Below are 57133 nucleotides of genomic sequence, written 5' to 3' on the forward strand. Positions count from 1 at the left end.
ATCTGCAACCCGACCGCCAGCCTCTACAACAACCGCACCCAGATGCATGCCGCCATCGAGTTCGCCTGTCTCGACATCATGGGCAAATTTCTCGGCGTGCCGATCTGCGATCTCCTCGGCGGGAAGATGCGCGATGCGGTTCCTTTTGCCAGCTACATGTTTTTCCGCCTTCCCAACAAGGACACCGGCGAAGGCGAGACGCGCACGGCCGATCAGCTCATCGAGCAGACGCTGGCGCTGAAAAAGAAGTGCGGATTCACCTCGCACAAGCTGAAGAGCGGCGTCTTCGCGCCGGATTACGAGCTGGAGGTCTTTCGCGCATGGGCGAAGGCCCTCGGTCCCGACAGCGTCCGCTACGACCCGAACGCGGCGTTCAGCGTCGAGGAGGCGATCCGCTTCGCTAAGGGCATCGAGGATCTCAACAACGATTACTACGAGGACCCCACCTGGGGGTTGAACGGCATGCGGCGCGTCCGCGAGAACACGACCATGCCGCTCGCCACCAATACCGTCGTGGTGAATTTCGAGCAGCTCGCCGCCAATATCCTCAGTCCCGCCGTGGACGTGATCCTGCTCGACACCACCTTCTGGGGCGGCATCCGCCCCTGCGTGAAGGCGGCGGGCGTCTGCGAGGCCTTCCAGCTTGGCATCGCGGTGCATTCATCGGGCGAACTCGGCATTCAGCTCGCCACGATGCTGCATCTCGGCGCGGTTCTCCCGAACCTCGTCTTCCACGCAGATGCGCATTATCACCAGCTGACCGACGATATCATCGTCGGCGGCCCGATGCGCTACGAGAACGGTGCCATCAAGGTACCGACGGCGCCCGGTCTCGGGGTCGAGCTCGATCGCGACAAGCTCGGGCAGTACGCCGACCTTCATAAGACGCTCGGCGGCTATCCCTACGACCGCGATCCCTCCCGCCCCGGCTGGTTTTCCGTCGTCCCGAACACCCGATGGGCGGATCCCAACGACGATCGCGCCGTCGATTACTGAGGCTGCACCCGGGACCTATTCGCAACCTCACCGAAATGGAACCCATCCTGCCGAGACCTGATCGTCGTCATTCTAGTAACCGGGGCAAACGGAAGAGAATTGCGATGTGTCTCACCTGAGGGCCGACCGCTTGGAGCTGGAAACTGTTCCAACTCTGAAAGGTGGCATATCTGCGAGAGCAGCCGGATATTGGCCGAAGGCTCAGGCTTTAAAACTCGGACCTGGGGCAGCGCAAAAGCCGATACCCACTGTTCAGTGCTCCATGAATGCCATGGTCAAAATTCGGTCTTCCGTCATGTCGGCTCGGTCGACGACGCCGGCGAGCCGTCCCTTGGAGAGAACGGCGACGCGATCACACAGCGCCAGGATCTCCGGCACCTCCGACGAAGCGATGAGGACGGTCAGCCCCTTTTCCGCTTCCCGGGCGACGATGTCGTAGAGCTCGGACTTCGCGCCGACATCCACTCCGTGCGTGGGCTCGTCCAGGAGCAACAATCGCGGTTCGGCCATCAGGGCGCGGGCGAAGATCGCCTTCTGCTGATTGCCGCCCGAAAGCGTCGAGATCGGTTGCGTGTCGCGAACCATGCGAATGCCGAGCGTTTCGCGATAGAACGCCATACGCCCGGCCTCTCCTGCCCGATCGGAGAACAGGCCCTTCGAAAAACGGCGCAGGCTGCTGATCGCGGCATTGTCGCGCACCGAATGCTGCGGCAGGATGCCTGCCGTCTTGCGGCCTTCCGGCACGAGCGCAATCCCCGCCTTCACCGCCTCGCTCGGGTCGGCGAAGGCCACCTTTTCTCCGAACAGCGAGATGTCGCCGGCCTTTGGCCGGTGCACCCCGTGTATAAGCTCCAGCAGCTCGGTGCGGCCGGCACCGACGAGACCGAACAGGCCGAAGATTTCGCCTTTGCGAATGTCGAGGCTGATGTCGTCCAGCAGACGATCGTCCGACAATCCCGCGACCGACAGCGCAGGCGTCCCGCTTGCAAGGGAACGCTGCCTGTACTGGTAGATGGCGGGCTTCCCCGTCATGTCCTTGATCAGCTGCTCGCGGCTCGTTTCGCCGGGGCGTCGCTCGCTGACGATCGCCCCGTTCCGCAGCACGACGACACGGTCGCAAAGGGCCATCGCCTCCTCGAGGCGATGCGTGATGAAGATGATGGCCGCTCCTGCCTCCCGCGCCTCGCGGACATAGGAGAAGAACCCGGCGACCTCGTGCGGCGTCAGGGATGACGTCGGCTCGTCGAGGATCAGCAGCCGTGGCTTTCTTGCCGCCGCCTTGGCGATCTCGACCAGCTGCTGTTCACCCGCCCGCAGGGTCCCTGCTTCCCGGTCCGGCTGGATGTGACCGGCACCGACCCTTTGAAGCAGGGCACGGGACGCGTGCTGCATCAAGTCGATATCGACGAGGCCCATACCGGTCCGCGGCATCCGACCGAGATGCAGGTTCTCGGCGACGCTCAGCGCGCCGACGACCGACAGTTCCTGATGAACGAAGCTGACGCCCGCTTCGATGCCTTCCGACACCGAACCGAAACGGACCGACAGGCCGTCCATTTCGATCGTGCCGCCGTCGGCCTGAAGGCCGCCGGAGAGGATATGCATCAGCGTCGATTTGCCGGCGCCGTTTTCACCGAGCAGGCCCACGATCTCACCCGCCCTCAGGTCGAGGTCGACCGAGTGAAGTACGGAATTGCCCGAGAAACTCTTGGCAATCCGGCGCGCGCGAAGGAGCGGCACGGAGACGGCGCGCGCGGCTTCTGCGCCGGGCGTAGCCGCCGCGCGCGGGCTGTTACTTGGCGTCATCGGGCGTCAGCAGCTTTCCGGTCACCGGGATGACCTTTGCGGGCGGCTCCTGGCCGGCGACGATATAGTTGTAGAGCATAACGCTCGAATCGAGCGCCTGCTGGTACGGCGCCTGGTCGAGCAGGCCGACCATCTCACCGGTTTTCAGGTACTGGATATTGTCGGGCGTATGGTCGAAGCCGACGACGCCGACCTTGCCGGTCAGGTTGAGATCCTTGACGGCCTTTGCCGCACCGAACGGCCCGCCGGCGGTCACGTAGACCATCGAGAGATCCGGATTGGCGGTCATCATGTCCTGAACGAGCGAATAGGCCGACTCCGCCTTGTCCTTGTTCTCGAAAGGACCGACGATCTGAATGTCCGGGGAGTTCGCCTTCAGATATTCCAGCGCGCCGTTCATGCGCTGCGTGTGCTGGGTGGCGCCGAAATAGCCGGTGATGACGCCGAGCTTGCCCTTTCCGTTCATCTTCTTGGCGATGAATTCGCCGATCTGCTTGCCGGCCGAGGTCGCATCCTGGCCGATGAAGGCAAGGCGCTGCGATTCCGTCGCACCTTCCGCAATGATGTTGAAGACCGGCACGCCCTCTTCCGTGGCTTCGTTGATAATGCGCGCCGTGCCGTCGAAGATCGGCACCACGACGATGCCGTCATATTTCTTGGCGAGTGCGCCCTCGATGCCGGCGACGACCGCCTCGGCGGAGAGCTCGTCCCCGAGATCGACGAAATCGACCTTGGCGTCGTATTTCGACAGATAGTCGTTCGCCGCCCTCGCCCCTTCCGTGACCGGGGTCCAGAACGGATTGTTCTGAAACGACAGGAACGCGATCCTCACCGGCCCCTTGGTGTTTTCCACCGCGGCGACGGTGCCGCCCTGCGGTGCTTCGCCCGCCAGCGAAGGCAATGTGACCGCCGCAACGGCCGCAGCGGCAAAGGCCATGGTTTTAAGTCTCTTGAGCAACATGCTTGTCTCCTCCGATAAATGATCAGTCGTCGTCGCCGCCGCGCTGCAGCCCGTCCAGCCCGACGGCGAAGATGATGACGAGCCCCTTGGTGACGACCTGCCAGTAGGCAGAGATGCCGAGGAGCACAAAAGCGTTGTTGAGCAGCGCCATGAGCAAGGCGCCGATGACCACGCCGAGGATCGAACCGCGGCCGCCGCTCAATGCGGTGCCGCCGAGGATCACGGCGGCGATGACGTCCAGCTCGTATCCCATGCCGAGATTCGGGTCGGCGCTCGCCAGGTTGCCCGCGAGGATGAGCCCGCCGAGCCCTGCCAGCAGGCCGCACAGCGCGAAGACGAACAGCCGGGTCGAGCGCAGGTTCACGCCGGCAAGACGGGAGGCCTTGGGATTGTCGCCGATCGCATAGATTTCCCGGCCTGTGACGGTCCGGCTGGCGAATACATGGACGATCATGGCGAGCACGATCATCAGCAGGAAGGACACGGGTATGTCGAAGATGCGCCCCGCACCGACGAACTCGGCAAAGCCGCCAAACGATACAGGGATGCCGCCGGTCATGAGGAGCGCGATCCCGCGCGCGATCGAGAGCGTGCCGAGCGTGGCGATGAAAGGATTGATTTTCAGCCGCGTGTAAAGAAGTCCGTTGGCAAGACCGCAGGCGAGTCCGGTCAGAAGGCCGCCGAGGAGGCCGACGGTCTCGCTGCCGGTGTCGCGCATCAGCACGGCTGCGACGACAGCGGAAAGACCGATGACCGAACCCACGGAAAGATCGATCCCGCGGGCGATGATGACCAGGGCCTGCCCCAAGGCGACGATCGCCACGACCGAGGCCTGGCGGCCGACGTTCAGCAGGTTGCGCGGTTCCAGGAAATAATCGCTGGCGAATGTCAGATAGAGCGCCACGACGGCGAGCATGGCAAGCACCGATGCTTCGCGATGCCGGCCCAGTCCTCGTGCGAAGGTCAATGCTGACTGCATGGTCATCACCGCCTTTCGAAATTGGGGGCGCGCTTCTCCTTGAAGGCCGCCCGGCCCTCGGCCGCGTCCGCAGTCGCAAAGCAGATCGTCTGCAGATCGCGTTCGTATTCGATAGCCTTGTCGAGCGGCATCGTAACCGCCGCCTTGAGGTTGGCCTTCGCCGTTTCCGCCGCGATCGGTGCCCGCGAGGCGATGATTTCGGCGATCGCGCGGGCACGTTCCAACAGGTCGGTCTGGGGAACGACCTCGCTGACCAGCCCCCAGGCAAGCGCCTTGTCCGCCGATATCGGGTCGCCCGTCATCAGCATGAGCGCGGCATTCGAGGCGCCGATGGAATGCATCAGATGTGCCGCCATGCCGCCGCCGCCGATCCATCCGAGCTTGATCTCCGGCGCCGCGAACTGCGCGTTTTCCGAGGCGATCCGGATGTCGCAGGACATGGCCGTTTCCAGGCCGCCACCGAAGGCATAGCCGTTCACCGCGCAGATCGTCGGCTTGAGAAGCGCGCGGAACGCATCGCAATAGTCGGGCCGATTGCGGAACTGCCAGGGCGTCCGGTAGGTGTCGAGCTCGCGGATATCGGAGCCGGCGCAGAAGGCTCGATCACCGGCGCCGGTAAGGATGACGCAGCGAATGCGGTCGCTGTCGTTGCTTTCCTTCACGGCCTCGACGATCGCATCGGCCATTTCCGGCGTCACGGCATTGAGCTTTTGGGGCCGGTTGAGGGTTATCGTGGCGATTGCACCGTCCACGGCATAGAGAACGTCGTCGGTCATTTACCTACCTTTCGCCACCGGCTTTGCGATGGCTTGCATAGAGGGCCTGCAAGCTTTCGAGCACGCCGTCGGCCGGCGCCTTGTCCTCGAAGGCCTGCCGCAGAAGCGCCGAGGCCTTGCCCTGGAAGGCGATGTAGCCGTCGTGGCGCGGGCGCACATAGGCCTGCTCCAGCGTATCGGCCGTGTTTTCGTAGAATCCGCCCCAGCGGGCGTTGACGCGTGAATCATGCCAGGCCTCGCGCCGAGACGGCTGGCCGTCATGGGCAGGGATGAAATCGACCTGGGCCTCGCGGCTCATCAGCCACAGCAGGTGTCGCTTGAGAGCCGGCGTGATTTCGCAGCGCCGCGAGATGCCGATTCCCGTACCGCCGAGCGTCGAACCCAGCCGCCCGCCGGGGATGCGGCGCGGCGCGTCGTGGAAGGCGACCTGATGCCCCGTCTGCGGCGCGGCGTAGTTCACGTAACCGTAGACCAGCGGGCAGAGCACGACGTCGTCGTTCGACGCCATGTGATCGAGGATCCCGATCGGGTTCCGGTCGCGCACAGACCGCGGACTGCGGTTTGCGAGATCGCGCATCAGTTCGTAAACCGGGCGCCCGACGTGCCGGGAGACGAGGACCTCCGGATCCGTCTCCGCCGGAGGGTCGCCGAAGGCCGCGGCTATCGAGAGGAACGAGAGCGCCGCGTGCGGACCGGCGAGCGACAGCGCCACCTTGCCGGTGGTCCGGGAGAGCGCCACGACCTCGTCCCAAAGCTCGGGCACCGGTGCCTCGAGAAGATCGGCCCGCGCGGCCATCACCTGCGTGGCCGCATCGAGCGGCAGCGCCCAGTGAGCGCCGCCGAATCGGTAACTCCGCAAGGAGGGACCGATGCTCGCCGCCTCGAGCGCCTGGACGGTCGCATCGCCGAACACGTCCTCGAGAGACCGCAGGCAATTTCCGGCCAGAGCTTCCCCGACGTGCGGATGATCGAGAACCACGAGATCGTAGCGCGCGCAAAGATCGGCGATCGGATGGGATTCGAAGCCTTCGAGCGGCTGCTTCTCCCAATCTATGGCGAGCCCCCATTCTGCAAGTTCAGGGCGCGCGGCGGCAGCCGCAAGCGCGTTGTAGCCGCGTGGATGATCCCATGTCAGAGCCTTCAGCCGTTGCATCGTCAGACGTCCTCGACGGCAATGGCACCGGCGGCTTCGAGTGCGGCGATGCGAGCCTCGTCATAGCCCGCGTCCTTCAATATCTCGCGTGTATGCTGACCGACGACCGGCGCCCCGCGGTCGACGGTCGAGGGGGTCTTGGAGAACCTGATCGGAAACCCGGGCGTCTTGACGCGGCCTTCGGTCGGATGGTCATATTCGACGAAGGTACCGTTGTGCCTGATCTGCGCGTCCTCGACGAGGTCCGCATAGCCATAGACCGGGCCGCACCAGATGTCTGCCGCACGAAGCCGTGCCAGCCACTCCTCGGAACTTTTCGTCTTCAGCTTCTCGCGTGTCTTGGCGAAGATCTCGTCCCGCCTGGTCCAGGTGTCGACTTCGTCGTCCATGGTCAGGAAGCTTTCCTCGCCGATCACCTCTCCCAAGGTCTTGAGCTTGGGAAACGCGACGATGATGAAACCATCGCTGGTGGCGAAAGCGCCGTAGGGTGCGCGGATGTAGACATGGGCGTGCGGCTCGGCCGAGCGCTTCTGCGGTTTCTGGCCGATCGTGAAGACAGAGAGCTCCTGCATCTGGATCGTGGTGATCGCATCCAGCATATTGACCTGCACGAGCTGTCCCTCGCCGGTCCGCTCCCGGTGAAAGAGAGCTGCCAGGGCGCCTTCGAATGCGTTGTAGGCGGTGATGGCGTCGACCAGATATTGCCCCGCCGCCGTCGGCGCCTCGCCTTCGCGTCCCGCCGAAAGCATTGCGCCGGACATGCCCTGGAGAACGAGATCCTGTCCGGGCCGATCGATATAGGGTCCATCTTCGCCATATCCCGACATCGACACATAGACGAGGCGCGGATTGATGCGGGAGAGCGTGTCGTAATCGACGCCGAGACGTTTCGCGACGCCCGGACGGTAGTTCTGCAGGAAGATGTCGGCCGTCTTCACCAGGTCGAGAAGAACCTCTTTGCCCTCCGGCGACTTCAGGTCGACGGCGAGCGAGCGCTTGTTGCGATTGAGCGACAGGAAGGAGACGTTGACCCTGTTGCCTCCGGCTCCCCCCGCGGCGACGTGGCGCTGCCACTCGCCCGTCACGGGCTCGACCTTGATCACGTCGGCGCCGAGGTCGCCGAGACGCTGTGCCGCAAACGGACCCGCCATGGCGATCGAGCAATCGAGGACGCGAAATCCGCTGAGAATTCCCATTCGTTCAGTTCCTTATGTATTCAAGCGGTCAGTGCATCACCCAGCCGCCGTCGACGTTCAGGGTCTGGCCGGTGATGAAGCCCGCAGAGTCGGAGATCAGGAAGGTGAGAGCGGCAGCGATGTCGGCCGGGCGACCACGGCGTTTGACCGCCTGGTGGTCGAGCACGAAACGCATATAGCCTTCCGGATCCGGATGGATCTTTTCGGCATCCGTGGGGAAAGCGCCGGGCGAGATGGCATTGACGGTGATGCCGTAGCCACCGAATTCGCGCGCCCAGGCGCGCGTCAGCCCGACGAGGGCGCCCTTGGACTGCACATAAGGGGCGAGATTCGCCCACCCGCCGGACAGGGTGACGCTGGCGATATTGACGATCCGGCCCCAGCCCCGCTCGCGCATATACGGCAAGGCCGCCTGGACGCAGACGATGCCGGCATCGACATTGATCCGCTGCACGCGCTGGAAATCCTCGATCGAATACTCTTCGAACGGCCTCGACGGATAGATCGCGGCATTGTTGATCACCACATCGAAGCCGCCCGCCTTCGCAGCAGCCTGGTCGAGCGCGGCGCGCAGGCCGCTCAGGTCGGCGAGGTCGATCGCCCGCACCGTGAGACCGCCCAGCCCTTCCCTTTCCGAAGCATCCACGAGCGCGCGCGTCTTTGCCTCGTCGTTGTCGATGGCCACGACGCGTGCGCCGGCACGGAGAAAACTCAGTGTCGTCTCCGCTCCCAGGCCGCCGGCCGCACCCGTATAAAGGATGACCTTGCCGGCGATCGACATTCCGGGGACGACCTCCCCGGCGGTCAAAGGTCCGGCAATCATCGCCGTCCTCCGATGGGCAAGTGATTGCCGGTCGGCCGGGGAAACGCGTCGACGGGTTGTTCGGCGAGGCTGCGGATCCGCCTCTCGCTGGCTGCTATCGCATCCGCATCGGGAAGGATCCGGAAGGTGGTGTCATATCTCCGTTCGTCACCATGCTCGAGCCAGATCAGTTCGCCGCGCTCGCGCGCAGCACCGTGGCCGAGGACGTGATTGGTCGACGGCTCTATGCCGAGCGCATACTGCCCGGCTTGCAGGTTCTGCCATTCGTACATGCAGGGAAACTGGTCCTTGCGGGTGACGACTTCGAAGCCGATGCCGAGCGCATCGTTGACGAGCGCAACCGGAACCCGGCCATCGTCGTCCGCGGCCATTTCGTGCTGCCAGACCTGCTCGTGGAAATTGAGCTGCGGAGCCGGCAACGTATGGTAGCCGACACCCTGCTTCTCGTAGTCGGCGCCGGCATGAGCGGCCCAGACGACCTCCTTGATGGGCGCCAGGTAGCGGGAATTTTCCGCCAGGACCGGATGACCGACGTTGATGTGGTAGCAATACATGTGCGGAGTGCGGTAGAAGCCGCGATTGACCACCCGGTCGGTGAGCCTGATCTCGTTGGTGCCCGCCTTGATTTCGATGCGGCGCACGAGGTCGAGATGCTCTCCGAACACCGTACCCTGGGTGACGACACCCTCGCACCAGAGGATGCAGTCGTCGCCCCTCCATTCCTCGCCATAGCCCGTGAGCCTTGCAGGAATCGTTCCGATCCGGCCGTGCAGCGAATGGCTGACGGTCTTGCGCGGGCCGTAGACATAGGTGTCGCCCGGCTCGTCCGCCATGAACAGGATATGGTCGAGACCGCAGGTCACCATGAGTCCCGAGAAGGAGCGCAGCCAGGAAAGACCACCCTCGCCTTCATATTCATGCAGGCCGGGATGCTTGAAGCCGGCCGGGGAGTTCCATCCGATCGCCATGCCGCGAAATTCGCAGTCGGCGATATCGAGGGCGCGGTCGACGAGCACGGTGAAGCGCAATCCCGTTCCGCTGCGGAATTCCAGCATGCGGATGCCGCGCTCGACGCCGTCGTCGAGCGTCATCAGGCGCACGCCGGCAAATTGCGAAAAAGACCCGGCCCTGGCGGCGATGTCGCGGCGCGACATCGCCTTCCCGTAGAGTTCGACCATGTGGATGTTCCTGTCGTATGCCCGGCTCGGGCATTCCTTTCATGCCTTTGGTAGACGCGGCCGGACCCGTGCCCGGCCGGTCCGGTGATCAGAGGCCGAGCGCCCGAAGCTTCCCGTCGAGGAACCTCTTGGCGCGCGGCACATCGCTTTCGTCGAGATGCTCGATGATGACGGGTATGTTCGGATGCTTCTTCGAAAGCCGCTGGAGATAGAGATCGTAGTTCAGCGAGCCGAGGCCCGGTGCCGGAAGCTCGATCTCGCCCACGCCGCGGAAGGTATGGCTTTCGAGCGCGTCCTCATCACCAATATCGGCATGCTTCTCCGTCTTGTCGTCGCCCGAACGCTTGACGTCCTTGGCATGGGCGATCTTGATCCTGTCCTGCAGGGTGTCGAAGACCTGGTTCAGGATCTCGTCCATGCGGCCGATGTTGTGCGCCTCGAAGTAGTTCGTGGGATCCATCAGCAGACCGAGACCGGGGTGATCCACCTGGGCGAACATCTTCACGGTCTCCTCGACCGAGCCGACGACGTTGTTCACGTAGGTTTCGAGGAGGAAGACGGCACCATGATCATAGGCGTGCTGGGCAAGATCGGCGATGACCTTGCGGCACTCCTCGAAGCCTTCTTCGGTCTTGTTCCTCGGGTGATGCACCCAGTCCGACTCCGTGTTGTAGGTGCCGGTTTCCGAGATGACATAGGGCGTGCCGAGATACTGGGCGTGGCGGATGATCTCCTTGAGGTAACCGACGCGACGCTCGCGCTCTGCCCTGTCCGGATGGATGATGTTGGTGTAGCCCGAAATGCAGGAGATCGGCAGATGATGATCGCGGAAGGTCTCGCGGATCCGGATGCACTTCTCCCGCGTGATCTGGCCCGCGGACAGCTCGACATCCTTGAAATGCATGTCGAGCTGAACGGTATTGAAGTCGAGCGCTCTTATTTTTCTCGCCGTCTCTTCCAGGCTGTATGGGAAATAGCCCGTAAAAATGCCGGTTTGCATCATGATTGAAATTCCTCCCTTGCAATCAGTCGACCGAGATCTCGGAAAGCTTGACCGTTCGTGCCTCGGCGATGGAGCGGTAGCCCGCCTCCACCAATGCGACGGTTTTGACGTTGTCGGCCACGGAGAGCGCCGGGGCTTCGCCGGATTTCAGCGCATATTGCAGCTGTTCCATCACCCCGATGAAGGCATGGGGGAACCACATGGTCTCCCATTCCGGGCTGACCCACTTTCCATCCGTCGTCTTTTTCGACGCGTATGAGAGCGTCGAGGGCGAGCCGTCCGGCCAGCCGATCGTGCCCTGCGCGACGCCTTCCGTGCCCTCGACCCGCCACTTGATGTAGATGTCGCTGTCGAACCCCTCCTCGCGCGGGCCGGACCAGACGTCTTCCATGGAGACGGCGAGAACGCCGTTGGGGAAGGTGAGCGTCGAGACCGTGATCCCGTCGGTATGGGCAAATTCGGTGCGTGGATCCGGCCGGGTGACCGTCGTGATCGCGTCCGGTTCGCCGAACAGGAAACGCAGCACGTCGAGGTGATGCACGCTCATATTGGCGAGGGTCAGCCGGTCGTATTCCTCAAGGAAACCTTGCCAGTGCGGAATCGCCCGCATCTCGATGGTCGCTATGACGACCGTGCCGAGCTCGCCTCTGTCGAGGATCTGCTTCAGAACCCGCATAGACTGGTCATAGCGCATATTCTGGTTGACCGAGAGTATCTTGCCGGCGCTTGCCGCCTCGTCCCGCAAGGCCTTCGCTTCGTCCAGCGTGAGCGCCAATGGCTTCTGCGCGAGGATTGCCTTGATATGCGGCTGCGCAAGTGCTTCGCGGATCAGCGCCGGCTGCTGGTCCGGCGGAAAGGCAATGTCGAGGATCTCGACGTTCGCATCGGCGATCAAAGCGGAAGGCGTCGCATGAACGGCGGGAATTTCCCAACGGGCGGCGACGGCCTCTGCCCGTTCCTGCGTGCGTGAGGCGATCGCAGCGACGGGAAAGCCCGCCTGCCGATAAGCGGCCAGATGACATTCGGCCATGATCATGCCGGCTCCGATGCAGCCGATCTTGTATTCTTTCACCCGCACCGGCGGGTCAGGCACGAAGCCATTGGCAGCGCTCACGAAACTCCTCCCATTCACCTCGCCGGCGGCGCCGCACTCCCGTAGCGGCAAAATTGCGGCCGGCGACTTGTCCGGTTCCATTCTTCCCCGGCACCAAGTCGAGCGGGATACTCATTCCGATACGCATCAAAGTCAACATCATTATCAATCTTTTTACATCATTTTTTTAGTCTTTATGATGTACCTCCCCAACCCTCCATTGTGCCGGCCTGCGGCATGATCGATATTTCAGTGGAAAACCGGGCATTTCTCCTGCCCCATTGTCGCGACGACCCGACTCCCTCTTGTTTCTCTGCCAGGAAGGATTACATCAAAATACATCATTTCAGGCGAAGAGGCGGCTTTGCGATCCACACTGACTGATATCGCCCGGGAGGCTGGCGTTTCGAGCGCGACCGTCGATCGCGTCCTTAACAATCGCAGCGGCGTCAAGCACAGGACGCGCGAAATCGTCATGGATGCCGCCCGGCGTCTGGGCTACCTCAGCCCCGCCGCGCACAACGCCTCCGCGGAAGGGCGCGTGCGCCTCGACTTCGTGCTGCCGGCAGGCACCAATACCTTCATCGCCAACCTTCTCCGGCAATTGCAAAGCCAAGGCACGGCCAGACCTGATCTCGACGTGCGCGTCCACTCCATCGAAGGGTTCAATCCGGACACGCTCGCCGGCACCCTTCAGGAATTGAGGGGCGAGACCATGGGCGTGGGCGTAATCGCCTTGGACCATCCGACGGTCAGAGAGGCAATGCGTTCACTCGCCTCTTCGGGAGTGCCGATCGTAACGCTCGTATCCGACATCCTGCACGTACCGCGCACCGGCTATATCGGCATCGACAATCGCGCGGCCGGAAGGCTCGCAGGATACCTGCTCGGACGTTTTCTCGGCCGAGAGACGAAGGGTAAGATCGCGCTCTTCGCCGGCTCTCTCTCCTACCGAGGCCACGAGGAACGGGAGATGGGCTTTCGTCACATCATCGCTGACGAGTTCCCCGCCCTCGAAATCGTCGAGTTGCGCGAGATCCGGGATGACCGCGAGCGCGCCTTCGAAGAAGCCGCTGCATTGTTGAAGCGTCACCCGGACCTGGCGGGCATCTACAATATAGGTGCCGGTAACTCCGGTATCGGCCAGGCCTTGGCCGAGGCCGGAAAGGCCGAAAGCATCATATTCGTCGGTCACGAGCTGACCGAGCACAGCAAGAGGCTGTTGCTAAACGGCGTCATGGACGCAGTGATAGACCAGAATCCGCGGGTGGAAGCCCGCGAGGCGCTTTCGATGCTGGACTGCGCCGTGCGGGGCAAGCCAATCGACTATCATCCGCCGCGTCTGCAAGTGATCTTCCGGGAAAATATACCCGAGACCTGACGGCGGCGCGGCCGACGCGACCGGTTGCAAATCGCGCTCACGTGACTACCTTCAACCGGGCAGCCTCCCTTGGTGACAGGGAGAGAGATGACCGGGAGCAAATCATGTGCCGAAACATAAAACCCCTGTTCAATTTCGACCCGCCGGCGACGGATGAGGAAATCCGTGACGCGGCGCTGCAGTTCGTGCGCAAGCTGAGCGGAACGACCAAGCCGTCGAAACGCAATGAAGCCGCCTTCGAGCGCGCGGTCGATTCGATCGCGGCATGCGCCCGCGAACTTCTGGACGCGCTGGAAACGTCGCAGCCTCCGCGCAATCGTGAGGAAGTCGCGGCAAAGGCGCGCGAGAGATCGGCGATGCGGTTCGCTTGAGCCTATGATCGACCGCTCGCTTGCCCCGCACGGATGTCGCGTTTCTCGTCAGACGGTCACGACGATTTTGCCGAACTGTTCGTTGGACTCCAGAAAACGATGCGCCTCGACGACCTGATCGAACGGGAACGTCCTGGCAATGACGGGTCTCAGGGCACCCGCCTCCAGACCTTCCAGGATGAATTCCTTGGCGAGCTCCAGGCGTTCCGGATCGGCGAGCAGTTCATGGACCAGGTAACCACGCAGCGTCAGTGATTTGCTCAGCACGTCAAACAGCGGGAACGGGGTCTTTTCCGGGCTTAGCCCGCCATACTCGACAAGTATGCCGCCCGGTGTCATCGCGGCCGTCAACGGTTCGAAGATCGGGCCGCCGACGGGATCGAACACGACACGTATTCCCCGCTGTCCGGAAACGCTTTTCAGCTGCGCTTCCAAGTCCTCCTCCAGGGAGGCGACGACATGCGCCGCGCCCGCCTCCAACAGGCGTTGCCGCTTCGCGGAGGTCCGGGTGACGGCTACCGGTATGGCGCCGACCATGTTGGCGATTTGGATTGCGGCAAGCCCGACACTGCTCGATGTCGCGGTAATGGCGACGAAATCTCCCCTGCGAAGCCCTCCGATATCGACCAGGCCGCCGTAAGCGGTGAGATACTGCATCCACACAGCGGCCGCCTCTTCAAAGCTCAGCGACGGCGGATGCCTGACGAGGAGTGCGGCAGGAAATACCGCAAGTTCCCCATAGGCGGGCCACCGGGTCATCGATTTCGGCGGCAACAGGCTGACCGGATCGCCGGGAGCGAACCCTTGAACGCCCGGGCCGATCGTTTCCACAAAGCCTGCTGCCTCAAGGCCGAGGCCGGACGGAAATACTGCCGTTTCGATATAGGCGCCCGCGCGGAGCAAGGCCTCGGCCCGGTTGAGGCCCAACGCCCTGACGCGAATGCGAACCTCATGGGGCCCGGGCTCCGGCACATGCACCTCTTCGATCCTCAGTACCTCCGGACCACCCAACTCGTGAAAGCGAACGACGCGCGCCATAGCAAGACTCCAAAACAAATGTATTGAATGAGCTATGACAGCAGTGGTTCACTCGATAAATGGAGAGAAAGGCAGAACAGTAGAAACGGAGAGTTTTCGATATGGATCGCCTGACCAGCATGGCTGTATTCGTCAAAGCGGTCGATCTCGGCTCGTTCGCCGCCGCAGCGGATGCTCTTGGACTATCCGGGCCGATGGTCGGAAAGCATGTTCGATCGTTGGAGGATCGGCTTGGCGTGCAGCTTATCAGCCGCACCACGCGCCGACAGAGCCTGACGGAGTTCGGTCATGTCTATTACGAACGCTGCCGGGTGGTGCTCGCCGAAGCGCAAGCTGCGGATGCGCTTGCGGCCGATCAGCTTTCCGAACCCCGGGGCAAACTGCGCGTGACGATGCCGGTCCATTTCGGCCGGCACTGCGTCACCCCGGTGTTGCTGGAACTCGCCCGAAAATACCCCGCGCTGGAACTTGACCTCTCGTTCAACGACCGCATCATCGACCTTGCCGAAGACGGTTATGATCTCTCTATCCGCACGGGCGTCTTGCAGGACAGGGCGGGATTGATTGCGCGTCGTGTGGCACGCCAGCCGATGATCGTGTGCGCCTCGCCCTCTTATCTGGAGTTGCATGGCTATCCGCAGACGCCGGAGGATCTGGCGCAGCACTCGGCAGTCGTATATCGCCGGTCCGGGCCGGTCCCGCCCTGGCTTTTCCCGGGGCCGGGGCAATCTTCATCGGAGGTGACCCCGCTCCACCGGTTCCGTCTCGACGATCTCGATGCGATCGCTGACGCCGCCGCACGAGGGCTGGGGCTTGCATGGCTTCCCTTCTGGCTGGTGCGGAGGCGGATCGAGTCGGGCACGCTCGTCCGCCTTCTGCCGGAGCAGCAGCCGTTTCAGTATGATTGCCATGCAGTATGGCTGCAGACGCCGCACCTCCCGCTCAAAGTTCGCGTTGCCGTCGATGCCTTGGCGGCGCAACTGCCGAGTTTCATGAACCTGAAATGAGAGTTGCTCACCACGCTTCGTTGCAGGGCGCCTCCCGACAGGAACTGGTGGGAGAGAGCGTTGAAAACCTCCGATATCGCCGGTCTTGGAGCGCACGGAAGGCAGTCTCACGCCGAACAAGGCTCATGCCGGAATGACTGCTATGCGGGCCGGCTCGTTTCCTCCGGATCGAGAGCCCGCAATCGAGCTTAATCGGCCCGCTGTTGCGTCGCGCGGAATACCGTCACCTGTCAACCGGAGACGCAGGCTGCGGAGGCGCGGCCCGTCACCCGCGCAGGCCCGGCGCCTCTTGCCCGGTCCGCTCCACGTATTCGCGGTAACCACCGCCGTATTGATTGATCCCCTCAGGCGTAAGCTCCAAAACGCGATTGGACAGTGCCGACAGGAAACGGCGATCGTGCGAAACGAACAGCATCGTGCCCTGATAGGCCGAGAGCGCCTTGATCAGCATTTCCTTCGTATCGAGGTCGAGATGGTTGGTCGGCTCGTCGAGGACGAGGAAGTTCGGCGGGTCGAACAGCATTGCGGCCATTACAAGCCGCGCCTTCTCACCGCCGGAGAGCACCCGGCATCGCTTCTCGACGTCATCGCCGGAAAAGCCGAAACAGCCGGCCAGCGCTCTAAGCGGCGCCTGTCCGGCCTTGGGGAAGCGGTCCTCCAGCCATTGCAGAATGGTACTCTCGCCGTCGAGCAGATCCATGGAATGCTGGGCGAAATAGCCGACCTTCACGCTGGCGCCGAGTGAGACGCTGCCCTTGTCCGGGTTGGTCGTACCGGTGACCAGCTTGAGCAATGTCGATTTGCCGGCGCCGTTGATGCCCATGATGCACCATCGTTCACGCCGGCGCACCATGAAATCGAGGCCGTCATATATCGTCCGGCTGCCATAGGTCTTGTGGACGCTCTTGAGGTTGACGACGTCTTCGCCGGAGCGCGGAGCCGGCAAGAACTCGAAGGCGACGGTCTGGCGACGACGCGGCGGCTCGACGCGGTCGATCTTTTCAAGCTTCTTCACCCGGCTCTGAACCTGCGAGGCGTGCGAGGCACGGGCCTTGAAACGTTCGATGAACTTGATCTCCTTGGCGAGCATCGCCTGCTGGCGCTCGAACTGAGCTTGCTGTTGTCTCGCGTTCAACGCACGCTGCTCTTCATAGAAGCCATAATCGCCGGCATAAGTCGTCAGCGCGCCTCCGTCGATCTCGATGATCTTGGTGACGATTCGGTTCATGAACTCGCGGTCGTGCGACGTCATCAAGAGAGCGCCGTCATAGCCTTTCAGGAAGTCCTCCAGCCAGATCAGACTTTCGAGATCGAGATGGTTGCTCGGTTCGTCGAGCAGCATGACGTCCGGCCGCATCAGAAGGATGCGGGCGAGCGCCACGCGCATCTTCCAGCCGCCCGACAGTTTGGCGACGTCGCCGTCCATCATCTCCTGGCTGAAACTGAGGCCGGCGAGAACCTCGCGAGCACGTCCCTCGAGCGCATAGCCATCGAGCTCTTCGTATCGCGCCTGCACCTCGCCGTAGCGCTCGACGATCGCATCCATTTCATCCATGCGATCCGGATCCGACATGGCCGTCTCGAGCTCACGCAGCTCCGCCGCCACGGCGCTGACCGGGCCTGCCCCTTCCATCACCTCGGCGACGGCCGACCTGCCGGCCATCTCGCCGACATCCTGATCGAAATAGCCGATGGTCATGCCCTTCTCCACGGAGACCTGCCCCTCGTCGGGCAGTTCCTGACCGGTGATCATCCGGAAGAGGGTTGTTTTTCCCGCTCCGTTCGGCCCGACGAGCCCGATCTTTTCGCCGCGGTTCAACGCTGCCGAAGCTTCGATGTAGAGTATGCGGTGACTGTTGGACTTGCTGATATTTTCGATGCGGATCATGCGGAGAACGGCCTATCTGGTTGCGGGCACCCCTATGCCACGGGTTGGTGTAGCTGTCACGCCGGCCGGACGCATCTTCTTCTCGGCGAGGCTATGCCCCGCACGGCGGCTCCCAACCAGCGAACACATGGTAGACGCCGCTCCCCTCGCCTCGCTGGCGTGAGCAACCTACAGGTCTAGACCACCTGGTCTGACCCACCCCGACCATCAGGCCGAATTAAGGTGTTAACCCGGACGAGCTATAAGCGCACCTGCGGATCAGATCTCGGCGCATCGCACGCGGGTACTGACCTGACTTCAACTCCGATGGCCTGGGAAAACGATGCCTGCAACCACGACTTATGCAACGACTGGTAACGCCTATGTCAACGGTCTCCTCGGCGACTGGAAATGGGGGATCAAGGACTTCACGTTCAGTTTCCCGACCAGCGCTTCATTCTACGGCTCCGGTTACGGCAATGGCGAGCCGCTGAAGGGCTTTGCCGTCTTGAACGCCGCACAGCAGGCCGCCACGCGAGCAGCCCTCGATCAGTTTTCCTCCGTCGCCAACGTGACATTCACCGAGGTCACGGAGAGTGCGACCAAGCATGCCGATCTCCGCCTCGCCTCGTCCGACGCTCCGAGCACCGCCTGGGCCTATTTCCCCTCGACCGCGGCGGAAGGCGGCGACGCGTGGTTCAACAAGTCGTCCGGCCACTACAGCCGACCGGTCAAGGGAAACTATGCCTATGTGACATTCCTTCACGAGATCGGCCACGCGCTTGGACTGGAACACGCCCATGAGGGCAACGTCATGCCCGTGAATCGCGACTCGATGGAATACACGGTCATGAGTTACCGTTCCTATGTCGGTGCCTCGACCACGACCGGTTACACCAACGAGACCTGGGGATACGCGCAATCGCTGATGATGTACGATATCGCCGCCTTGCAGCATATGTACGGCGCGGATTTCACCACCGAAAGCGGAAACACCACCTATCGCTGGAGCCCGACGTCGGGCGAGATGTTCATCAATGGTGTCGGTGAGGGTGCCCCTGGCGGCAACAAGATCCTGCTTACGGTATGGGACGGCGGCGGAACGGACACCTACGATTTCTCCAATTATACGACTGCACTGAAGGTCGATCTGCGCCCGGGCGAATGGACGACCACCTCGGCCGCGCAATTGGCGAAGCTGCACTATAACGGTTCAAAGGTGGCGATCGGCAATATTGCCAACGCTCTACAGTTTCAGGGCGACGCTCGCTCCCTCATCGAGAACGCGAAGGGTGGCACAGGCAGCGACACGATCACCGGCAATGCCGCTGCAAATGCTCTTTGGGGTAACGGCGGCAACGACAGGCTGATCGGCGGCGATGGCAACGACAATCTTTTCGGCGGTGCGGGCGCCGACCGGCTCGACGGCGGCAATGGCACCGATCTGGCGAATTACTCGAATGCCACAGCCGGCATCGTCGCAGATCTTTCCTCGCCCGGTTCCAACACGGGGGAAGCGGCGGGGGATACATATGTATCGATCGAGCGGCTCTACGGTTCAGCCTTCAACGACTCCTTGCGCGGAGACAATGGCGCAAACCTCCTGAACGGCCTTGCAGGTAACGACGTGCTGAATGGTCGTGACGGCAACGACACCCTGATCGGCGGTAACGGGGCCGATCGGTTGATTGGCGGCGGCGGTGCGGACACCTTCGTCTTTCAGACGACCGCACAATCGGCGCCGGCTGCCAGGGACGTGATCGATGACTTCGCGTCCGGCATTGATCGGATGGATTTGCGTTCAATCGACGCGAACAGCAATGCGGTCGGAGACCAGGCATTTCTATTTATCGGCAGCAGTGCTTTCCACGGCAAAGCAGGTGAACTTAACTTCAGGAGCGGGATAGTCTCGGGTGACGTCAATGGCGACGGCCTTGCAGATTTCCATATCAAGGTGATGAATCTTTCGGCTCTTTCCGGAAGCGATTTCCTGCTGTGAGGGGTTGGAAAAGCCATGAGCGAATGGATCGATTTTGAGCGCTGGCCAGACTGCAAGAGCATGGAGCGACCCGGGATCGTCTTCGAGGTCACCAACGGAGATCAGACACTGCTGACCGACTGCGTCGTCCCGCTGCCGTTGCCGGCTGACTGGGTGGTTCATCCTCAGCGCTTTCGCGCCGTGCCGCAGCCTCGGCCTCGGCACTCTTCGCCGTTACCGAAGCCGGCAGGTCCGCAGTAAACACATCACCGATCAGGCGGCCGATCGGCGGCCTGATCGATCAGGCGCATCATCGATGCCTCACCCCTCGCGGCGTCGAAGCGCCATAGACGTGCTGCGCCACAGCTATTCGACTCGTCGGATTATACGCGGTAGCGATGGTCGCGGCTGACGGCCCACTCTCGCGCCGATCAGGTGAGTCCAACCACGCTGCTGGGAGGATTGATGAACACTCTCCCCCGGCACCTCGCTCACGGTGGCGGTTGCGGCTGCAAACTCGCGCCCTCCGTTCTACAGCAGCTTCTTGCCACGCAACCGGCTGCCCGGCCTTTGCCCAGCTCCAGATGATGCCGCCGTATGGCAGGTAGACGACAGCACCTGCGTGATTGCCACCGATTACCGTTTTCACCGGTTTCGGAGTCCTCGGACACGGACTTGAGATGGCCCGTGCGTGTCAGCTTTCCCGGTCGGCGGCGATTGTTCCCCGCGGGGAACATTTGAAAAGCCTGCGGCCTAATCTGGTCCGGTTAAGCGAGGCCTCGCATCGTCAGCAGTGGCGGAAGTCATGCGCTATATAGCTTCCGTAAGGCTTTTTAACCATTATATTTCAATGGCTTACCCAGACAGTCAAAAAACCCAGAAGGACCCGTCAGCCAGCACTATAGAGCGTACCCTAATTCCGCCGGCTCACGCAAACTGTAATTTCCCGGCTGCCAATGCAAGGCCTTTCATACCGTTTAGCGACCTTTGCCATGAAGCAGAGCGGGAGTCCTTCAGAGGAGATCCGTTACGAGAGGTCTCTACAGCACAAGCCTGCTTTGTCGAACTCAGCCTTGCCCCGATCCCGCTCTCCACCCGCCCGAGGACACCCGAAATGCTGATGGCATACTTGTCTCTCGCTCACTCGACCATCTGCTGGGAGATAAGCTTCGATGCAGCTAAATCCGATCGCCATGCGGTTCTGCGCTCAGGATGCGCATCCAGCCGTGCACCCCCGCCATCCGTGACGCCCTCCCCTCCCCCAGGCAGGGCACGAGCCGACCAACGTCCCTTCGCAAATGCTTGAAGCTTCACGGGGTCGATCAGCGGAGATCCTTCACGGAAGGCAAAAGCAAAAGCCCGGTTGCGGGCCGACCGGCGCCAAGCGCAGCCGTCACCCACAGGCGTAGCCGAAATGGCTCCGAAAGTTCCCCGCGGGGAACCGAATGAATAGCGGCATCCGGCCGCATCTGAAGCGCTGCACGGCAGACCCGCGGCAAGGCCAGCCGAACATCCATTGGATCTCCGCCTCGCCGTAGGCCGCACAAGGTTTGTGCGGCCGCGAATGAATCCTCACCCAGGCCTGCGGGAACATGCCGTGTAAGTCGAGTTCGTGGCCGTCGAGCAAAGCGTGGCTGGCGGCATCTCACACCCGCCGCAGATGGCCGCGTCAAGGGAGCACCGGTTGGCCCTCCGTCAAGTTCCCCGCGGGGAACGCCTGGCGTTCCGACCGCCAATTGTCTGAGGCAAGGGTCCAGACGGAAAGCATATTGCCGGAACAGTTCCTGACGACAGCCGCAAGGCTCCTGCCCTATGCGGCGCACCATATATACGCCACCGGCAGCATGCAGCGCGCAACCGTCTCCACAATCCTAGTCTCGACGCGATCCTTGTCTCGTGTGGCGGGCGATGCATTGCGTGTCTCTCCAATAGTCCGTTCGCGCCAGGCCACCGTCGCGTTCCCCGCGGGGAACCGTTCGGTGCAGTCGTCGCCCGCATGCATCCTACGAAGCTGGGGCAGGGGGTACGGGCGAACATCGAAAAGCCGGGCTTTTCCCATGCATGCACATATGTGCCGCCTTTGCGGTCAGCCGGTACCCCCTCGCAGCTCTCGCCGTCCAGCCCGTTCCCCGCGGGGAACTCTGGCTAGAGTTCACCAGGTCACCGTTCGAAGCAACGCTGGAGGCTCCGAACCGACCGCTCGCCGTGAACCACTGTCGCGGCTCAACATGCCCGCGTGGAGGCTCGAGAACCGCAGCGCGGGCGCTTCCCACCGGCACCAAGCGTCATCCACAGCGCGCATTGATGGCCATAGCCGAATCGGAGTACGTCTTAGTTGCGGAGATTTTTCGAATTTGCGTGTTTTCGAGTAGTTACGTGGCGGTTAGCAAACGGTTAACCACTTCACTGCTTATGTGACGGAAACGATCACCAGGGATTCTTTCGATGACGCGACACCTAAGCAGCCTCGCTTTCATGGAAAACTTTTCCAGCAAGCTCGAAATGGCGCTGAACAACTTAAGCATGGCGCAATTTCCCCCGGATGCGCGCCGCACGATGCGCAAGTTCACCTCCACCGAAGTTGCCGCCCTGCTGGGCGTTACGGAGGCCTATATCCGCCAGGTTGCGGCCAAGGAACAGGGCCCCGAACCCGAAATCGCCAACGGACGGCGTTTCTACACGCTCGATCAGGTTCTTGAATTGCGCTTGGCTCTTTCGCAAAACGGCCGGAAGAAGTGGATGAATCCCCGCCGGACAGGCGACGAGCAATGCCAGATCGTTGCCGTCACCAACTTCAAAGGCGGCTCCAGCAAGACCTCCACGACAATCCATCTCGGCCACTATCTGGCGCTCAGGGGCTATCGCGTGCTGGCCGTGGATCTCGACCCGCAGGCATCGCTCACCGCCCTTCATGGCAGCCTGCCGGAATTCGACTACCGTGCGGGCGACACACTTTTCTCAGCCATTCGTTTCGACGATCCCGTCCCGACGAAGTCCATCATCCATAAGACCCACATCGTCGGTTTCGACGTCATCTGCGCCGGCCTCGAACTGACCGAATTCGAGACGGCCGTCGCGCTCGAGATGCGGCGATCCGCAGGAACGGGCTTCCTGCTTCGCGTTTCCCAAGCGCTTGAGCAGGTCGCCGAGGATTACGACTTCATCCTCATGGACTCGGCTCCGTCGCTGAACTTCCTGACGCTTTCGTCACTGACGGCTGCCACCGGCGTCATCATCCCGGTTCCTGCGCATATGCTGGATGTGGACTCCACGGCGAAGTTTCTGGAGCTTGCCGGGTCCTACATGCAGATCCTGAATGAGGTGGGCACGGCGGCTCAATGGGATTTCGCCAAGTTCCTGATCACCAAATTCGAGCCGAACGATCATCCTCAAGCCAACATGTCCGCGCTGATGAGACAGGTGTTCGGCGAGGATCTGCTCCTCAACTCGGTCATCAAGTCGACGGCCGTGGCCGATGCACTGACTTGGAAGCAGAGCCTGTACGAGGTTCAGAGGTCCCGCTTCTCGGCTCCGAAAACCTACGACCGCGCCATCGAGTCGATCAACGCGGCCAATGCTGAACTCGAAGGCCTGTTCTGGAAGGCATGGGGGAGAGAATGAGCCGCAAGGATTCCAAAGGCCTTTTTGCCAATGTCCTCGGGCAGCTGGAGAACTCTGCCGAGACGGGCGGAATGCAGCGGTCCACGTCACCCCACCTTCTCAAAGTCGCCGCCGGCGTCCGCCAGATGCAGGAACGCAGCGAGCTTGCCGAACGACTTCTCAAGGATGGTGGCCAGATCGTCGAGATCGATCCGGACGAGATCATGGAATCCGCCATCCGGGATCGCTTCGATTCCGGCTACAGCGAAGCCAGCATCGCGGATCTGCTCGAGTCGATGCGTGAGCACGGGCAGAGTACTCCTGGCTTGGTCCGCCCGGTTCGAGGGGCCGCAAGGCCGTTCCAGATCGTATTCGGCCGCCGGCGGCTTGCCGCTGCCAAACTCCTCGGCATCAAGTTCAAGACGATTGCCCGGGAGCTGAGCGACGAAGAGGCGATCGTTCTCCAAGGGGAGGAGAACAGCAACCGCAAGGACCTGTCCTTCATCGAGCGGTGCCTATTTGCGCAGTCGCAGGAGGCTGCGGGTTATCGCCGCGACGTGATCTGCAAGTCGCTGAGCACCGGCAGGTCGCATATCTCAGAAATGATCCGGATAGCGGCAGCATTGCCGCGCGACATCCTGATGCAGATTGGTCCGGCCCCTGAAATCGGACGGCGCAGATGGGTGGAATTCGAGCTGCGCTGGGCGGCCCACAGGGAGCCCTCGCTGGTAGCGCAGTCGGTTCTGGAGAGAGACCAGATGCAGGCCTCATCCAGTGACGCTCGTTTCGCTGCAGTTTTTGAGGCGCTTGCCAAGGTGGATGCCAAGGCTGCAGCCTCTTCCGCCACGGCCGATCTGATATCTCATGGCCTCGTGCTTGGCCAGATCCAACGCGGCAAGTCGGCTTCGAAGCTCACGTTCAACAAGTCTGTGCCGTCAGGCTTTGTCGATTTCATTGCAGGTCAGATCGAAAGCCTGCACGACCAGTTCATGCAAAAGCAGCATTCGAAACAAGGAGACTAACCCGCAAAAGAAAAAGGCCCCCAACGAACAAGCCGTGGAAGCCTTCCTCAGATTTGTAGCAAGATCGAGAATCGCATTTCCACGAATCACAGTCAAGAGTCCTTGGCACCGTTTTTGGTGAGCTGCTTTCTTTTGCCTTATCGAAGGTGAAGGAAAATGGAGAGTGGAAGTGTGACGACGCCCTTTGGGCGGCGGACGATGACTCTTGCCATGTTGGCAGGCCAGTTCATCTCCCGCGACATCGAACCTGGGAAGTCGGTCGACAAGTGGAAGCTGTTTCGCTCGCTTTGTGCGGCCAAACGCCGTCTGGGCATCAGCGACCGGGCGCTGGCCGTTCTGAACGCGCTGTTGAGCTTCTATCCCGAGAACACGCTGAGCGGAGAGACCGGTCTGGTCGTCTTTCCCTCGAACGTTCAGCTGTCGCTGAGAGCCCACGGCATGGCGGAGGCGACGCTAAGGAGGCACCTGGCCGCATTGGTCGAGGCAGGTCTTGTCGCTCGCAAGGACAGTCCGAACGGCAAGCGCTATGCCCGCAAGTCTCGTGATGGAGCGATCGGCACGGCGTACGGCTTTTCGCTCGCACCGCTCCTGGCTCGCTCCGGCGAAATAGAGCGGCTCGCTGCGGAGGCTGAGGCCGACCGGGTCGAGCTGCAACGGCTGCGCGAGCGGTTGACGCTCTGCCGCAGAGACATCGCCAAGCTGATAGACGTGGTGCTCGAAGAACTGCCCGGTGACTGGACGTCCATGCAGGAGAATTTTCGAAGCCTTGTCCAGGCTATACCGAGGGCGCCCGACATCGCTGACCTCACCCCTCTGGTAGAGGCGTTCGAAACGCTGCGCGAACATGTGGCTAACCAGTTGCAAAAGCGTATAAAACCACAAGAGATGAGCGGCAATCCCGATCAAACTGAGCGGCACAAACAGGAATCAAAACCCGAATCAATTATTGAACTTGAACGTGGCTCTTCGAATGAGCGGTCAGACGGCCAAGCCATTGAACGGGCTCACGAGGCAAAAAGGGCCTTTCCGCTGGGAATGGTACTGAAGGCCTGCCCGGAAATCATGAACTACGGTCCTGACGGCACGGTGAAAAGTTGGCGCGACCTTATGATCGCTGCGGTTACGGTACGATCTATGCTTGGCGTTTACCCCTCGGCCTATCAGGACGCCTGCGAGGTCATGGGACCGGAAAACGCCGGCATTGCCGTGGCCTGCATTCTGGAGAGGGCAGGGCATATCAACTCCGCCGGCGGCTATCTGCGCGATCTGACCGCCAAGGCGCGGCAAGGGAAATTCTCCCTCGGCCCGATGCTGATGGCGTTGCTGAGGGCGAATGGATCCGATCAGCCGAGGGTGTCGTGATCCTGACGGGCGGCCGCCGCGGGGAACACGATCGGCACGCGTATATTGCCGACCCGCATGGGCCGAGCGATCCCACTCGTGCGAAATAACCAGCGGCATCCACTGTTGCCGCCTTCAACCGTGAGCGTCGGGCGTCCCCAATTTCGTCGGTGGCTTACTAGGAAAGTACGCCGGCCTCCTTGGCTACCTTCCAGTGAGATGCCTACATCCGGGTACAATTCCGGCGGTTTCGCAAACATGCCCGATACGTCGCGCAGGCAGAACACACGTCGTCAAATGTCGCGATCGTGCGACGCAACCGAACGGAGTGTCTGATGACAACGCAGGAAAAGGTTCTCTACACCGGTAAGACCCATACGACCGGCGGCCGTGAAGGGTTCGCCCGCAGCGACGATGCCCAACTGGACGTCAGGCTTTCGCCTCCCGGCAGCGGCAAGGCCGGAACCAATCCTGAGCAGCTCTTCGCCGCCGGCTGGTCGGCCTGTTTTATCGGTGCACTGGGTCTTGCCGCGGCGAAGCGTACGTTGTCGCTCCCGGCCGAAACGGCAGTCGATGCTGAAGTCGATCTCGCCAAATCGGATGGCGGCTTTTTCCTTCGAGCCCGGCTTGCCGTCAGCCTGCCCGGCATCGACGCGGACCTTGCGCGATCGCTCATCGCCGAAGCGCATCAGACCTGCCCCTATTCAAAGGCAACGCGGGGGAACATCGAGGTCGATCTGACGCTCGCCTGACCGAGTTCGTGATTCAAGGAGGTTTAGATGAAGCGCTTCATAGTCGGCATACTGACATTCGCCGTTGTGGCAACGCCTTGCGCCTACGATATATTTTCGGCGGAGCCGTCGGCGCTGGCCGGACTCCTCGCGGCGTCTGTAATGCCGCTCTAACGGAGCGGATGCCGCCATTTCGCGGAGGGATCGGCTGCGAGACCAGCCGATCCTTCACACGTTCAGGCTTTCTGCGGTCGATCGGGTTCGCGTCTCATGGCAGTCTGGAAAATGGCCCAGCGGCTTTCGAACAGGCGAAGATTTTCGGCGTCCGGACACTCGGACCCGCAGAGACGGACACGATTATTCGCGCCTTCAAGCAAATCGACAAGGACGTGGCAAATCTCAATGGCAGACCCCGGCACGATGAGGCCCGCGGCCTGAGCCGATTTGATCGCCTGCACGACGGGCTCCAGTGCAGCACTCGACCACGCCGCCAACCTTTCCCGCAATGGCAAGGAAAACACGGCCTCGGCGGTAACCGACATATAGAAAGCGGAATAATCCCGGTCCGTGCCGAAGCGGAAATAGCTGAAAGCCATATCGCGCAACACTGCGAGAGGTGCATCACCCTGTCCCGCTGCGTCGGCAAGCGTCTTGCGAAAGCGGACGAGGTCACGTTCGACCACGGCTTCCAGAAGCGCCTGCCTGTTCGGATATCTCCGATAAAGCGTGTGTTTCGAGATTCCGAGCTTGGCGGCAATCTCTTCCATGGACGTGTTCGCAACCCCCTTGCGGGCAAAGGTCGAGCGGGCGCTATCCAGAAGACGGCGGGTCAGAGCCTCGGCCTCTTCCCGGGTGGGACGTCCGCCGCCACGTCTGCGAACTATATTCATCTATGTCCGACCCCGTCGATGGGCGGGATGGACAACGCCATTGTTCGCACCGCCCGTTGCTGATAAAAGCACGGTACTGTGCTGTTATTAGCAATGCAACAGGTTCGCGATGCCCTCCATCACTCTCTCCGCACTTTCCTGGTCGAAACCCGACGGGGAGCATGTCTTGACCGATCTCGACCTGGCGTTTGGTCCGGAGCGGACGGGGCTCGTCGGAAGAAATGGCGTCGGAAAAACCATCCTGCTCAACATCCTTGCCGGTACATTGAGACCTTCCTCCGGCACGGTTGCCATCCAGGGACGCGTCGCGCTGGCGAGGCAGATGCTTCGGCCCGGCGCCGGTGAAACCATCGCCGATGTGTTCGGTGCGACGCAGGCGCTTGCGGTGTTACGGCGCGCCGAAACAGGCGAGGCGACCCTTGAAGAACTGGAGAATGCGGACTGGACGGTGGAAGAGCGCATAATGTCCGCCCTTGTCCGGCTTGGACTGGAGGCGCGGGCGGATACGCTCCTGACTGAGCTCTCCGGGGGACAGCGCACGCGGGCGGTGCTCGCGGCGGCAATTTTCTCCGAGCCGGACTTTCTCCTTCTCGACGAGCCGACCAACAATCTGGATCGTGACGGCAGACGGGCGGTTATCGACCTTCTTTCCGGCTGGCGCAGCGGGGCGATTGTCGTCAGCCACGATCGCGAACTGCTCGAAGAAATGGACGCGATTATCGAACTGACCTCGCTCGGGACAAAGCGCTACGGCGGGGGGTGGAGCGCCTATCAGGCGGCGAGGGCGGTTGAGCTGGAGGCGGCGCAACAAAGCCTTGCGCATGCACAGAAGACCGCCGACGAAATCGATCGCAAGGTACGTGCCCTGGCAGAGCGGCAGGACAGGCGTGACGCGTCTGGTACCCGAAAAGCGGCAAAGGGCGACATGCCGAGGATTCTCCTGGGCCGGCGCAAGAACAATGCGGAAGAAAGCCGGGGCAGGGGTGTGGAACTCGCCGAGCGACAGCGCGCAGGCGCGCTCGAGGCCATCACAGCCGCCAAAGCGCGGATCGAGGTGCTGCAGCCCTTTTCCATCCGTCTTCCGCGAACCGAGCTTCCAGCCGGCCGGCAAGTCCTCGCGTTTGAAGGCGTCACGGCGGGCTACGATCCCGCCCGTCCGGTCATTCGGGATCTATCCTTCTCGCTGGTCGGCCCGCTGCGCCTTTCGATCACCGGCCCCAACGGGTCGGGCAAGACGAGCCTTCTGAAGGTGGTCACCGGAGAATTGCCGCCCTTCGAAGGAACCGTTTCCGTAAACGTTCCTTTCTCTCTGTTGGACCAAAGCGTCAGCATCCTGGAGCGCGGCGAGACGATCCTCGATAACTTCAAGCGGCTCAACCCCGGTGCCGGCGACAACGCCTGCCGGGCGGCGTTGGCCAGCTTTCGCTTCCGTGCGGATGCGGCATTGCAAAGGGTGGAGACGTTGAGCGGCGGGCAGGTGCTGCGCGCCGGCCTTGCCTGTGCACTCGGCGGTTCCGATCCCCCATCGCTGCTCATTCTCGACGAGCCGACCAACCATCTGGATATCGACTCCATCGAGGCGGTTGAAGCTGGGCTGCTCGCCTATGACGGCGCACTCGTCGTCGTCAGCCATGACGAGACATTCCTTGCCAACGTCGGGATAGACACGCGTCTGGAGCTTTCGATCTGCAGCGGCTGACGCCGATGCCTTGGGGTTACCGACGCTCTTCAGAGGTATTGCGGTCGTGCCCGTGTCGGGTTGCCGCGCCGGGATGTCCTTCGTGATTTGCTCCTTACGGGATCAAAAGCAGTTTGCCGGTGGTTGCACGGCTTGCCATCGCGGCATGGGCGCGGGCGGCGTCGGCAAGGCGATAGGTTTCGCCGATCGTCACCTTGATCGTTCCGTCCCCGATCCAGTCGAAAAGCTGTTTGGTGCGATCGAGAAGGAGTTTGCGAGTGTGGATGTGATCCATGAATGTCGCGTAGCCGATCTTGATGCTCTTCGGCAGGCTCATGATATCGAGCGGTCCGGGCCCGCCGAGCACCGGTCCATACCAGCAGAAGGTGCCGGACCGGCGGAGCGCTTCGATCGAGCCCTTGAAGGTTTTGGGACCGGAGCCATCGTAAACGACGTTCACGCCCTCACCACTAGTCAGGCGCAGGACTTCGTCGGCAAACTGTCCCTCTGTATCGACGATGACGTGCTCGGCTCCGGCCTTTTTGGCGATCGCGACCTTGTCTTCGGAGGAGACGCGTCCGATTACTCGGCCACCCCTTAGCCTGATAATCTGTGTCAGCAGGAGGCCGACCCCGCCGGCCGCCGCATGAACAAGGGCGATGTCGCCCGGCTGCACGGGATAAAAATCCGTCGCGAAGTGACTGGCCGTGAGCCCCTGCATCATCGCGGAAGCAGCCGTTCGATCGTCCACGGTATCGGGAATTTTCACGAGGGAGGCTGTCGGTACCGACTGGCGCTGAGCATAACTTCCGGGAGCATAGACCCAGGCGACGCGATCGCCGACTTCAAACTCGCCCGCTCCATCGCCGACGGCGAGCACGCGGCCAGCGCCCTCCACACCCAGAACTTTCGGGTTAGGGATGTCGGTCCAGGCCATACCTTGGCGCACGCCGATGTCCATGAAGTTCACGCCGGCCGCGGCGACCTCCACCACGACATGTCCCGGCCTTGCGACAGGCTCAGGCCAATCGACGAATTCCATCACGTCGGTACCACCGACCTCTTTCATCACAACGGCTTTCATGCATAGATCCTTTTATTGACTGATCATTCCAAAAAAGAGCAAAGTTTTCTGCCTGCTAGGCGACTGCGCGAAGCGCCAACCGGCTGAGGGACTGCAGATGTTCCCGACCGGCTCCCCCACGTGCGGCTATCCTGATACCGGCGATATTGGCAACGAGGAAATCGGCCACCGCCTCAGCGGGCAATGAACCGGCTAAGTCACCTGCAGCCTGGGCTTCTCTGATGCGTTCAACCGCGGCGTTCTTGAGCCGAAGATCGGCGGCGTGATGCAGTGCCGCCAGGTCGGGCCGCCTTTGACCGAACTCGCAGATCGAGTTCACGCCGAGACAAGCTTGGTTTGCATTGTCCACAACGCGTTCCATCACCAACCGGATACCGTCCAGTGCACGCGGTTTGCCGCGCAACAAGGCGATATGAGCACTCGTCTCACTCGCCGAATAGCGTTCCACCGCGAGGCAGTAGAGCTTCCACTTGTCACCGAAGGTGTCGTAGAGGCTCTGGCGGCCGATTCTCATCGCCCGTATCAGCATCTCCGTCGAGGTGCCTTCAAAGCCATGCTCGCGAAACACGGCAATCGCCGCGTCCAATGCCTCGTCCCTGTCGAATTCCTTGATCCGTGCCATAAAGCCCATATAGGAATACTGGAACGATCTGTCAAGAATATGCTTGCCGGTTGTTCCTCAGGAGATGACCGCACGGGGCTCGAGGAAGGCTTCCAGGCCAAAGACGCCGAATTCGCGGCCGAAGCCGGATTGCTTGAAGCCGCCAAAGGGTGCAAACGGCTCGTGCGGTGCGCCATTGATGATCACGCGACCTGCCTCGATGCGATCAGCAACGCGCTTTGCTCGTTCGAGGTCGGAAGAGAAGACATTGGCCTGCAGGCCGTAGTCGGTATCGTTGGCGATCGCGATCGCCTCTTGCTCGTCGCGATAGGAAAGGACGCAGAGCACCGGGCCGAAGATCTCCTCGCGGGCAATGCGCATGTCGTTGCGGACGCCGGAGAAGATGGTTGGACGAACGAACCAACCTCGCTCGAGGCCTTCGGGACGCCCTTCGCCCCCGATCAGGAGAGTTGCACCTTCTTCCTGGCCGAGACGCAGGTAGCCTTGCACGCGGTCCCATTGCTTCCGGCTCACCAACGGCCCGATCCGCACCTCGCGATCACCGGGATCACCGACCGTGAACACCTTTGCCGCCTCTTTCAGGCGTGCCTCGATCTCCTCGCGACGAGATTCGGGAACAAGGATGCGGGTACCGGCAATGCAGGCCTGTCCGCTGTTGAGGAAGCCGGCAGCCAGAACCTGAGGGATCGCTACTTCGAGATCGGCATCGTCCAAAATGATGCTGGGGCTCTTGCCGCCAAGCTCCATGGTGACCCGCTTCATCGTCGCCGCGGCCGTCTGGGCGATGGCGCGGCCGGTGACGGTAGAGCCCGTGAACGTGATCTTTGAAACATCCCGGTTTGCGGTGAGCGCCACACCGACGACAGCGCCGTAGCCGGTGACGATGTTGAACACCCCCTTCGAGAGAGCCGCTTCATGCAGGCATTCCGTGATGACCTGCGTTTCGATGGCGCTCATCTCGGAAGGTTTGATGACCATCGTGCTGCCCGACGCAATCGCTGCCGACAGCTTTCCGCAGATGAAGCTATAATTGCTATTCCATGGTGTGATCGCCACCGCCACCCCCGAAGGCCGCATCTCCACGTCGGCGCGGCCGATGCGCCGCCGGAAATCGTAGCTCTCCAGTGTTTTCGCCATATCGAGAAACACATTTCCTGCTCGCCGCGCCGCAAAGTCGATGAAACTCGACGGCGCTCCGTATTCCACCCGCATGGCCTCCACGAGATCGCCCGCGCTCGGAGACTGCCGCATGCAAGCGCTTCAGCATGGTGATCCGCTCTTCCTTCGACGTATTGGAGAATGCGGGAAATGCGCGCCTGGCCGCCGCAACGGCGCGGTTCGCGTCTTCCTCATCCGCCAGGCGCACCTTTCCGATCTGTTCCTCGGTCGCCGGATTAAAGAGCGGAGCCCATTGCTCGCCGTGCGGTTCGACGAAGCTGCCGTCGATGTAGACTCTGTCGATGATACGCATTGCCTCTCTCCTGTTGTGGCTTCACCAGGAAGATGGAATGCATTACCTGTTGCGGCTAGTCGGACAAAATCGGACACGCTGGTGAGCTATATCGCACAATGAGGGCAAGCTTGAGCGAATTGGAGGCGGTTGCCGCGGTTGCCCGCCATGGCGGCTTTCGCGCTGCCGCGCGCGAACTCGGCATGTCGTCATCGGCATTGAGCCATGCGATAGCAGCGCTGGAAGAGCGCCTGGCAGTCAGGCTGTTCAACCGCACGACGCGCAGCGTCGCGCTCTCTGCTGCAGGAGAACAATTCCTCTCTGAGATCGCACCGGCCCTGCAAACGATCGAGAATGCGATCGAGCATATCGGCGAGCATTCGAGTAGACCCTCGGGCAGGCTTCGGCTCAATATGGCGCCGGGAGCGGCACGCATGCTGCTGGAGCCGCTGCTGCTCGAATACGGCCGCCGCTATCCCGAGGTCGAACTTGAGGTCGTGACGGAGAATGCGCTTGTCGATGTAATTGGTAAGGGTTTCGACGCCGGGGTACGACTTGCCGAGGCAATTTCGCCCGACATGGTGGCCATTCCGATCACCCGGACCCTCCGTTTCCTGGTTGTCGGATCGCCTGAATATTTCAAGGGGCGTTCCAAGCCAGTCGTCCCGCTCGATCTGGTGCGGCATCGCTGCATCCAGATGCGCATGGCGAACGGCAGACTGTATCGCTGGGAGTTCGAGCGGCGGGGTGAAGCGCACGTGGTCGACGTTCCCGGCAATCTGACGCTCGATGCGACGGATCTTATCCTGGAGGCCGCCCTTTCGGGCGCTGGACTCGCTTATATCGGCGAATATTCGCTCGCTGCGCATATCGCTACCGGGCGCCTTGTTCCGGTGCTGGAAGAGTGGTGCCCCGCCTATCCCGGGCTCAGCCTCTATTTTTCGCAACGTCGTCACATGCCCGCCAAACTGCGCGCCTTCATTGACCTGATCAGGGAACAAGCCGTTTGACCAATGGGGTAAAATTGCGCCAAATCATGGGGAGCATGCGCCGGCCCAATTGATGCCGCTCAATCGACTTTGCGGACAGGCTGCTTTTGGACGCGCACAATCGAGGAAGAGGAGATTACCATGGATCAGAAGAGCGATAGTGCGGGCAAGTGTCCCGTCGCACACACGGCACCGAGAGGCAGATCGAACCGCGACTGGTGGCCGGATCAGTTGGACGTCCAGGTTCTGCACCGGCATTCCGGTCTTTCCGATCCGTTGGGCAATACGTTCAACTACGCCGAGGAGTTCAAGAAGCTCGACCTCGATGCGCTGAAGCGGGACCTGCATGCACTGATGACGGATTCGCAGGACTGGTGGCCGGCCGACTTCGGCCATTATGGCGGGCTCTTCATCCGCATGGCCTGGCACAGCGCCGGCACCTACCGCATCACCGACGGCCGTGGCGGCGCCGGTCAGGGCCAGCAGCGTTTCGCGCCGCTCAACAGCTGGCCGGACAACGCCAATCTCGACAAGGCCCGACGTTTGCTGTGGCCGATCAAGCAGAAGTACGGCAACAGGATTTCCTGGGCGGATCTGTTGATCCTGACCGGCAATGTCGCGCTCGAATCCATGGGCTTCAAGACCTTCGGCTTTGCCGGCGGCCGGGTCGACGTATGGGAGCCCGAGGAACTGTTCTGGGGACCGGAAGGCACCTGGCTGGGCGACGAGCGCTACAGCGGCGAACGGCAACTGAGCGAGCCGCTTGCCGCCGTGCAGATGGGCCTCATCTACGTCAACCCGGAGGGCCCGAACGGCAATCCCGATCCGGTTGGTGCCGCGCACGATATCCGCGAAACCTTTGCCCGCATGGCTATGAACGACGAAGAGACGGTGGCGCTGATCGCCGGCGGCCACACCTTCGGCAAGACGCATGGCGCGGGCGATCCCTCGTTCATCGGCGCAGACCCGGAAGGCGGCGCGATCGAGGATCAGGGTCTCGGCTGGAAGAGCACCTTCGGCACCGGCGTCGGCAAGGACGCGATCACGGGCGGGCCGGAAGTGACCTGGTCGCAGACGCCCACCCGCTGGAGCAACCACTTCTTCGAAAACCTGTTCAACCACGAGTGGGAACTGACCAAGAGCCCCGCCGGCGCATATCAATGGAAGGCGAAGAACGCCGAGGCTTCCATCCCCGATGCCTATGACGCCTCCAGGAAGCATGTTCCGACCATGCTGACCACGGATCTGTCGCTGCGTTTCGATCCCGCTTACGAGAAAATCTCGCGCCGCTTTCTCGAAAATCCGGACCAGTTCGCCGACGCTTTCGCCCGCGCCTGGTTCAAGCTGACCCACCGCGACATGGGGCCGAAGGTTCGCTATCTCGGCCCTGAGGTCCCGGCCGAGGACCTGATCTGGCAGGACGTGATCCCGGCCGTCGACCACAGGCTGATCGACGAGACGGACATAGCCGGCCTCAAGGCGAAGGTCCTCGCTTCCGGCCTGTCGGTGCAGGAACTTGTCTCGACCGCATGGGCTTCCGCCTCGACCTTCCGCGGCTCCGACAAGCGCGGCGGCGCCAATGGTGCGCGAATCCGCCTGGCGCCCCAGAAAGACTGGGAGGTCAACCAGCCGACTCAGCTCGCCAGGGTTCTCTCTGTGCTTGAGGGCATACAGAGGGACTTCAACGCCGCCCAGACCGGCGGCAAGAGGATCTCGCTTGCGGATCTGATCGTGCTTGCAGGTGGCGCCGCCGTCGAAAAGGCGGCGAAGGCCGGTGGCCACGACATCGCCGTTCCGTTCACGCCGGGTCGCATGGATGCCTCGGAGGCACAGACCGACGCCGCATCCTTCGCCGCGCTGGAGCCTCGTGCCGATGGTTTCCGCAACTATGTGAGCACCAGCCGCCGGCAATTCATGAAACCGGAAGAGGCGCTTGTGGATCGCGCTCAGCTGCTGACGCTGACCGCCCCGGAAATGACCGTTCTCGTCGGCGGGCTGCGCGTGCTGAAGGCGGGCGAGCCCAGGCATGGCGTCTTCACGTCGCGGCCCGAATCGCTGACGAACGACTTCTTCGTCAACCTGCTCGATATGGGTACGCAGTGGTCACCCATCGCAGGCGAAGAAGGCGTATACGAAGGCCGAGACCGCAAGACCGGCGCTGCGCGGTGGACCGGCACCCGCGTCGACCTGATCTTCGGCTCGCATTCACAGCTGCGCGCCTTTGCGGAGGTGTACGCCCAGTCTGATGCCGGAGAGAAGTTCGTGAAGGACTTCGTCGCGGCCTGGACCAAGGTCATGAACGCCGACCGCTTCGATCTGGTATGATTGGCGAGGCCAGGACGTGGCTTGAACCATGTCCTGGCCTTCCCCCGGATCGTCGTGAAATGCGCTAACCGTCTTCAGCTTCTTTCGCCGTGCTGCCGATCAGCGTCAGACATAGAAAACCCAGCAGCGCAGCGAGGCTACTCGCCAAGGCTAGCGGCCACCAGCCTATGTCGATGAAAGGAGCGGCGGCGGCGGTACCTCCGGCAGTGATCCCAAGTATAGCGGCAACGACCAATGCGGCGCCGCGTGAATGATCCCCTCTTGAGGCAAGGATTGCCTGGTGGAAACCGATTGGTCCCCGGATGCCGAACGCGCCGTTTGCGGTCATCCACAGGGGCACGAGCACAGTCAGGCTGCGTCCACCGAGGGATGTGTAGAGAAGGACCAGGAAGAAGCCAAGAACCACACCTCCTGTACCGATCATGATCATGCGTTCGGTACCGAATCTTCGGGCAAGCGCATTGGACGCGTTCGACGCCAGAATAAAAAGGGCGATGCCGAAAACTTGAAGGAGAATGAAGTCTCCGATCGTCATGCCCAATGCCCCTGTCATCACTGCGGGGGCGCCGAATACAAAGATGAGAATGCTGCCGAGGGAAAGCGCCTGGCTTAAGCCGTGCCGAAGAAAATCGCGATTGCGGATGATCGACATATAGCTTCGATGGAGCTCAAGAGCCTCGAGCCGGTCCGGAAGCGATTGACGGTAAGCCCAGCTGCCAATGGCGCAGAGAATGGCAAGTCCGGCCAACATAAGGAAAGAAGTCTGCCATCCCCCCACCGTCATAAGATAGGCTCCGACGATGGGCGCAAGAGCCGGCGTCAAGGACTCGATGGAGCCGAGCCTGCCGAACATGGAGGGCGCCTTGTCCGCAGGGTAAAGCCCGTGAATAAAGCCCGGCGCGAAAACCGCCGGGCCCGAGCCGAACGCGCCTTGCGCGAAACGCAAGACGACCAGCCATTCCAAGGTCGGCGCGTAGGCAGACAGAAGAGACGTGACGGCAAACAGGCCCAGCGACCAGACCAACAGCTTGCGGCGAGAGTACCTCGCCCCGAGTTCCCCGAAGGTAAGCAGTCCCACGAGCGTGCCCCCGGCATAGGCTGCGAGGACCATCTGCGCCAATGCCGCAGTCCCGCCGAATGCCGTCGGCATGGCCGGAATTGCAGGCAGCACCAAGTCAGTCCCCGCGATTCCGAGGACGGTGCCGAATGAGATCAGCAGGAACATGACGGTTGGCGAAGCATTCACGGACATACCTGCCCATAACATGCAGACTTCGCTTGACCAATCGCACTTTGCTTATCGGTTTCACCACAAATCTTGATGGCACAGGGCAGATGCTCCGTCCGGAGCCCGCGTAACGCTTCAGGGCAGCTGCAGCACGTCGGGGTGCTGCAGCGGTGCGTCCTTGATCCAGATCTCAGCGCCTTTACGCCCGGTGATCGCTTCGAGCGCCTCTCCTGCGGGCAACCGGCCCCAACTCTGCGGCTCCAGTTGCTCACCCCTGGATGCGAGGCCGCCGGAAAGGACGAGGAACTCGAGCCCACGGCGATTCTCGACGCTGACGGCTGAACCCGGCAGCCAGGTTTCTATCGACACCCGCTCTTTTCCGTCGTCGAACAGGACGCGCGCTGCCTCGACCCCCTCGCGCAGCGGCGCCGATTCACCCTCTCCAGGGTAGCGAACGATTTGCGTGCCGTCGCCCTCACGATATTGCCAGAGCCGCACGAAGATCGTGCAGCCATCCTTCGAGGCAGGTATATGCGAGGTGCCGGGCGGATTGCGGAAATAGCTGCCCGCAGGATAGTCGCCGTGCTCGTCCTCAAACGTCCCTTCGAGCACGAGGATTTCCTCGCCGCCGCTATGGACGTGGCGTGGAAAGGCGCTGCCCGGCGCATAGCGAACGATCGAGGTTGCGCGCGCAACTTCGCCTCCGATACGGTAGAGCATGCGGCGATCCACCCCTGCGGCGGGGCTTGGAACCCAGTCGAGTTTAGCCGAATGGACGATTACGGGTTTCGTCAGGTCTTCATTGATGCGCATCTGACCGGTCTCCCATTGCCACGACTATACGGAACTTCCCGTCACCGGACCTCATTTTTCTCAACAGTTCCGTGGCCCGCTTCAGCGGCATGGGTTCAGCGCTGCAGCACCGGGGGAACGTAGTCGCGTCCCATGTCGATCGAGGCGGGACGCCCGGCGAGGAAAAGCTCGCCGACGCGCGGCGCGGTTTTCGCGATGACCTTGCCTGCCTTGATGACGAACAACCGGTTCGGTTTCAGCCTCAACGCCTCGGTCACGTCGGCGGCCTGAAGCACGACCAGGTCGGCATTGCAGCCGGTCTCGAGGCCGTAGCCTTCGAGCCCCATGGTCTTTGCCGAATTGACGGTGAGCGCGTCGAAGATCTTGCGCTTATCGTCAATGCCGGCCATCTGCGCGACATGGATCGCCATATGGCCGACCTCCAGCATGTCGCCGGAGCCCATCGAGTACCAGGGGTCCATGACGCAGTCGTGTCCGAAGGAGACGTTGAGGCCGGCCGCCATCAGCTCGCGCACCCGCGTCATGCCCCGCCGCTTCGGATAGGTGTCGTGACGGCCCTGAAGCATGATGTTGATCAGCGGATTGGGGATCACGTTGATCTCCGCCTCGGCCATCAGCGGGATGAGCTTCGAGACATAGTAGTTGTCCATCGAATGCATCGAGGTGAGATGCGAACCAGCCACGCGCCCCTTGAGCCCGAACCGCACCGTCTGGGCGGCGAGCGTCTCGATGTGGCGCGACAACGGATCGTCGGTTTCGTCACAATGCATGTCGACCGGCAGGCCGCGGTCGGCGGCGATCCGGCACAGCGCCTCGACGGAGCGGGCGCCGTCTTCCATCGTCCGCTCGAAGTGAGGAATGCCGCCAACGATGCCGATGCCCATATCAAGCGCCCGCTCGAGCGAGGCGACGCCGTCGGGCGCGCGGTAATATCCGTCCTGTGGGAAGGCGACAAGCTGCAGTTCGATATAGGGTGCGACCTTTTCCTTGACCTCGAGCAGCGCTTCGGCCGTGACGAGGCGCGGATCGGACGTGTCCACGTGGCTGCGAATATAGAGAAGGCCCTGGGTCACGGCGAGGTCGCAATAGCGAAGCGCTCGTTCGACGAGGGCTTCCTTCGTCAGCAGCGGCCGCAGCTCGCCCCAGAGCGCGATGCCCTCGAGCAGCGTGCCGGAGACGTTCATGCGCGGCAAACCGAGTGACAGCGTCGCATCCATGTGGAAATGGGGATCGCAGAAGGGAGGGCTGACCAGGCGGCCGGACGTGTCGATCTCCTCGCCGGCGGTCGCGGCTATCGACTTCTCGATGGCGGCGATCTTGCCGCCGGCAACGCCGATATCAAAGCCCTGCCGGCCGTCCGGCAGGTTCGCATTGCGGATGATCAGGTCGAACATGGGTCAGTCCTTCGGATTTAGCGCTCGCCGCGCCGGTAGGGTTGCATCAGCGCCTGCGGAACGCGGGCGCGCCGGGCCATGAGCGCCAGCGCTGCGATCGACATCAGATATGGGATCATCAGGAAGATCTGATAGGGGACGACGCCGCTCAGCCGCGCCTGCAGGCGCAGCTGGAAACCGTCGAACAGTGCAAACAGCAGCGCTCCGACGAGGGCGCGGCCCGGCCGCCAGGAGGCGAAGACGACGAGCGCTATGCAGATCCAGCCCCGCCCCTGCACCATGGTCGGGAAGAAGCTGTTGAAGGCCGAGAGCGTCAGGAAGGCGCCGCCGATGCCCATCAGCGCGCTACCGACGACGACGGAACCAAAGCGGATCGCCATCGGGTTGATGCCTTGCGCCTCGGCGGCGTGCGGATTTTCCCCCGTCATGCGGATCGCCAGGCCTAGCGGCGTACGGAAAAGGATGTAGCCGAGCGCCAGCGCCAGCAGGATCGCCGCATAGGTCGGCGGCGTCTGCGTGAAGAGCGCCGGACCCAGGAAGGGGAGGGACGATAGCACCGGCACGTCGATCGGCTGGAACGGCTCGATCGTCGGCGGCGTACCCGCGACCGGTACCAGCAGACGGAAGACGTAGTAGCTGAAGCTCGAGGCGAAAAGCGTCACGCCGAGGCCGGACACATGCTGCGACAATCCGAGCGTGACCGTCAGGCCCGCATGCAAGAGGCCGAAGATCCCGCCGGAGAGACCCGCGACGAGAATGCCCGTCCACAGGTCGGCGCCGTTATAGACCGTAAGCCAGCCGATCATCGCGCCGAAAGTCATGATGCCCTCGATGCCGAGATTCAGGACGCCGGAGCGCTCGCACAGGAGCGCGCCGAGTGTGCCGAGGATCAGCGGCGTGGCGATGCGCAGGACGGCCGCCCAGAGGCCGGCGGAAGCGAAAATGTCGATGACGGCGTTCATCGGCGAATCCTGTACTGGGTGAAGAAGACACCGGTCAGCATGCTGATCAGCGCCAAGGCCACCGTGACATCGGCTATGTAGGAGGGGATACCCATGCTGCGGCTCATCCCGTCGGCCCCGACGAACATGACCGCCGTGAACAGGGCGGCAAGCACCACGCCCAGGGGGTGGAGATTGGCGAGCATGGCGACGACGATGCCGGAATAGCCGTAACCCGGCGACAGGTCCGTCGTCACATAGCCCTGCACGCCCATGACTTCGATAGCCCCCGCAAGGCCCGCGAGCCCGCCCGAAATGCAGGCCACCGTCACCAGGGTACGGCCGAGCGGCACGCCGGCGAAGACCGCCCCGGCCGGATTGAGGCCGGCTGCTCGCGACTGCATGCCGAACACCGTGCGCGACTGAACGAGATGGACGGCGACGGCGAGGACGAGTGCGATCATCAGCCCGATATGGAGGCGGGATCGGGCGAAAAGCTTCGGCAGGACCGCCGCGTCGGCGACCGGTTGCGACTGCGGCCATCCGAAGCCCATCGGGTCCTTGAGCGGGCCGTCGATCAGCATGGAGACGAAGAGCACGGCGACGAAATTGAGGAGAAGCGTGGTCACGACCTCGTCGACGGAAAAGCGCAGCCTCAGCCAAAGCGGCACGAGCAGCAGGACGATGCCGGCTGCCGCGCCGACGACGAGAAGGAGCGGGATCTGCAGGGGGGAGGGGAGACCGCCAAAAAGGTGCGAACTGGCCGCGGCGACGGCAATCGCTCCGAGATAGAACTGACCCTCGGCGCCGATGTTCCAGAGCCTCGCGCGGAACGCGACCGCGGCGGCAAGGCCCGTTAGAATGAGCGGGCTTGCGCGGGTCAAGGTTTCGGTCGCCGAAAGCCGCGAGCCGAAAGCCCCGACGAGAATGCGCCAATAGGCCTCCATGACCGGGGCACCGGCGATCGCGATGAGCAGGCCGGCCAACGCCAGCGCGCAGAGGATCGCAAGCACGGGCGTCGCGATCACCAGGGCGAGCGAACGATGTTCGCGTCGTTCAAAACGCATGCGGAACCTCGTGCTCTTCATTCCATTCGCCGGCCATCATCAGGCCGAGTTTCGTGGCACTGGCGCTGTCGGCGGCGATTGGAGGCGAAAGCCGACCGTTGACGATGGCCTGAATGCGGTCGGCAAGCGCCATGACTTCTTCCAGGTCCTCGGAGATGAGGAGCACCGCCGTTCCCGCGCGCCGCGCTTCGAGCAGCCGCTCGTGCACCGCGGCGACAGCCCCCTCGTCGAGCCCGCGCGCCGGCTGCGCCGCAAGCAGGATGCGCGGTCGGTCGATCAGATTGCGCCCGAGGATGAGTTTCTGCATGTTGCCGCCCGAGAGCAGCCGCGTGCGTGTCGTCGGCCGGCCGCCGCGAACGTCGAAAGCATCGATGATCTGGCCGGCGAATGCCTGGCCGGACGGCCGATCGACGAGGCCGTAGCGCGAAAATCGCGGCAGGCGCTCGAGAACGGCGTTCTCCCAAATGGCCATTTCGCCGATCGCGCCTTCCTTGTTGCGATCTTCCGGAATGCGGCCGATCCCCGCCCGGACGGCGCCGTCAACCGTAAGGTCGCCGATCGGCTCGCCGAACAGCAGGAGTTCGCCCTTGTCGCGCCTGACCGTACCCGACAGGAGATGCGCCAGCGTCGTCTGGCCGTTGCCGGAAACTCCGATAATGCCGAGAATCTCGCCCGCGCGGAGGCTGAAATTGATGGACTTCAGCCGTTCCACCCCGTCGATGCTGACGCTCACATCCGCGACATCAAGCACCACCTCGCCGGGCGTCGAAGGCTCGCGCACCGGCCGGGCCACCTTGCGGCCGACCATCAGTTCGGCAAGCTCCGCCTTGTTCGTCTCTTTCGCAAGACGCTCGGCCACCTTGCGGCCGCCGCGCAGCACGACGATCCTGTCGGCCGCAGCCATGACCTCGTCCAGCTTGTGCGAAATGAAGATCAGCGAAAGCCCTTCGCGCGCCATGTCCTTCAGTGTCGAGAACAGCCGCTCGGCCTCCAGATTCGTCAGCACCGCCGTCGGCTCGTCGAGCACCAGGATATGCGCATCGTTGTAGAGCGCCTTCAGGATCTCGACGCGCTGCTGCTCGCCGACCGAGAGGTCGCCGACGCGCGCGTCCGGCTCCACCGTCAGACCGAACCGCTGGCAAATGCCGCGCAGTTTCCGCCGCGCCGCGCCGGTGCCGGATCGCAGCTGATAGAGGCGTTCCGTGCCCGCCATGACGTTTTCCAGCACCGTCAGGTTGGGGGCGAGCGAGAAATGCTGATGCACCATGCCGATGCCTGCGCGGATCGCCGCGCGTGGCTTGCCCGGAGGCAGTTCGCGCCCCTCGACCAGCACCTTGCCGCTATCAGGCACATAATGGCCGAACAGGATGCTCATCAGCGTGGTCTTGCCGGCGCCGTTTTCGCCGAGGAGGGCGACGATCTCGCCCTTTCCGAGACTCAGCGAGATGTCGTCATTGGCGAGATTGTCGCCGAAGCGCTTGCTGACGCTGCAAATGTCGAGAATGGCTTGGCTCATTCCGGAATTCCCGCGACGGCGAAACGGTGCTGCCAGCGGCCCTCTCTTTCCAGGCGCGCCGCAAGCTCGATGAGGAGGCGGTCGCCGCCCATGGGCGCCAGGATCTGCACCGGCAGCGGCAATCCGGCTTCATCCGCGCCGAATGGGAGCGTGAGGGCCGGAAAACCGGTGGCATTGGCGAGTGCGGCAAGTGGCGCAAACGCCGTCATGCGGCGAATCTGAAGGTCGATATCGTCGTGGTCGAAAGGAAAGGATCCGATAGGAAGGGGTGCCGACGCAAGCATGGGCGTCAGGATACAGTCTACCCGGTCGAAAAGCGACCAGACCGCATGGCTCGCATGGACGGCGTCGTCAAGCGTCGCCCAGAGCGCGGTCGCCTCGAGTCGCGTCCCATGTCTGATAAAAGCCTGCGTCAGCCGTTCGGCGCGCCCGGCATCGAGACCGGCGGAAACGACGAAATTGGCCAGGTTGACGGCGACGATGTCGCGCAGGACCCGGCCGCTCGCGGCAATGCCCGCAGCGAACGCGTCCCAACGCATCGCAACGATGCTGTGGCCGCCTCGCTCCAGTGCCCGCGCTGCCTCTTCGACGGCCTCGCTGCGCGCCGGTTCGGTCGGGTATTGGCTGCCGGTCTCGAGAAGAAGGCCGACACGTAAGGGGCCGGACGGGGAGGGGGCGAACCACGGATCGGCAAACGGCCCTCTGGCGCGTCCGGCTGCCGCGTCGAAGATCGCCGCCAGGTCACGGACGGAGCGGCACAGCGCAAGTTCACCGGCAATGCCGCCGAGATGATTGCCGAAGGATGGTCCAGCCGCGATCGCACCCCGGCTCGCCTTGAGGCCGAAGAGACCGCAACATGCCGCGGGGACGCGGATCGACCCGCCCGCATCGGTCGCATGGGCGATCGCCACGATGCCGGCGGCAACGGCAGCCGCCGCTCCGCCGGAAGAGCCGCCGGGCGTCCGGCCCGTATCGAGGGGGTTGCGGCAGATAGGCCCGGCTGCAGGTTCGCTTGCGAGCGACAGGCCCATTTCGGGCACCGTGGTCAGTCCGAAGAAGCAAAGGCCTGCTCCGCGGAGCCGCGCTGCCAGTTCGCTGTCTTCCGCGACGGCGGCACGGCGCTCGAGCAAGTTCGATCCGGCCGCAACCGGAAGGCCGGCAAAGGGGCCGCCCAGATCCTTGGCAAGGCTCGGGACGCCGAGAAACGGTGCGGTCTGCCCGCCGTCAGGCAAGTGGCGCAGGCGGGCGTCCGCATGTTCGGCGGCCGTTCGTCCGAGCGTTGGGTCGAGATGGACGATTGCGCCTATTTCTGCCGACCGGCCGGCCGCCGCAAGGGATGCTTCCATCGCTTCGGAAGCGGTGAGGCGGCCCATTCGGATCGCCTCACCGAGAGAGATTGCATCGCCTGCCATGGACAAGCCGGCTACTTCGGCTCGTCCGTGATGCGCGGAACCTCGAAGGCGCCGGATTTGATCTCGGCGCGCTTGGCTTCCATCGCCGCTTCGGCATCTGCCGGGGCGACGCCCTTGACATAGGCAATGTCGCTGCCGCCTTCCTTGAGCAGGCCGAAGGCTGTGTAGTCCTTGCCGACCGGCTTGCCGGCGGAGACGTCGGCAATTGCGGCGTTGAGGATAGGGCGGAAGCCCCAGAGCGCGTTGGCGAAGACCGTGTCGGGATAGCGCGGCGTATAGTCGATCAGCGAACCCACGGATTTGAGCCCGCGTTCCTTCGCGGCATCGGCGGTGCCGATGCGCTCGCCGAAGAGGATGTCGGCACCGGCGTCGATCTGGGCGAGGCCCGCTTCGCGCGCCTTCGGCGGGTCGAAGAAGGTACCGATGAAGGTGACGAGGTGCTTGGCATCGGGATTGACGGCCTTCACGCCCGCAGCGAAGGCGTTGATCAGCATGTTGACTTCCGGGATCGGCATGGCGCCGACGGAGCCGACGACGTTCGACTTCGTTATCTTGCCGGCGAGCATGCCGGCCAGATAGGCGCCGTCGTGGTTCCAGGTGCCGAAAACGCCGAAGTTGTCGCCCGATTCCTTGCCGCTCGAGCCGAGGACGAAGGCGGTTTCCGGATAGTCTGCGGCCACTTCGCGGGCCTGCTTTTCAACGGCATAGGCTTCGCCGATGATGAGCTTTGCACCCTGCTCGGCATATTCGCGCATCGCGCGGGGATAGTCCGTGCCGGAAACGCCTTCGGAGAAGACATACTCGATCACGCCTTCCGCGACCGCATCCTGCAGCGCCTTGTGCAGGACCGAGTTCCAGGCGTTTTCGACAGGGGAGGCGTGAATACCGGCAACCTTAACCGGCGTGCTGGCGCGGACGCCCGGCGCAAAAGCGCTCACGCCAAGCGCCAAGCCCGACGCAAGCACATTGCGCCGGCTCATCATCAGATCTCTTGCCATGGATGGTGTTCCCCATTTTTACCAATTGGTAGAATCTTTATTTTGTACAAAGCTTTGTCAAGCAGTGCGGGTGAATAGAAAAGCGGCAATGAGCGACTTTTCCGGCGATCGCGGATGACGGTCATCGATGCCTGAGCCGCTCGAGGCTACGGGCCTCGCGGAACAAGCGCCATGTGCGTTCGTTTTCCACCTTGCCAAGAAGCAGAGGCTGAAGTGAAACAGGAAGCCTCCGTGTGCCGCTGCACATGTGAGGCTTCCTTGTGCGGGGCGGTCGAGCCCCCAACCCGGAGCTGTCCATGGAAGAATTCATCCTGTTCGCATTGGTCGGCTTTCTCGCGCAGGTGATCGATGGCGCTCTCGGGATGGCCTACGGCGTCATCTGCTCAACGGTGCTTCTTGCCTTTGGCGTGCCGCCTGCCCAGGCGTCGGCATCAGCCCATGCGGCGGAATTGTTCACCACTGCCGCTTCCGGATCGGCCCATCTCTATCACCGCAACATCGATTGGAAGCTGTTCTGGCGGCTCATTCCTTTCGGCATCGCCGGTGGAATGCTGGGTGCCTTCGTCGTGACCTCGTTTGACGGAGATCAGGTCAAGCCTTTCGTCACGGCCTATCTTGCAGTGATCGGAGCCTGGCTGCTTTACCGCTCCTTTCATCGCATTCCCACAAACCCGGTCAAGCTGAGGATCGTGGCACCGCTCGGCGCAACCGCGGGGTTTCTGGATGCCGCGGGCGGCGGCGGATGGGGGCCCGTCGCCACCACCGGTCTGCTCGGCGCAGGCGGACAGCCGCGCTACGTCATCGGGACCGTCAATGCGAGCGAGTTTCTGATCGCACTTTCAGTGTCTCTGAGCTTCCTGGCCACGGTTCTAACCGGTCACTGGGAACAGGCTGGCGATTTCCGCGACCATCTTACATCCATCGGCGGGCTGATCACGGGCGGCGTGCTTGCCGCGCCCTTTGCAGGATGGGTGGTCAAGGCACTGCGAGAGAAAACGCTCCTGCGGCTCGTCGGATCTTTGATCACGCTGTTGGCCGGCTATCAGACGCTCGAACTTACCGGGTATTTCTGAACCCCGGCTTTCTTCAGATTGCGAAAAGTTCGATCGGCTTCTCAAAGCCCTTGAGAGAGTATTTTCGGCCCTCGCTTGCCGCCGTTTGGCTCTGCGCGCGCTCGCAAACGGCTTTGGTCACCAGAATTCGCCCCGCCTCGGCGGCGGACTGGGCCCGAGCGGCAGTATTCACAACCGTTCCGATTGCAGTCAGGTCGCGGTGGGATCGGCCGAACTCTCCGAAGCTGGCCTCACCGGTGTCGATGCCGATGCCGACACCGAGCTCACTTCCGTCCAGGCCGGCACCCTCCGCCAGGCGAACCTCACGGCGCAATTGGCATCGGCGCTGGATCTCGCGTGCGGCAAGTACGGCGCGCTCGGCGTGATCCGCGTGGGGGATCGGAAAGTTGAAGATTGCCATGATCGCGTCCCCGACCGTCTTGTTGAGAAGGCCGTCGAACTCCCAAATCGCCGCGGCACATTCATCGTAGAAATCATCCAGCAGCGACGAGACAGTATCGGCCGTAAGCGACTGCGAAAGCGCCGTATAGCCTCGCAGATCTGCAAAAAGGACGGAGACGTCAACGGTGATCTTGCGGGCTTTCATCACGCGCGTGAACATGAGTTCGCAGATCGTGCAGGTATTCGGGTTCATCCGGCTCGGGCGGATGCCAAAGGCGCGGAAGGGAATGGAAGCCGGCCCGCGCAGGGGCACGGGAATACGCATCTGCTCCCAGCATCCCTTGCAAATCCTGGATTGAGACATGTTGCCGCCGCCCTGTTTGCGTGACGCGCTGCGACTCTCGCATATATGGGCCACAAAATCTCTCGAAAACCCTTGCGGTCCGTAACTGAGACCGCGATGGTCCGTTAACCTTCGGACAGTTCTTCGGCCGTGGCCGCTATGGGTGCATTCCACAAGGAATTGTTGACGTATTTGAAAGCAAGGATGCTGACAATTGAGGCGACTATAACTATAATGACGATACGCATGAAGATTTACCAGGTTCGTTGCCACGCCGAGGAACTCTCCCGGAGACCTCGTTGTTCCAGCACATCCGGTTCGGCGGGAATTCCAACCGACTAACCGAGAAGTAATTCACGGATAAGCCCGATTGACGAAAACCGGTGCTGCCTTTTCGGCGGCAGCCGACGGCTTTCACCTGTCCGGCCGAGCGGGATCTCCAACAGTCCTTCCTCAACGAACCTGTGTTTGCGCGACAGGCAGATAGACTTTGGAGCCGGCGCGCTCTCCACCACTCAAGGAACCCCCGACCAGCAGATAGGCTGATATTCCGAGGACCGACAACAGCAGAATGCTTACGGGCAGTCCCGTTGAGGCGTGATGTTCCGGTTCCTGATAATTCCATCCAGTCATTCGAACGTACTCCACTCCACACAAAGTGAGAACGAGCCACCGATGCAGCAGTTCCTGCAACGATGGATGAACCTGGGTAACGATGTTCGAGGCGTTGTAACGAGCCGGCATTATACCATGCCGTCGCTGCCGCGGAGGGGTTATTGGCGGGGTATCATTCCGCCACGTTCACCGGCCGTTCCTAGCTATTTCAGGCGTGGCTCGGGCTAGAGCGGGATAAGGAAAAGTGTGTCCGGTTTGCGGCCGCTTGGGATGCGGACGCATTTGCCGAAGCCATTCACCAGATCACGTCGTAAAGAGTAATAAAGACGATCATTCCAATGCAGAGTGCTGGCGTCGACCTGATCGCGAAATCGACGGGATTGAATTGGTATCCGAAGCTTTCAACATAGGATTTCATTGTTTCCTCCCGGTGAGCTGTCTGGAATCGAGACGGTTTGGCGAACGGACCACCCGCTTCCTTCGGAAGCGTGATTTGCAAGGCTCGCTCAGAGCCCGCGGAGCAGGTTCGACTCCATGGCAGCACGAACAAGTGCCGCCATATTCTCCATCGGCAACAGAGAAAGCTTGCGCCTTTATGGAGTCGATCGATGATCGGAGAGATGGGTTAGGATCTTGGAGCCAAGCCCGTCAATGAGTAGCCATTAACTGTTGGGCCATAAATGTGGCGAAACCAAGGTTTGCTCAGCTATTACTGAAGAGATTCCAGGAGACTGAGGGAATTTTTTTAAACGCCTCGGGATTTTTCTTTCTCGCTGAATTCCCCCTCTTCAATATTTTCTTGTTCCGATACGCATAAGTGTTTTTCTCTGCAGCTCTCGGGATTTGATATTTACTTGGCTGGACTGTCGCACTTCCTCCCGCGGCAGGCTTTTTCGTTTCTGTCAGGCCGCAGCTTCAAAGCGCCAGGGCGAGCTGCGGCCCGCTGCGATCGGCCACGGGATCGAGAGACGAGAGCGTGACCCCGAGCAATCGAATGCCTTTGGCGGCGGGGAAGATCGGTGACAGCAGCAGTTCCACGATCTCGCCCATTTCGGCGGCGCTCGCAATCGGCGCAACGATGGTCTTGCTTCGGGTGATCTGCGTGAAATCTGCCCACTTCACCTTCAGTGTCACGGTCTTGCCGCGAATGCCGCTGGCTTCACAATAGTGCCAGACCTTGTCGATCAAAGGCTTAAGGCCCGCGCGGGCCGCCTCAAGATCATGAACATCCTCCCGAAACGTATCCTCGGCGCCGATCGATTTCCGGATGCGGTCGGGCTTGACCTCACGCTCGTCGATGCCGCGGGCGATCCAGTAGAAATACGGCCCCGACTTGCCGAAGTGCTGTTGCAGGAAGGCGAGATCACGGGATTTGAGGTCGGCGCCGGTTTCGATGCCGAGCCGTTTCATCTTCTCCGCCGTTGCCGGTCCGACGCCGTGAAACTTCTTGACGGGAAGCGCCTGAACGAAATCTGGGCCGTGCTTCGGCGTGATGACGAATAGCCCATCGGGCTTGCGCTGGTCCGAAGCGATCTTCGCAAGGAACTTGTTGTAGGATACGCCGGCGGATGCGGTGAGCTGCGTCTCGGCCCGGATCCTGGCGCGTATCTGTTGCGCGATCTCGGTTGCGAGCTGCATGCCTTTCAGGTTCTCGGTAACGTCGAGATAGGCTTCATCCAGCGACAAAGGTTCGATCAGCGGCGTGTATTCGGCAAAGATCGCTTGAATCTGCCGCGAGACGGCCCGGTAGACGTCGAAGCGGTGCGGAACGAAGATCAGCTCCGGACATTTGCGCTTGGCCGTCACCGACGGCATAGCCGAGTGAACGCCGAATTTGCGAGCCTCGTAGCTCGCGGCCGCGACCACGCCGCGCGCCTCCGGATACCCGACTGCGACCGGTTTGCCTCGAAGCTCCGGATTGTCGCGCTGCTCCACCGAAGCATAAAATGCGTCCATGTCGATGTGGATGATTTTCCGCACGCGAGCAAAAGTGGAGGAGGCAGGTGCCCCTCCACTCCTTTCATCTTCCTCCGGCTCCGCTGGCATCATTTCCTCTCGCTATAGCGCTGTCTATCCTATCCGAACCTCCCATGCTTGCTTAGCCGTAAAGTTACGCGGGGTAGATGCCCTTGGCATGTTCTAGCTGACTTCCGGAAGCTTCTCGATCAGCTTGTCGAGCGTGATCGGATACTCCCGTACCCTTATGCCGGTCGCATTGTAGATGGCGTTCGCGACAGCTGCCGCCACACCGCAGATCCCGAGCTCGGCAATACCCTTGGCCTTCATCGGCGAGGACATCGGATCCGTCTCTTCCAGGAAGACGACCTCCTGGTGCGGGATGTCGGCGTGCACCGGCACCTCGTAGGCCGCGAGATCGTGATTGACGAAGAAGCCACGCTCCTTGTCGACGACGAGTTCCTCGGTCAGCGCGCCGCCGACCCCCATTGTCATCGCGCCGATCACCTGGCTGCGTGCCGTGATCGGATTGAGGATCCGGCCGGCGGCGCAGACCGCCAGCATTCGCCGGATCCGTGTCTCCCCTGTCGCGACGTCGACCGCGACCTCGACGAAATGAGCTCCAAAGGTGGATTGCTGATGGGTCTTGGTGAGGTCGCCGAATTCGATGAGATCCTCAGCGACGAGCCCCTGATCGCCGGCAGCTTGCGCGAGCGGCATTCGGCGGTCACCCGACCGGACTTCGCCGTCTGCGAAGACAAGGTCGTCCGTGCTGTTGAAGCCGAGCTTCTGCGCCACGGCTTCCCGCAGCTTGGCGCAGGCCGCGTATACGCCGGCCGTGGAGCAGTTTCCTCCGAACTGCCCGCCGGAACCCGAGGAAACAGGGAAGCGCGAGTCTCCCAGGCTGACGGCGACCTTCTCGATCGGCACACCGAGCATTTCGGCCGCCGTCTGGGCGATGATCGTGTAACTGCCCGTACCGATATCGGTCATATCGGTTTCGACCGTGACGATGCCCTCGCGGTCGAGCCGGACGCGGGCGCCCGAATTCAGCACAAGATTGTTGCGAAACGCCGCCGCGACTCCCATGCCGATCAGCCAGTTTCCTTCGCGCCGAGCACCGGGTTGCTTGCTCCGGTCTTGCCAGCCGAAGCGCTCCGCGCCCGTGCGCAGGCAGCCGACGAGATTGCGATGCGAGAAGGGCCGTTCGGGATTCTCCGGATCGACCTGGGTGTCGTTGACGATGCGGAATTCGACGGGGTCGAGACCCAGCCTCTCGGCCATCTCGTCGATGGCGATCTCCAGAGCCATCATGCCCGGCGCCTCACCGGGAGCGCGCATCGCGTTTCCTTCGGGAAGATCGAGGGTGGCAAGCCGCATGGCGGTCATCCGGTTCGCTCCGGCATAAAGCAGACGAGTCTGCTGGACGGCCACTTCGGGACCACCGCCCGGAAGGTCCCCGGACCAGCTTTCATGCGCGATCGCCGTGATCTTGCCGTCGCGTCCTGCACCGATCCGGATCCTCTGAATCGTCGCCGGGCGATGCGTGGTGTTGTTCATCAGGAAAGGGCGGGGGAGGGCGACCTTTACGGGGCGCTTGGCTTCACGTGCGGCAAGCGCTGCCAACACCGCATCCGCGCGTAGGAACAGCTTCACCCCGAAGCCTCCGCCGATGAACGGCGACATGAGATGCACCCTGTCCTTGTCGATCCCAAGCGTCGTCGCGAGATCGGTCCGCCACCAGTCGATCATCTGGCTCGATGTCCAGACCGTCAGGTCGTCGCCGCTCCACGCGGCAATGGAAGCGTGCGGCTCCATCATGGCATGCGACTGGTCCGGGGTGGTATAGACCTGGTCGAGCTTGACGGAAGCTGCCTCGAAGGCGGCATCGAAGTCGCCCGCTCCGGAGTCTTCCTCGCCTTCCGGCTTGACGGCGCTGTCCTTGGCCGCGGCCAGATCGAAAGCGCCTTTTTCCTCGGCATATTCGACCTTGACGAGCGCCGCGGCGGCGCGGGCCTCCTCGAATGTCTCGGCGACCACGACGGCGATGGCCTGGTGGTAGTGCTGGATCTCGGTGCCACCGAAGAGCTTGGCGGTGTTGTATTTACCCTTCTTCAGTTCCCCGACGCCATCGGTGGTGACGACCGCGATCACACCGGGAGCATTTCTCGCGGCGGCGACATCCATCGACCTGATCCGGCCCTTGGCGATTGCCGAACCGACGATATAGCCATAGGCATAGCGGTTATTCGGATCATGCCACTCATAGGCATAGATTGCTTTGCCGGTCGTCTTGAGCGGACCGTCGATGCGGGGGATGGGCTTGCCGATTACCTTGCCCTGGTCGATCGGGTTCGTCGTTGCTGGTGTATCGAATTTCATTGTCTCATCCCTTCGCTTCGACGAGGACCGCGCTCAGCGCGCGTTCCACGAGCGTGAGCTTGAAGGTGTTCTGTTCAGTCGGGCGGGCGCCGGCAAGAAGCTTGGCGGCGACCGCCTTTGCTCCGTTCGCCAGCTCCTTGTCGGCCGCCTCGTCACGCCATGGTTTCGGCGCGATGCCGCCGAGCGCGACATGGCCGGTTCCGTCCGGCCGCAAGATGGCGCCGACGGAGACGAGCGCAAATGCGTAGGACGCCCGGTCGCGAACCTTGCGATAGATCTGCTTGCCGCCGGCCGGCTTCGGCAGGACGACCGCGGTGATCAATTCGCCCCGCTCGAGGACATGTTCGATATGCGGCGTGTCACCCGGCAGGCGATGGAGATCTGCGATCGGGAGGCTGCGCGTCGTGCCGTCGGCTCGCACGGTCTCCACGACGGCGTCGAGGGCACGCATGGCGACCGCCATGTCGCTCGGATGGCTGGCGATGCAGGCATCGCTGACGCCAACCACCGCAAGCTGGCGGCTGAAGCCGGCCAGCGCCGAGCAGCCGCTGCCCGGCTGCCTTTTGTTGCACGGCTGGTTGGTATCGTAGAAATACGGACAGCGGGTGCGTTGAAGCAGGTTGCCGGCGGTCGTCGCCCTGTTGCGCAATTGTCCCGATGCCCCTGCGAGCAGGGCGCGCGACAGAAGGGCGTAATCGCGGCGGACCCGTTCGTCGGCGGCAAGATCCGTATTGCGGACGAGGGCACCGATACGCAGCCCACCTTCCGGTGTGGGTTCGATCCTGTCCAGTGCCAGCCCGTTGACATCGACCAGATGTGTCGGTGTCTCGATCTCCAGCTTCATCAGATCCAGGAGATTGGTGCCGCCGGCGATGAATTTCGCGCCATCCGTGGTGGCAGCGGCCCGGGCCGCGGCCTCGATCGACGAGACGCGTTCGTAGCTGAAAGCTCTCATGCCTTCCTCCCCGCGGCTTCGGTGATGGCTTCGACGATGTTCGAATAGGCGCCGCAACGACAGATGTTGCCGCTCATGCGCTCGCGGATCTCGGCGGGCGTTATTTCGGCCGGCGCCGTAAGATCCACCGTCACATGGCTTGGGATATTGGCCCTGATTTCATCGAGCATTGCAACGGAGGAACAGATCTGGCCGGGCGTGCAGTAGCCGCACTGGAATCCGTCGTGCTGGACAAAGGCGGCCTGCATCGGATGGAGGTTTTCGGGCTGCCCCAATCCCTCGAGCGTGGTGATGCTGTCGCCCTCGTGCATGACGGCGAGCGTCAGGCAAGAGTTGACACGGCGGCCGTCGATGAGAACCGTGCACGCTCCGCACTGACCGTGATCGCATCCCTTCTTGGTGCCCGTCAAATGCAGATGCTCGCGCAGCGCGTCGAGGAGGGACGTGCGGTTATCGAGCTGAAGCTCCCGGCGTTCTCCGTTCACCGTGAAAGTGACCTTCGTGCTCTGGGGTGCGGTGGAGACATTGGTCTGCGCGTGACCGAGCGAGTGTGCGCTCACCACTGTCACGGTTGCGGCCGAGGCGGCGAGCAGGTCGCGCCGCGAGATTTCAAGTGCGCCAGGACTTTGCATATCCAGCTCCATGTCTTGATGATGAAAGGTCTAGGACGAAGCGGCCTACGCCGCGAACGCGCAACAACCGAGCGCGGGAAATGATCCCGCAGGCGCATTCACAAGTGAGTTAGGGCAGAGAGCGCGTGTGACTACCATCGCGATGCCGATAGTGCCTGTGAGCCGATTGTTAAATGGCGGTACTGAATCGGGCGCCTTCACAGGCAGAGGTGACTTGACGAAAGGCGAATCATGTAACAAACATTGTTACATGATTTGGGAGAACCGCACGATGAAATCTCCGGGCGTCGATAGTCCAGCTTTTACCGCCGCCCACGCCAGTTCCTACGTCGAAGGGACGTTGAGAAAAGTACCGGGGCTGGCCGCTCTGCATCGCATGACATCGATGTTGGTCGCGGAACGTGCACCGGCGCAGGCGCGGGTTCTGGTGCTCGGCGCCGGCGGCGGCATGGAGCTCAAAGCCCTCGCCGACGACAATTCAGGTTGGCGCTTCTGCGGCATCGACCCGTCGGCGGACATGCTTCGCGTCGCAGAACAGACGGTGGGGGCCCATCTGCCGCGTGTCCATCTGCAGCAGGGCTACATAGACGACGCACCGGAGGGGCCGTTCGACGCGGCGGTCTGCCTGCTCACGCTCCACTTTGTTGATCGCCCTCATCGCCTCGACACACTCGAACAGATTCGCCGCCGTCTGGTGCCAGGCGCTCCGTTCGTCGTCGCGCATATCAGTTTCCCGCAATCGGAACCTGAGCGCTCGACCTGGATCGCCCGTCACGTCGCGTTCGGCGGAACAGCCTCCGGCGATGCTGAAAGTGCAAGGCAGGCGATCGCGACGAAGTTATCGGTTCTCTCGCCCGAGGAGGACGAGGCGGTGCTTCGCAAGGCGGGCTTCTCGGATGTTCGCCTGTTCTATGCGGCGATGACCTTCAGGGGCTGGGTAGGATACGCCTGAACTCTCAACATCCTGAGTGCTCATGGTTTGCCCGTCCTGCTCCCGCGATAGAAGATCATGCCGCCGTGATGCAGAACGCCGTCGATAAAATCTCCATCCGCTGTAAAGCCAGTATCGTCCCAATAATCGATATGCGTGCCCGCCACTTGGTAGCGTCCCTCATAGGCCCGTTCACGCGTACCGCGGGCCTCGACATAGCGACCGTTCGGCAGGAGCTCGTGGCGGATGTAACTGTCTTCTGTGACCCAAAGGCCGACATAGGGGTGATTGGTCTGCATTTCGGCTTCCTCGCTACGGTTTGGCTCAGGAGTGCGGCGGTCATCAAGGTCGAAGCGATCAGCAGCTTGCGGCCGCCGCCGGTGAGGCGATCTGTCAATAAGGAAAAGAACATGGAATATTCCTTTCGTCAGGGGGACGCGGAAAAGCGTCCCGGGAACGCGCCGGGTCAATTGCTCGATGCGGTCGGCCTGATCGTGATCTCGGTGGTGTCCACACTCCGCGGAGCCTCGATCACCTGCCGGACCGCGCGGGCTATGTCGGCGGGCTGAAGCGCGATGGCGCGATAGGCGTCCATTGCCGCCACGGTCTCCTGGTGGGTGATGGTTGCAGCAAGTTCGCTCTCGACGACGCCGGGATTGACGCAGGTGACGCGGATATTGGTACTCTCCTGGCGCAGCCCGTCCGAGATCGCACGAACCGCGAACTTCGTTGCGCAATAGACCGCGGCTGTGGGTACGACCGACAGCGCTCCGATCGAGCCGATATTGATGATCTGCCCGCTGCGCTGTGCCTCCATGATCGGCAATACGGCCGCGATGCCCCAAAGGACGCCCTTTATGTTCACGTTGATCATGCACTCCCACTCGTCCAGCTTGACGGCGGCAAGCGGCGAGAGCGGCATGACGCCGGCATTGTTCACCAGAACGTCGATGCGTCCCCATCTGTCGACCGCGGCCTGCGTAAAGGCTGCCATGGAGTGACGGTCGGTCACGTCCAGCACCTGCGCCTGGGCGGTTCCTCCTGCGTCTCGAATCTCCGCGGCGATGGCCTCGATACGGGCCTGGCGGCGTGCACCCAGCAATATTTTCGCACCCGCGGCGCCAAGCTCCCGAGCAATGCCCTCGCCGATGCCGCTGGAGGCGCCAGTGATAAGAATGACCTTGTCCATGTTGTACTCCGTTCTTTGATTTGCACGGAGAAGATGGACTTCAATGACTGTCGCCGGTATCCATCGATCACTGAACTCAATGGTTAGCAGTGCTCTACAATGAAAATAGACATGAACCTTCTGCCGCTTTTCCTGGCCGTCGCGGAGGAGGACAACTTCCGCGCTGCCGCGGATCGCCTCGGTGTGACCCGCTCGGCTGTCAGCCAGGGAGTTCGGCGGCTCGAAGATGCCTTTGGTACGACGCTCGTCACCCGCACGACGCGTTCAGTTCGCCTGACCGGAGCGGGGGAGCGTCTGCGCGAGGCTCTGTCGCAGCCCTTGTCGGATATTGGGGCGGCGCTCGATCGGGTAGCGGGTGAGGATGAGCCCCGCGGTCTTTTGCGGATCGCCGTCACCTCCATCGCCGAGCAATTCCTTTCCGGTCCGCTCATCGCTTCCTTTGCTCAGACCCATCCGAAGGTGACGATAGACATCACCGTCACGGACGAGGAGTTCGACATCGTGGCCGCCGGGTTCGACGCGGGCGTCAGGCTTGGCGAGGTGATCGAGCAGGACATGATCGCGGTGCCGCTGACGGGCGATCAGCGCGAGCTGGCCGTTGCTGCCCCCGCCTATCTCGCAGTCCACGGCACGCCGGCGCACCCGCGTGAGCTCGTCCATCATCGCTGCATAGGCTGGCGGCGAGCGCCGAATGTCGCGCCCTACAGGTGGGAATTCGAGGAGAATGGTGTTCCCTTCGATGTGGCGGTCGAGCCCCAGATCACCACCAATGACCTGCGCTTCATGCTCCGCTCGGCACTGTGCGGGGCCGGGATCACCTTCGCAACGGAAGAAACCTTCCGCCCGTTCGTGGAGACCGGTGACCTTGTTCCGCTGCTGCAGGATTTCCTGCCGCCGTTCCCCGGCTTCTTTCTTTATTTCCCTCAGCGCCGCAACATGGCACCAAAGATGCGAGCTTTGATCGAGCATATACGGCGGTGGCGATAACCGGCGAGTTTTCGGGAGATGTGGTTGCGGGGGGTGAGGATGCCGATGCAAAGAGCGTGCCTGCCTCTTACGATGCGTGCCAATAGGTGGCGACCGATTGCTCCTGTTTCGTAACCCCCCGCATCCGAAGCGTTGCCCAGATAGGGTTGAGGTGCGCGTACAGGCTTTCGAAAAGCTGCGCGGCCTCCTTAGCTACGATTGTTGCCTGCAGATGGTACGGTCGGCCGCTCATGAGTTGCTCCAATGCGGACCCGCGGCCGGATGCCACAGCCGATTCGGAAAGAAATGCTGCCTGGAGATCGACATGATCGCGGCGCGTTTTGTCGGAAGGTCGACGGTTCTTGTGTGAGAGAAGCCCGAGCGCTGCAGGTTGCGGAGCTGGCGGTGGTGCGCTGAGCTCGGTTCCTGCACGATCCGTTCGGTTCGAGGATCATCGAGAAACATCAGATGCAGAAGGGAGGGTAGCCAAGCCGTGAACCAGGGCTTGCCGCGACAGGACTCCTCTCCAACTATGACGTGGCAACCGCGGTCGTAGTCGCCGGCACCTGAGAATGGTCCGATCACGTCCTCTTTTGCCCAGTAGATCTCGAAGTAGGAAAAGGCCCGTGCGTTGAAGCGGCCGATCAGCGGTATCGTATGCGGATCGGCGAACATGCGCTCCAGATAGCGTCCATGGGCGGCTTCGCTTCCCGCCTCGTTCCAGAATTCGTCGACCCTCGGGTCATTCATCCAGCGGTGAATGTCGGGAAGGTCATCGAGTGTCGCGACGTGGAGCGACAGCGTGCCCGACAGCCACGGGATGAATCGGGCATAGACGCATCCGGCTGGTTTTGGCGGGCGTAGGGGATGCTCGGTCCTACCGTCAAAGAGGTCGCGCCGTGGGAAGGCGACTGACGGCGAGGCCATCCAGATCTCCGGTATCTGCCAGAACATATCTGCGAAGATCGTTCGATGCGAGATCGCGCTGGTGTTCTCGCCCAAA

48 protein-coding genes and 3 pseudogenes (1 of these 51 only partly in view) are annotated in these 57133 nt (G+C 62.3%); 18 read left to right on the plus strand and 33 right to left on the minus strand.

Annotation, left to right across the window (positions count from 1 at the left end):
- Nucleotides 1–996: the 3' portion of an enolase C-terminal domain-like protein gene (locus AC5J09_RS03655; RefSeq protein WP_494296902.1), read on the plus strand. Its footprint begins 252 nt before the window's first position; only the last 996 of its 1248 coding nucleotides appear in the window; its start codon lies off the left edge, out of view; it ends in the stop codon at nucleotides 994–996.
- 252 nt (nucleotides 997–1248) lie between these two features.
- Here the strand turns inward: AC5J09_RS03655 and AC5J09_RS03660 are convergent, their stop codons facing one another.
- From AC5J09_RS03660 to AC5J09_RS03705, 10 genes are all read right to left on the minus strand, one after another.
- A complete protein-coding gene (locus AC5J09_RS03660; protein WP_494296903.1) occupies nucleotides 1249–2802 on the minus strand; it encodes a sugar ABC transporter ATP-binding protein in 1554 nt (517 codons plus the stop codon).
- Nucleotides 2789–3763, minus strand: coding sequence for a sugar ABC transporter substrate-binding protein (locus AC5J09_RS03665; protein WP_275598641.1), 975 nt, complete (start codon nucleotides 3761–3763; stop codon nucleotides 2789–2791). The genes AC5J09_RS03660 and AC5J09_RS03665 overlap by 14 nt, the downstream gene beginning before the upstream one ends.
- A gap of 22 nt (nucleotides 3764–3785) precedes the next feature.
- The gene (locus tag AC5J09_RS03670; RefSeq protein ID WP_440853059.1) at nucleotides 3786–4748 is read right to left on the minus strand and encodes an ABC transporter permease; all 963 of its coding nucleotides are present in this window, start codon (nucleotides 4746–4748) and stop codon (nucleotides 3786–3788) included.
- On the minus strand, nucleotides 4748–5518 hold the full coding sequence (locus AC5J09_RS03675) for an enoyl-CoA hydratase/isomerase family protein (RefSeq protein ID WP_494296904.1): 771 nt from the start codon (nucleotides 5516–5518) through the stop codon (nucleotides 4748–4750). Before AC5J09_RS03675 ends, AC5J09_RS03670 begins: the two co-directional genes overlap by 1 nt.
- A gap of 4 nt (nucleotides 5519–5522) precedes the next feature.
- Nucleotides 5523–6671 carry a carbohydrate ABC transporter substrate-binding protein gene (locus AC5J09_RS03680; RefSeq protein WP_494296905.1) on the minus strand — a complete coding sequence of 383 codons (1149 nt, stop codon included), beginning with the start codon at nucleotides 6669–6671 and terminating at the stop codon, nucleotides 5523–5525.
- 2 nt (nucleotides 6672–6673) lie between these two features.
- Nucleotides 6674–7867, minus strand: coding sequence for a CaiB/BaiF CoA transferase family protein (locus tag AC5J09_RS03685; RefSeq protein ID WP_494296906.1), 1194 nt, complete (start codon nucleotides 7865–7867; stop codon nucleotides 6674–6676).
- Between the two features lie 28 nt (nucleotides 7868–7895).
- Nucleotides 7896–8690 carry an SDR family NAD(P)-dependent oxidoreductase gene (locus tag AC5J09_RS03690; RefSeq protein WP_494296907.1) on the minus strand — a complete coding sequence of 265 codons (795 nt, stop codon included), beginning with the start codon at nucleotides 8688–8690 and terminating at the stop codon, nucleotides 7896–7898.
- Nucleotides 8687–9868 (minus strand): aldose 1-epimerase family protein, encoded by a 1182-nt coding sequence (locus tag AC5J09_RS03695; protein ID WP_494296908.1) that lies wholly within the window; start codon nucleotides 9866–9868, stop codon nucleotides 8687–8689. The genes AC5J09_RS03690 and AC5J09_RS03695 overlap by 4 nt, the downstream gene beginning before the upstream one ends.
- Nucleotides 9869–9956: 88 nt before the next feature.
- Nucleotides 9957–10871, minus strand: coding sequence for a sugar phosphate isomerase/epimerase family protein (locus tag AC5J09_RS03700; RefSeq protein WP_102762009.1), 915 nt, complete (start codon nucleotides 10869–10871; stop codon nucleotides 9957–9959).
- 22 nt (nucleotides 10872–10893) lie between these two features.
- A complete protein-coding gene (locus AC5J09_RS03705; protein ID WP_494296909.1) occupies nucleotides 10894–11985 on the minus strand; it encodes a Gfo/Idh/MocA family protein in 1092 nt (363 codons plus the stop codon).
- A gap of 343 nt (nucleotides 11986–12328) precedes the next feature.
- Between AC5J09_RS03705 and AC5J09_RS03710 the strand changes: the two genes are divergently transcribed.
- Entirely contained in the window at nucleotides 12329–13345 is a 1017-nt protein-coding gene (locus AC5J09_RS03710) for a LacI family DNA-binding transcriptional regulator (protein ID WP_275598632.1), read from the plus strand.
- 104 nt (nucleotides 13346–13449) lie between these two features.
- Entirely contained in the window at nucleotides 13450–13716 is a 267-nt protein-coding gene (locus AC5J09_RS03715) for a DUF2277 domain-containing protein (protein ID WP_014528166.1), read from the plus strand.
- Nucleotides 13717–13764: 48 nt separating this feature from the next.
- Here AC5J09_RS03715 and AC5J09_RS03720 read toward each other — a convergent pair whose 3' ends face one another.
- Nucleotides 13765–14754: a zinc-dependent alcohol dehydrogenase family protein gene (locus tag AC5J09_RS03720; RefSeq protein ID WP_494296910.1), complete on the minus strand. Its 990-nt coding sequence runs from the start codon at nucleotides 14752–14754 to the stop codon at nucleotides 13765–13767.
- 101 nt (nucleotides 14755–14855) lie between these two features.
- On the opposite strand from AC5J09_RS03720, the gene AC5J09_RS03725 reads away from it, so the two are divergent.
- Complete coding sequence (locus AC5J09_RS03725; RefSeq protein WP_338280061.1) at nucleotides 14856–15761, plus strand: LysR family transcriptional regulator; 906 nt, start codon at nucleotides 14856–14858, stop codon at nucleotides 15759–15761.
- A 265-nt stretch (nucleotides 15762–16026) separates the two neighbouring features.
- On the opposite strand, the gene abc-f is transcribed toward AC5J09_RS03725, so the two are convergent.
- Nucleotides 16027–17649, minus strand: coding sequence for a ribosomal protection-like ABC-F family protein (gene abc-f / locus AC5J09_RS03730; RefSeq protein WP_338280064.1), 1623 nt, complete (start codon nucleotides 17647–17649; stop codon nucleotides 16027–16029).
- A 322-nt stretch (nucleotides 17650–17971) separates the two neighbouring features.
- On the opposite strand from abc-f, the gene AC5J09_RS03735 reads away from it, so the two are divergent.
- The 8 genes and pseudogenes from AC5J09_RS03735 to AC5J09_RS03770 all read left to right on the plus strand — a co-directional run bounded on the left by AC5J09_RS03735 (nucleotide 17972) and on the right by AC5J09_RS03770 (nucleotide 26474).
- Nucleotides 17972–19627: a M10 family metallopeptidase C-terminal domain-containing protein gene (locus AC5J09_RS03735; protein WP_494296911.1), complete on the plus strand. Its 1656-nt coding sequence runs from the start codon at nucleotides 17972–17974 to the stop codon at nucleotides 19625–19627.
- A 15-nt stretch (nucleotides 19628–19642) separates the two neighbouring features.
- A complete protein-coding gene (locus AC5J09_RS03740) occupies nucleotides 19643–19867 on the plus strand; it encodes a hypothetical protein (protein WP_324764829.1) in 225 nt (74 codons plus the stop codon).
- Between the two features lie 204 nt (nucleotides 19868–20071).
- Nucleotides 20072–20240 (plus strand): annotated as a pseudogene (locus AC5J09_RS03745) (selenide, water dikinase SelD); the annotation flags it as partial.
- A gap of 1811 nt (nucleotides 20241–22051) precedes the next feature.
- Nucleotides 22052–23227, plus strand: a complete 1176-nt coding sequence (gene repA / locus AC5J09_RS03750) for a plasmid partitioning protein RepA (protein ID WP_100674083.1) — start codon at nucleotides 22052–22054, stop codon at nucleotides 23225–23227.
- On the plus strand, nucleotides 23224–24228 hold the full coding sequence (gene repB, locus AC5J09_RS03755; protein ID WP_494296912.1) for a plasmid partitioning protein RepB: 1005 nt from the start codon (nucleotides 23224–23226) through the stop codon (nucleotides 24226–24228). The genes repA and repB overlap by 4 nt, the downstream gene beginning before the upstream one ends.
- Before the next feature lie 156 nt (nucleotides 24229–24384).
- Nucleotides 24385–25590, plus strand: coding sequence for a plasmid replication protein RepC (repC, locus tag AC5J09_RS03760; protein WP_338280074.1), 1206 nt, complete (start codon nucleotides 24385–24387; stop codon nucleotides 25588–25590).
- A gap of 314 nt (nucleotides 25591–25904) precedes the next feature.
- Nucleotides 25905–26321, plus strand: a complete 417-nt coding sequence (locus AC5J09_RS03765; protein WP_102762002.1) for an organic hydroperoxide resistance protein — start codon at nucleotides 25905–25907, stop codon at nucleotides 26319–26321.
- 27 nt (nucleotides 26322–26348) lie between these two features.
- Nucleotides 26349–26474: a hypothetical protein gene (locus AC5J09_RS03770; RefSeq protein WP_272939047.1), complete on the plus strand. Its 126-nt coding sequence runs from the start codon at nucleotides 26349–26351 to the stop codon at nucleotides 26472–26474.
- 62 nt (nucleotides 26475–26536) lie between these two features.
- On the opposite strand, the gene AC5J09_RS03775 is transcribed toward AC5J09_RS03770, so the two are convergent.
- Nucleotides 26537–27190 carry a TetR/AcrR family transcriptional regulator gene (locus tag AC5J09_RS03775; RefSeq protein WP_275598625.1) on the minus strand — a complete coding sequence of 218 codons (654 nt, stop codon included), beginning with the start codon at nucleotides 27188–27190 and terminating at the stop codon, nucleotides 26537–26539.
- 109 nt (nucleotides 27191–27299) lie between these two features.
- Between AC5J09_RS03775 and AC5J09_RS03780 the strand changes: the two genes are divergently transcribed.
- Nucleotides 27300–28889 carry an ABC-F family ATP-binding cassette domain-containing protein gene (locus tag AC5J09_RS03780; RefSeq protein ID WP_494296913.1) on the plus strand — a complete coding sequence of 530 codons (1590 nt, stop codon included), beginning with the start codon at nucleotides 27300–27302 and terminating at the stop codon, nucleotides 28887–28889.
- A gap of 94 nt (nucleotides 28890–28983) precedes the next feature.
- Here AC5J09_RS03780 and AC5J09_RS03785 read toward each other — a convergent pair whose 3' ends face one another.
- From AC5J09_RS03785 to AC5J09_RS03795, 3 genes and pseudogenes are all read right to left on the minus strand, one after another.
- The gene (locus tag AC5J09_RS03785; RefSeq protein ID WP_338280083.1) at nucleotides 28984–29952 is read right to left on the minus strand and encodes a quinone oxidoreductase family protein; all 969 of its coding nucleotides are present in this window, start codon (nucleotides 29950–29952) and stop codon (nucleotides 28984–28986) included.
- Nucleotides 29953–30007: 55 nt separating this feature from the next.
- Entirely contained in the window at nucleotides 30008–30574 is a 567-nt protein-coding gene (locus AC5J09_RS03790; protein ID WP_324764836.1) for a TetR/AcrR family transcriptional regulator, read from the minus strand.
- 57 nt (nucleotides 30575–30631) lie between these two features.
- A pseudogene (locus AC5J09_RS03795) lies at nucleotides 30632–32045 on the minus strand (aldehyde dehydrogenase family protein).
- A 98-nt stretch (nucleotides 32046–32143) separates the two neighbouring features.
- Here AC5J09_RS03795 and AC5J09_RS03800 point away from each other — a divergent pair.
- Together AC5J09_RS03800 and katG are read left to right on the plus strand one after the other, a co-directional pair.
- Complete coding sequence (locus AC5J09_RS03800; protein ID WP_324764838.1) at nucleotides 32144–33034, plus strand: LysR family transcriptional regulator; 891 nt, start codon at nucleotides 32144–32146, stop codon at nucleotides 33032–33034.
- A gap of 120 nt (nucleotides 33035–33154) precedes the next feature.
- The gene (katG, locus tag AC5J09_RS03805; RefSeq protein WP_494296914.1) at nucleotides 33155–35338 is read left to right on the plus strand and encodes a catalase/peroxidase HPI; all 2184 of its coding nucleotides are present in this window, start codon (nucleotides 33155–33157) and stop codon (nucleotides 35336–35338) included.
- Nucleotides 35339–35402: 64 nt separating this feature from the next.
- On the opposite strand, the gene AC5J09_RS03810 is transcribed toward katG, so the two are convergent.
- From AC5J09_RS03810 to AC5J09_RS03845, 8 genes are all read right to left on the minus strand, one after another.
- Nucleotides 35403–36605 (minus strand): multidrug effflux MFS transporter, encoded by a 1203-nt coding sequence (locus AC5J09_RS03810; protein ID WP_494296915.1) that lies wholly within the window; start codon nucleotides 36603–36605, stop codon nucleotides 35403–35405.
- A gap of 96 nt (nucleotides 36606–36701) precedes the next feature.
- On the minus strand, nucleotides 36702–37379 hold the full coding sequence (locus tag AC5J09_RS03815) for a cupin domain-containing protein (protein WP_494296916.1): 678 nt from the start codon (nucleotides 37377–37379) through the stop codon (nucleotides 36702–36704).
- 95 nt (nucleotides 37380–37474) lie between these two features.
- Entirely contained in the window at nucleotides 37475–38773 is a 1299-nt protein-coding gene (locus AC5J09_RS03820; protein WP_324764843.1) for an amidohydrolase family protein, read from the minus strand.
- 17 nt (nucleotides 38774–38790) lie between these two features.
- A complete protein-coding gene (locus AC5J09_RS03825; RefSeq protein WP_324764844.1) occupies nucleotides 38791–39735 on the minus strand; it encodes an ABC transporter permease in 945 nt (314 codons plus the stop codon).
- Entirely contained in the window at nucleotides 39732–40781 is a 1050-nt protein-coding gene (locus AC5J09_RS03830; protein ID WP_494296917.1) for an ABC transporter permease, read from the minus strand. The genes AC5J09_RS03825 and AC5J09_RS03830 overlap by 4 nt, the downstream gene beginning before the upstream one ends.
- A complete protein-coding gene (locus tag AC5J09_RS03835; RefSeq protein WP_324764846.1) occupies nucleotides 40771–42297 on the minus strand; it encodes an ABC transporter ATP-binding protein in 1527 nt (508 codons plus the stop codon). Before AC5J09_RS03835 ends, AC5J09_RS03830 begins: the two co-directional genes overlap by 11 nt.
- Nucleotides 42294–43709, minus strand: a complete 1416-nt coding sequence (locus tag AC5J09_RS03840; protein ID WP_494296918.1) for an amidase — start codon at nucleotides 43707–43709, stop codon at nucleotides 42294–42296. The genes AC5J09_RS03835 and AC5J09_RS03840 overlap by 4 nt, the downstream gene beginning before the upstream one ends.
- Before the next feature lie 11 nt (nucleotides 43710–43720).
- Complete coding sequence (locus AC5J09_RS03845; RefSeq protein WP_494296919.1) at nucleotides 43721–44707, minus strand: BMP family protein; 987 nt, start codon at nucleotides 44705–44707, stop codon at nucleotides 43721–43723.
- 296 nt (nucleotides 44708–45003) lie between these two features.
- Here AC5J09_RS03845 and AC5J09_RS03850 point away from each other — a divergent pair, with 296 nt between their 5' ends.
- A complete protein-coding gene (locus AC5J09_RS03850) occupies nucleotides 45004–45780 on the plus strand; it encodes a sulfite exporter TauE/SafE family protein (RefSeq protein ID WP_440853069.1) in 777 nt (258 codons plus the stop codon).
- 13 nt (nucleotides 45781–45793) lie between these two features.
- Here AC5J09_RS03850 and AC5J09_RS03855 read toward each other — a convergent pair whose 3' ends face one another.
- From AC5J09_RS03855 to paoA, 6 genes are all read right to left on the minus strand, one after another.
- Nucleotides 45794–46525, minus strand: coding sequence for an adenylate/guanylate cyclase domain-containing protein (locus AC5J09_RS03855; RefSeq protein WP_275600247.1), 732 nt, complete (start codon nucleotides 46523–46525; stop codon nucleotides 45794–45796).
- Nucleotides 46526–47414: 889 nt separating this feature from the next.
- Complete coding sequence (locus tag AC5J09_RS03860; protein WP_018096561.1) at nucleotides 47415–47537, minus strand: hypothetical protein; 123 nt, start codon at nucleotides 47535–47537, stop codon at nucleotides 47415–47417.
- A gap of 497 nt (nucleotides 47538–48034) precedes the next feature.
- Nucleotides 48035–49168 (minus strand): DNA polymerase IV, encoded by a 1134-nt coding sequence (gene dinB / locus AC5J09_RS03865; protein WP_416385294.1) that lies wholly within the window; start codon nucleotides 49166–49168, stop codon nucleotides 48035–48037.
- A 90-nt stretch (nucleotides 49169–49258) separates the two neighbouring features.
- Nucleotides 49259–51457, minus strand: a complete 2199-nt coding sequence (paoC, locus tag AC5J09_RS03870; RefSeq protein ID WP_494296920.1) for an aldehyde oxidoreductase molybdenum-binding subunit PaoC — start codon at nucleotides 51455–51457, stop codon at nucleotides 49259–49261.
- Nucleotides 51458–51461: 4 nt separating this feature from the next.
- Nucleotides 51462–52412, minus strand: coding sequence for an FAD binding domain-containing protein (locus AC5J09_RS03875; protein ID WP_494296921.1), 951 nt, complete (start codon nucleotides 52410–52412; stop codon nucleotides 51462–51464).
- The gene (paoA, locus tag AC5J09_RS03880; protein ID WP_494296922.1) at nucleotides 52409–53044 is read right to left on the minus strand and encodes an aldehyde dehydrogenase iron-sulfur subunit PaoA; all 636 of its coding nucleotides are present in this window, start codon (nucleotides 53042–53044) and stop codon (nucleotides 52409–52411) included. Before paoA ends, AC5J09_RS03875 begins: the two co-directional genes overlap by 4 nt.
- Nucleotides 53045–53315: 271 nt before the next feature.
- Here paoA and AC5J09_RS03885 point away from each other — a divergent pair, with 271 nt between their 5' ends.
- Complete coding sequence (locus tag AC5J09_RS03885) at nucleotides 53316–53996, plus strand: class I SAM-dependent methyltransferase (protein WP_494297053.1); 681 nt, start codon at nucleotides 53316–53318, stop codon at nucleotides 53994–53996.
- Nucleotides 53997–54016: 20 nt separating this feature from the next.
- Here AC5J09_RS03885 and AC5J09_RS03890 read toward each other — a convergent pair.
- Nucleotides 54017–54387: pseudogene (locus AC5J09_RS03890) on the minus strand (Atu4866 domain-containing protein).
- A 54-nt stretch (nucleotides 54388–54441) separates the two neighbouring features.
- The gene (locus tag AC5J09_RS03895) at nucleotides 54442–55164 is read right to left on the minus strand and encodes an SDR family oxidoreductase (protein ID WP_494296923.1); all 723 of its coding nucleotides are present in this window, start codon (nucleotides 55162–55164) and stop codon (nucleotides 54442–54444) included.
- A 99-nt stretch (nucleotides 55165–55263) separates the two neighbouring features.
- Between AC5J09_RS03895 and AC5J09_RS03900 the strand changes: the two genes are divergently transcribed.
- Nucleotides 55264–56151, plus strand: a complete 888-nt coding sequence (locus tag AC5J09_RS03900; RefSeq protein WP_102761984.1) for a LysR family transcriptional regulator — start codon at nucleotides 55264–55266, stop codon at nucleotides 56149–56151.
- A gap of 228 nt (nucleotides 56152–56379) precedes the next feature.
- Here the strand turns inward: AC5J09_RS03900 and AC5J09_RS03905 are convergent, their stop codons facing one another.
- Nucleotides 56380–57132 carry a GNAT family N-acetyltransferase gene (locus tag AC5J09_RS03905; RefSeq protein ID WP_494296924.1) on the minus strand — a complete coding sequence of 251 codons (753 nt, stop codon included), beginning with the start codon at nucleotides 57130–57132 and terminating at the stop codon, nucleotides 56380–56382.
- Nucleotide 57133 lies beyond the last annotated feature (1 nt).

This window comes from Sinorhizobium sp., assembly GCF_059070375.1.

What these genes read in the sequence shown, in the direction of transcription:
- AC5J09_RS03660 (WP_494296903.1), bottom strand. Translation starts at nt 2,802, where the DNA reads ATGACGCCAAGTAACAGCCCGCGCGCGGCGGCTACGCCCGGCGCAGAA.
- AC5J09_RS03665 (WP_275598641.1), bottom strand. Translation starts at nt 3,763, where the DNA reads ATGTTGCTCAAGAGACTTAAAACCATGGCCTTTGCCGCTGCGGCCGTT.
- AC5J09_RS03670 (WP_440853059.1), bottom strand. Translation starts at nt 4,748, where the DNA reads ATGACCATGCAGTCAGCATTGACCTTCGCACGAGGACTGGGCCGGCAT.
- AC5J09_RS03675 (WP_494296904.1), bottom strand. Translation starts at nt 5,518, where the DNA reads ATGACCGACGACGTTCTCTATGCCGTGGACGGTGCAATCGCCACGATA.
- AC5J09_RS03680 (WP_494296905.1), bottom strand. Translation starts at nt 6,671, where the DNA reads ATGCAACGGCTGAAGGCTCTGACATGGGATCATCCACGCGGCTACAAC.
- AC5J09_RS03685 (WP_494296906.1), bottom strand. Translation starts at nt 7,867, where the DNA reads ATGGGAATTCTCAGCGGATTTCGCGTCCTCGATTGCTCGATCGCCATG.
- AC5J09_RS03690 (WP_494296907.1), bottom strand. Translation starts at nt 8,690, where the DNA reads ATGATTGCCGGACCTTTGACCGCCGGGGAGGTCGTCCCCGGAATGTCG.
- AC5J09_RS03695 (WP_494296908.1), bottom strand. Translation starts at nt 9,868, where the DNA reads ATGGTCGAACTCTACGGGAAGGCGATGTCGCGCCGCGACATCGCCGCC.
- AC5J09_RS03700 (WP_102762009.1), bottom strand. Translation starts at nt 10,871, where the DNA reads ATGATGCAAACCGGCATTTTTACGGGCTATTTCCCATACAGCCTGGAA.
- AC5J09_RS03715 (WP_014528166.1), top strand. Translation starts at nt 13,450, where the DNA reads ATGTGCCGAAACATAAAACCCCTGTTCAATTTCGACCCGCCGGCGACG.
- AC5J09_RS03720 (WP_494296910.1), bottom strand. Translation starts at nt 14,754, where the DNA reads ATGGCGCGCGTCGTTCGCTTTCACGAGTTGGGTGGTCCGGAGGTACTG.
- AC5J09_RS03725 (WP_338280061.1), top strand. Translation starts at nt 14,856, where the DNA reads ATGGATCGCCTGACCAGCATGGCTGTATTCGTCAAAGCGGTCGATCTC.
- abc-f (WP_338280064.1), bottom strand. Translation starts at nt 17,649, where the DNA reads ATGATCCGCATCGAAAATATCAGCAAGTCCAACAGTCACCGCATACTC.
- AC5J09_RS03735 (WP_494296911.1), top strand. Translation starts at nt 17,972, where the DNA reads ATGCCTGCAACCACGACTTATGCAACGACTGGTAACGCCTATGTCAAC.
- AC5J09_RS03740 (WP_324764829.1), top strand. Translation starts at nt 19,643, where the DNA reads ATGAGCGAATGGATCGATTTTGAGCGCTGGCCAGACTGCAAGAGCATG.
- repA (WP_100674083.1), top strand. Translation starts at nt 22,052, where the DNA reads ATGACGCGACACCTAAGCAGCCTCGCTTTCATGGAAAACTTTTCCAGC.
- repB (WP_494296912.1), top strand. Translation starts at nt 23,224, where the DNA reads ATGAGCCGCAAGGATTCCAAAGGCCTTTTTGCCAATGTCCTCGGGCAG.
- repC (WP_338280074.1), top strand. Translation starts at nt 24,385, where the DNA reads ATGGAGAGTGGAAGTGTGACGACGCCCTTTGGGCGGCGGACGATGACT.
- AC5J09_RS03765 (WP_102762002.1), top strand. Translation starts at nt 25,905, where the DNA reads ATGACAACGCAGGAAAAGGTTCTCTACACCGGTAAGACCCATACGACC.
- AC5J09_RS03770 (WP_272939047.1), top strand. Translation starts at nt 26,349, where the DNA reads ATGAAGCGCTTCATAGTCGGCATACTGACATTCGCCGTTGTGGCAACG.
- AC5J09_RS03775 (WP_275598625.1), bottom strand. Translation starts at nt 27,190, where the DNA reads ATGAATATAGTTCGCAGACGTGGCGGCGGACGTCCCACCCGGGAAGAG.
- AC5J09_RS03780 (WP_494296913.1), top strand. Translation starts at nt 27,300, where the DNA reads ATGCCCTCCATCACTCTCTCCGCACTTTCCTGGTCGAAACCCGACGGG.
- AC5J09_RS03785 (WP_338280083.1), bottom strand. Translation starts at nt 29,952, where the DNA reads ATGAAAGCCGTTGTGATGAAAGAGGTCGGTGGTACCGACGTGATGGAA.
- AC5J09_RS03790 (WP_324764836.1), bottom strand. Translation starts at nt 30,574, where the DNA reads ATGGCACGGATCAAGGAATTCGACAGGGACGAGGCATTGGACGCGGCG.
- AC5J09_RS03800 (WP_324764838.1), top strand. Translation starts at nt 32,144, where the DNA reads ATGAGGGCAAGCTTGAGCGAATTGGAGGCGGTTGCCGCGGTTGCCCGC.
- katG (WP_494296914.1), top strand. Translation starts at nt 33,155, where the DNA reads ATGGATCAGAAGAGCGATAGTGCGGGCAAGTGTCCCGTCGCACACACG.
- AC5J09_RS03810 (WP_494296915.1), bottom strand. Translation starts at nt 36,605, where the DNA reads ATGTTATGGGCAGGTATGTCCGTGAATGCTTCGCCAACCGTCATGTTC.
- AC5J09_RS03815 (WP_494296916.1), bottom strand. Translation starts at nt 37,379, where the DNA reads ATGCGCATCAATGAAGACCTGACGAAACCCGTAATCGTCCATTCGGCT.
- AC5J09_RS03820 (WP_324764843.1), bottom strand. Translation starts at nt 38,773, where the DNA reads ATGTTCGACCTGATCATCCGCAATGCGAACCTGCCGGACGGCCGGCAG.
- AC5J09_RS03825 (WP_324764844.1), bottom strand. Translation starts at nt 39,735, where the DNA reads ATGAACGCCGTCATCGACATTTTCGCTTCCGCCGGCCTCTGGGCGGCC.
- AC5J09_RS03830 (WP_494296917.1), bottom strand. Translation starts at nt 40,781, where the DNA reads ATGCGTTTTGAACGACGCGAACATCGTTCGCTCGCCCTGGTGATCGCG.
- AC5J09_RS03835 (WP_324764846.1), bottom strand. Translation starts at nt 42,297, where the DNA reads ATGAGCCAAGCCATTCTCGACATTTGCAGCGTCAGCAAGCGCTTCGGC.
- AC5J09_RS03840 (WP_494296918.1), bottom strand. Translation starts at nt 43,709, where the DNA reads ATGGCAGGCGATGCAATCTCTCTCGGTGAGGCGATCCGAATGGGCCGC.
- AC5J09_RS03845 (WP_494296919.1), bottom strand. Translation starts at nt 44,707, where the DNA reads ATGGCAAGAGATCTGATGATGAGCCGGCGCAATGTGCTTGCGTCGGGC.
- AC5J09_RS03850 (WP_440853069.1), top strand. Translation starts at nt 45,004, where the DNA reads ATGGAAGAATTCATCCTGTTCGCATTGGTCGGCTTTCTCGCGCAGGTG.
- AC5J09_RS03855 (WP_275600247.1), bottom strand. Translation starts at nt 46,525, where the DNA reads ATGTCTCAATCCAGGATTTGCAAGGGATGCTGGGAGCAGATGCGTATT.
- AC5J09_RS03860 (WP_018096561.1), bottom strand. Translation starts at nt 47,537, where the DNA reads ATGAAATCCTATGTTGAAAGCTTCGGATACCAATTCAATCCCGTCGAT.
- dinB (WP_416385294.1), bottom strand. Translation starts at nt 49,168, where the DNA reads ATGATGCCAGCGGAGCCGGAGGAAGATGAAAGGAGTGGAGGGGCACCT.
- paoC (WP_494296920.1), bottom strand. Translation starts at nt 51,457, where the DNA reads ATGAAATTCGATACACCAGCAACGACGAACCCGATCGACCAGGGCAAG.
- AC5J09_RS03875 (WP_494296921.1), bottom strand. Translation starts at nt 52,412, where the DNA reads ATGAGAGCTTTCAGCTACGAACGCGTCTCGTCGATCGAGGCCGCGGCC.
- paoA (WP_494296922.1), bottom strand. Translation starts at nt 53,044, where the DNA reads ATGCAAAGTCCTGGCGCACTTGAAATCTCGCGGCGCGACCTGCTCGCC.
- AC5J09_RS03885 (WP_494297053.1), top strand. Translation starts at nt 53,316, where the DNA reads ATGAAATCTCCGGGCGTCGATAGTCCAGCTTTTACCGCCGCCCACGCC.
- AC5J09_RS03895 (WP_494296923.1), bottom strand. Translation starts at nt 55,164, where the DNA reads ATGGACAAGGTCATTCTTATCACTGGCGCCTCCAGCGGCATCGGCGAG.
- AC5J09_RS03900 (WP_102761984.1), top strand. Translation starts at nt 55,264, where the DNA reads ATGAAAATAGACATGAACCTTCTGCCGCTTTTCCTGGCCGTCGCGGAG.